This window comes from Mesorhizobium sp. M0496, from assembly GCF_040321205.1.
In the GTDB taxonomy this organism is placed as follows: domain Bacteria; phylum Pseudomonadota; class Alphaproteobacteria; order Rhizobiales; family Rhizobiaceae; genus Mesorhizobium.
Window position 1 is genome coordinate 1 of the sequence record NZ_JAMYRC010000046.1, and the last position, 46,581, is coordinate 46,581.

Below are 46,581 nucleotides of genomic sequence, written 5' to 3' on the forward strand. Positions count from 1 at the left end.
GCACCACGGCGGTGTCCAACCTCGGCATGTTCGGCATCAAGGATTTTGCCGCCGTCATCAACCCGCCGCATGCCACCATCCTGGCGGTCGGCGCCGGCGAGGAGCGGGCGGTGGTCAAGAATGGCGAGATCAAAATCGCCACCGTGATGTCGGTGACATTGTCGACCGACCATCGCGCCGTTGACGGCGCGCTTGGTGCCGAATTGCTGGTCGCCTTCAAGCGGCTGATCGAGAATCCGATGGGCATGCTGGTCTAACCTGGCCACCGTGCTGGTTCACTGGCTGTTCGTGCGCTTGCGGTTGAGGCGCGGTTTGATCAAGGCACAGGTGGGCGCATGAAAACGGTTCTTTGCTACGGCGACTCGCTGACCTGGGGCTACAATGCCGAAGGCGGCCGCCATGCGCTGGAAGACCGCTGGCCGAGCGTGCTGCGGGCCATACTCGGTGGTGGTGTCGAAGTCATTGCCGAAGGCCTCAATGGCCGCACCACGGCGTTCGACGACCATCTGGCTGGTGCCGATCGAAACGGTGCACGGGTGCTGCCGACGGTCCTGACGACACACGCGCCGATCGACCTGATCGTCTTCATGCTCGGCGCCAATGACATGAAGCCCTGGATCCACGGTAATCCGGTCGCGGCCAAGCAAGGCATCGAGCGGTTGATCGACATCGTGCGCGGTCACGACTACCCGTTCGACTGGCCGGCGCCGCAGATTCTGATCGTTTCGCCGCCCGCGGTCAGCCGCACCGACAATGCCGAATTCAAGGAAATGTTTGCCGGCGGCGACGACGCTTCGGCCCGGCTGGCGCCGCTCTATGCCGCTCTCGCCGATGAAGCCGGCTGCGGCTTTTTTGACGCCGGCACGGTGGCGCAAACCACCCCACTCGACGGTGTTCACCTCGACGCCGAAAACACGCGAAACATTGGCAAGGCGCTGACGCCGCTCGTGCGCGTCATGCTGGAACTGTGATTCAAGGAGAAAAACCGTGGCTGAGAACTATGACGTCATCATCATCGGCTCCGGCCCCGGCGGCTATGTCACGGCGGTGCGTTCCGCGCAGCTTGGCTTCAAGACGGCGATCGTCGAGCGCGAGCATCTCGGCGGCATCTGCCTCAACTGGGGCTGCATCCCGACCAAGGCGCTGCTGCGCTCGGCCGAGATCATGCATTATTCGGATCATCTGAAGGATTACGGACTGAAGCTAGACGGCAAGGTCAGCGTCGACACGTCGGCCGTGGTCGACCGTTCGCGGAAAGTCTCGCTGCGGCTCAATGGCGGCGTTGCCTTTCTGATGAAGAAGAACAAGGTCGACGTCATCTGGGGCGAGGCCAAGCTCTCCAAGGCTCCTTCCGGCGATAAATTGGGTGAGATCGTCGTGTCCAAGACAGCCAAGAAGCCGATGGAGCCGCAGCCGCCGGTGCCGAAAGGCGTCAAGGGCGAGGGCACCTATACCGCCAAGCACATCATCCTGGCGACAGGTGCGCGGCCGCGCGCGCTGCCCGGCATCGAGCCGGACGGCAAGCTGATCTGGACCTATTTCGAAGCCATGGTGCCGAAGGAGATGCCGAAGTCGCTGTTGGTGATGGGCTCGGGCGCCATCGGCATCGAATTCGCCTCCTTCTACCGCACCATGGGTGCCGATGTGACCGTTGTCGAATTGCTGCCGGCGGTGATGCCGGTCGAGGACGCCGAGGTCTCGAAATTCGCGCAAAAGCAGTTCGAGAAGCAAGGCATGAAGATCATCCTTGAAGCCAAGGTGACCAAGGTCGAGAAGGGTGCCAACTCGGTCACCGCGCATGTCGAGATTAAGGACGGCAAGGTCGAGAAGATCACCGCCGACCGCATGATCTCGGCCGTCGGCGTGCAGGGCAACATCGAGAATCTCGGGCTTGAAACGCTCGGCGTGAAGACTGAGCGCGGCTGCATCGTCGTCGACGGTTACGGCAAGACCAATGTGCCCGGCGTCTACGCCATCGGCGATGTCGCCGGCCCGCCTATGCTCGCCCACAAGGCCGAGCATGAGGGCGTGGTGTGCGTCGAAAAGATCGCCAATTTCCCCGGCGTGCATGCCACCGACAAGCTCAAGATTCCAGGCTGCACCTACTGCAATCCGCAGGTCGCCTCCGTCGGGCTGACGGAGGCGAAGGCCAAGGCAGAGGGCAAGGATATCCGGGTCGGGCGCTTCCAGTTCGCCGCCAATGGCAAGGCCATCGCGCTCGGTGAGGACCAGGGCTTCATCAAGACCATCTTCGACAAGAAGACCGGTCAGTTGCTAGGCGCGCACATGGTCGGCGCCGAAGTGACCGAACTGATCCAGGGCTTTGTCGTGGCGATGAACCTCGAAACGACCGAGGAAGAGCTGATGCACACCATCTTCCCACATCCGACGCTGTCGGAGATGATGAAGGAAAGCGTGCTCGACGCCTATGGCCGCGCGCTGAACGCGTGATAAATTAGACGTGCTGGAACCAATGGAACCCGGCGGCAAGGTACTTCGTTTGCGGATGCATTTTCACCCATCACATAAGGAGAAGGCATATGCACTTGAATGGCGTCGGCTGGATTGCAGCCATCATCATCGGCGGTCTGGCGGGCTGGTTCGCCGAGATGGTCATGAAGAGCAACACCGGCATCCTTATGAACATTGTTATGGGCATCGTCGGCGCGGTCGTGCTGAACGCCATCCTTCAGGCACTCAATTTCGGCCCGTTCGGCGTCGGCTGGACGGCCTATCTGATAACCGGCTTCATCGGCGCCTGCCTGCTGATCTGGGCAGGGCGTCTGGTGCGCCGTTAACATCGCTGAAGATCTGCTATGCGAAAAAGGCTGTTGCGGCATGCACCGTCGCGGCCTTTTTCTTTGCGCCGAAAAGTCTTAGATGACGTCATGACAGCGAACGCCTGACTGGCGGTCGCGAACGAACCAGGTTTCCCGATGGTCACTGTCCTCGATACGATCGCCAACGCACCCCGCTTGCGGCATCCGGAAAAGGCGCACAAGCCGGACCAGGACGTGCTGCGCAAGCCCGACTGGATCCGCGTCAAGGCGCCGATGTCGAAGGGCTACGCCGAAACGCGCGAGATCGTGAAGTCGAACAAGCTGGTGACGGTCTGCGAAGAGGCCGGCTGCCCCAACATTGGCGAGTGCTGGGAAAAGAAGCACGCCACCTTCATGATCATGGGCGAGATCTGCACACGCGCTTGCGCGTTCTGCAACGTCGCTACCGGAATTCCGACAGCACTTGATCCCGATGAGCCGGCCCGCGTCGCCCACGCCGTCAAGCAGATGGGCCTGACCCATGTCGTCATCACCTCGGTCGACCGCGACGATCTCGCCGATGGCGGTGCGCAGCATTTCGCCGAGGTCATCCGCGCCATCCGGGCCTCGACGCCTTCGACGACGATCGAAATCCTGACGCCCGACTTCCTGCGCAAGGATGGCGCGCTGGAGATCGTCGTGGCGGCCAAGCCCGACGTCTTCAACCACAATCTGGAGACAGTGCCGTCGAACTATCTGACAGTTCGTCCGGGTGCCCGCTATTTCCATTCGATCCGGCTGCTGCAGCGCGTCAAGGAACTCGACCCGTCGATCTTCACCAAGTCCGGCATTATGGTGGGTCTCGGCGAAGAGCGGAACGAAATCCTGCAGCTGATGGACGATCTGCGTTCGGCCAATGTCGACTTCATGACCATCGGCCAGTATCTGCAGCCGTCGAAGAAGCACCATCCGGTGATCCGCTTCGTCACGCCGGAGGAGTTCAAGTCCTTCGAGACGATCGGCCGGACCAAGGGTTTCCTGCTAGTGGCGTCGAGCCCGCTGACGCGCTCGTCGCATCACGCCGGCGACGATTTCGCCCGGCTGCGCGCGGCGCGGGAAGCGCTTCTCAAGAAATCAGCTTAACCAGCTGATTTCATGCCAAAATTCGAAGCCACACGTCGCGTATCCCACACTCCGCAACAGATGTTTGCGCTGGTTGCCGACATCGAGGCCTATCCGCAATTCCTGCCGCTTTGCGAGGCGCTGACAGTTCGCTCGCGCAAGGAGCGTGATGGGCGCACCGTGCTCCTCGCCGACATGAGCATCGGCTACAAGGCGATCCGCGAAACCTTCACCACGCAGGTGCTGCTGAAACCCGACGAGAACGCCATCGACGTGAAGTACATCGATGGCCCGTTCAAATATCTGAGCAATGTCTGGCGTTTCGAGCCCGACGGCACTGGCTGCGCCGTCCGCTTCTTCATCGACTACGAGTTCAAGAGCAGGATTCTCGGCGCGGTGATGGGAACCATGTTCGATCGGGCCTTCCGCATGTTCGCCGAGGCTTTCGAGAAACGCGCCGACGTTATCTATGGTGCAGCACCCTCGGCCTGACTCTATCCAAGCGCGCGCAGACCCAGCTCCAACGCGTGCCGGACCGTTTCACGGCGGATGAAATCGCGACCTTTGTCGGCAAACAGCCTGTGTTCGGCGGTCACGGTGTGGCCGTCGAGGGCGACGCCGAACCAGACCAGGCCGACAGGTTTTTCCACGGAGCCGCCGCCGGGCCCGGCAACGCCGGTGACCGCCAGGGTCAGGCCGGCGCGCGAACGGGCAAGCGCGCCTTTCGCCATTTCGATCGCCGTCTCGCGGGAAACCGCGCCATGCGCCTCGAGCGTGACGGCTAAAACACCGAGCATGTCCATCTTGGCTTCGTTGGAATAGGTGATGAAGCCGCGATCGACCACAGTGGAAGAACCGGCAATGTCGGTGAGCGCGGCGATGATCATGCCGCCGGTGCAGCTTTCCGCCGTTGCCAGCATGATGCCGCGCTTCTGGCAGGCTTGCAGCAGGGCATTTGCCAGATCGGTGTTGCTCATTCCGGCACCTCGCCGGGAAACACCACGCTGGCGGTGGCAATCGCGGCTATGCCTTCCTCGCGCCCGACAAAGCCGAGTTTTTCATTGGTTGTCGCCTTGATCGAGATGCGGTCCGGTGAAATTGCCAGCATCTGCGACAGGGCCGCGGTCATCGCCTCGCGATGCGGGCCGACGCGCGGCGCCTCGCAGATCAGCGTGATATCGGCATTGGCGATGCGGCCGCCGCGCTCGCGCACCAGTCTTGCCGCATGCTCGACGAATATCTTGGACGCAGCGCCTTTCCACTGTGGGTCGGACGGCGGAAAATGGGTGCCGATGTCGCCGGCGCCGCAAGTCGCCAACAGCGCGTCGGTCAAGGCGTGCAGGCCGACATCGGCGTCGGAATGGCCGGACAGTTTCTTGTCATGAGCAATGGCGACGCCGCACAGGGTGACATGGTCGCCGGGTTCGAAGGCATGGACGTCGTAGCCATTGCCGGTACGTATGTCGGGAAAGCGCACGCGTTCGCCGGAAAGCCGCTGGTCCGCCATCGCAATATCCCGTGCCCAGGTGAGTTTGACATTGTCGGGCGAGCCCGGAACGATCTTTACCGGAATATGCGCCCATTCGGCGATCGCGGCGTCGTCGGTGAAATCTGTTTTTCCCAGATGATGGGCTTTCTCGTGCGCGGCAAGGATGGGCCAGAACGGAAAGCCCTGTGGCGTTTGGGCCGCGTGAAGCCCGCTGCGGGAAACGGTTTCGCTAACCACGCCGGAGGCCGACTCACGCTTCAGCGTGTCGGCGACGGGCAAAGCGGGCAACGCTCCCTCGCGCTCGCCGATGGCGGCGATCGTGCGGTCGATTAGGTCCGCGTCGACGAACGGACGGACGGCGTCGTGGATCAGAACCTGGGCCGGCGCGTGGCCTCTCAATGCAAGCAGCCCGAGCCGGACGGACTCCTGCCTGGTTGCCCCACCAATGATAGCGGTGACACGCTCGGCGTCGGGGCCCGCCGCCTGCAGGAACAGCTCGTGGTCGTCGGCATGGATGGCGACAACGACCTCGCTGGTTCGCGGGTGAGCCAGAAAAATTTCCAGCGTGTGTGCGATGACGGCATAGCCGCCAATGTGTTGATATTGCTTCGGTCCATTGGCCTGCCCGGCGCGCGCGCCGCGGCCGGCCGCAACGATCACCACCGCGATCTTGCCATCCGCACTCGAAACGTGATTTTCACTTGCGTCAGTCATGCTCGGTTGGTCCTAGCGCACGATCCCGAAAAGTGTAATCGGTTTTCGGAAAGATCGTGCGCTAAGTATGAAATTCCAAAGCGTCCTTTGCGCGTCCCAAGGGACGCGCGGCGCTTTGGTCGCGGCCAAAGCCGAAGGCCAGCATTTTCCCAATTGCGCCTTAATGTGGCGTCATTCCGCGTTGCACATTGCCGCAGTTCTGGCTAGAGAATGTGCAACGAATGAACATGCTTGGTTTTTGTGCATGGTTAACTTGACCAAATCGCCTGACTTGACCAAATTGGCAGGGCCGCTTGATGTCGGCGGTGTGAGAATCCGCAATCGCGTGTTCCTCGCGCCGATGTCGGGGATTACAGACGAGCCGTTCCGGCAGCGCGCCCACGCGCATGGCGCGGGCCTGGTCGTGTCCGAAATGGTGGCCAGCGGCGAGCTTGCCAAGGGCAGGGCCGGTTTCAACCTGCGCATACGCCACTCCGGCCTGCCGGTCCATATGGTCCAGCTAGCCGGCCGCGAGGCGGTGCACATGGCCGAAGGCGCCAGGTTAGCCGCCGGCGAGGGCGCCGACATCATCGACATCAACATGGGTTGCCCGGCCAAGAAGGTCACTGGCGGTTATGCCGGCTCGGCATTGATGCTGGATCTCGACCATGCGCTGTCGCTGATCGACGCCGTTGTCGGCGCGGTCGATGTGCCGGTGACGGTCAAGATGCGGCTCGGCTGGGACGAAGGCGCGCTCAACGCGCCGATGCTGGCGCGCCGCGCCGAGCAGGCCGGCGTCAAAATGGTGACCGTGCACGGCCGCACGCGCTGCCAGTTCTATCAGGGCAAGGCCGACTGGCGCGCCATTGCCCGCGTCAAGGAAGCTGTGTCCATCCCGGTCGTCGCCAATGGCGATGTTTCTTCGCCAGAGGAAGCCGCTGCTATTCTCGACCAATCCGGCGCCGACGCCGTGATGGTTGGCCGTGTGCATTACGGCGCGCCTTGGGTCGCAGGCAGCATCGCGGCGGCCGCATTGGGCGAGGCTGTGCCAGGCATGCCCGAAAGTCGGCAAGCGTTGGCCGCTTACATCGTCTCTCACTATGAGGACATGCTGGCGCTCTACGGCGTCGAGAGCGGCCTGCGCCAGGCGCGCAAGCATCTTGGCTGGTACCTCGATCGTCACGCCGGCGATGTCGCTGACGACAGCCGGAAGGCCATATTGACGGCATTCGAGCCTGCGCGCGTCATTGCCTTGCTGCGCGATGTGTTTTCGCGCGACCCGCAACCCTTGAACCTGCGGAGTGCCGCATGAACGCCGTCGCTGGCCAGGGCGTTGAAATGGCGGATGCCGCCCAGATCGTGCTCAACACTATCCGTCGCCCGGTGATCATGATCAGCGAGGAAGGGTTCATCACCTTTGCCAACGCCGACGCGGAAGACTTTTTTCGCTCGAGCGCGACGATGCTGGCGCGCAACACGCTGTCCAAGCTCATTCCCTTCGGCAGCCCGCTGCTGACGCTGGTGGACCAGGTGCGCGAGCGTCGGGCTCCCGTCAACGAATACCGGGTCGACGTGTCGTCGCCGCGTCTCGGCATCGAGAAGGTCGTCGACCTCTACGTGGCACCGGTGCCGGAATATCCGGGCTCCGTCGTGGTGATGTTCCAGGAACGGTCGATGGCCGACAAGATCGACCGGCAGATGACGCATCGGGGTGCGGCACGCTCGGTCACCGGTCTGGCGGCGATGCTTGCCCATGAGATCAAGAACCCGCTCTCCGGCATCCGGGGCGCTGCCCAGTTGCTCGAACTGTCGGCTTCCGACGAGGATCGCGCGCTGACGCGGCTGATCACCGACGAGACCGACCGCATCGTCTCGCTGGTTGACCGCATGGAGGTGTTTTCCGACGAACGGCCGATCGATCGCTACCCCGTCAACATCCATGTCGTGCTCGACCATGTGAAGGCAATCGCCAAGAACGGTTTTGCCAAGAGAATCAAGATAATGGAGGATTATGATCCTTCACTGCCTCCGGTTTTTGCCAACCGCGATCAGCTCATTCAGGTGTTCCTGAACCTGGTCAAGAATGCCGCCGAGGCGATCGGCAGCGACCCGCAGGGCGAGATCGTGTTGTCGACCGCCTTCCGGCCGGGCATCCGCGTTTCCGTTCCGGGCACGCAGGATCGCGTCTCGCTGCCGCTGGAGTTCTGTGTGCGCGACAATGGCTCCGGCGTCTCGGAAGATATTTTGCCGATCCTGTTCGACCCGTTCATCACCACCAAGCCGAACGGCTCGGGGCTGGGGCTGGCGCTGGTCGCCAAGATCGTCGGCGAGCATGGCGGCATCATCGAATGCGAATCGACACCGCGCGGGACCACATTCCGCATCCTGATGCCGGCCTGGAAAGAGGCGCCATACGGCGCCGACGACGAAGGCGAAGGAGATCGCAAATGACCGTTCGCGGCAATATTCTCGTCGCCGACGACGATGCGGCGATCCGCACCGTCCTCAACCAGGCGCTGTCGCGCGTCGGCCACGAGGTGCGCGTCACCTCCAACGCTTCGACTTTGTGGCGCTGGGTGGCGGCGGGCGAGGGCGATCTGGTCATCACCGATGTGGTCATGCCCGATGAAAACGCCTTCGATATGCTGCCGCGCATCAAGAAGGCGCGGCCGGAACTGCCGGTTATCGTCATGAGCGCCCAGAACACCTTCATGACGGCGATCCGCGCATCCGAGACCGGCGCCTACGAATACCTGCCGAAGCCGTTCGACCTGACCGAACTTCTCAACATCGTCAACCGCGCGCTTTCCGAGCCGCGGCGGCCGAAGATCGATGCGCGGCCGGAAGAACAGCCCGATGCAATGCCGCTGGTCGGCCGCTCGGCCGCCATGCAGGACATCTACCGCATGCTGGCGCGCATGATGCAGACCGACCTGACGGTGATGATCTCGGGCGAATCCGGCACCGGCAAGGAACTGGTGGCGCGCGCGCTGCATGAATATGGCCGCCGTCGCGGCGGGCCGTTCGTTGCCATCAACATGGCGGCGATCCCGCGCGATCTGATCGAATCGGAACTGTTCGGCCACGAGAAGGGTGCCTTCACCGGCGCGCAGAACCGCTCCACCGGCCGCTTCGAGCAGGCCGAGGGCGGCACGCTGTTCCTTGACGAAATCGGCGACATGCCGATGGAGGCGCAGACGCGCCTGCTGCGCGTCCTGCAGCAGGGCGAATACACGACGGTCGGCGGACGCACGCCAATCAAGACCGACGTGCGCATCGTCGCCGCCACCAACAAGGATCTGCGCACGCTGATCAACCAGGGGCTTTTCCGTGAGGATCTTTTCTATCGCCTCAACGTCGTGCCGCTCCGGCTGCCGGCGCTGCGCGAGCGCTCCGAGGACGTGCCGGACCTCGTCCGCCACTTCTTCAAGCTCGGCGAGATGGAAGGCCTGCAGACCAAGCGCATCTCATCAGGCGGCATCGAACTGATGAAGCGCTATCCGTGGCCGGGCAATGTGCGCGAACTGGAAAACCTCGTTCGCAGGCTTGCTGCGCTCTATTCGCAAGACGAGATTTCCGCCGAGATCATCGAGGCGGAACTCAAGACCGGCGAACGTCCGGTGGTGCCGGGCGGCGGCAACCTCATTCCCGACGACCTGTCGATCGGCCAGGCGGCCGAGCATTTCCTGCAGCGCTATTTTGCATCCTTTGCCGGCGAATTGCCGCCCGCCGGCCTCTACCAGCGCATTCTGGCCGAGGTCGAATATCCGCTGGTCCTGGCCTCGATGACGGCAACCCGCGGCAACCAGATCAAGGCCGCGGAATTGCTGGGCTTGAACCGCAACACGCTGCGCAAGAAGATTCGCGAACTCGGCGTCAACGTCTACAAATCGTCGCGGCAGGGCTGAGCCTGATCTGAGCCCGGTTTTTTCAGGGGACCGGCTCGCGAAAGATTTCCGTCTCGGTCACACTTGTTGCATAATCGCCACAATGCGTTGCATACATCCGACGCAATCATGGCTCTAGACGGCGACATGGCTCCGCAGGCACCGACAACAAACCAACCGCTTTTCAGCGAACCCGGCGCGCGTGACGGGCGCCGGCTGCTGGCGCTGCCCGGCGTGGTCGCGGTCGTCGGCGCGCTGATGACGGCGGCGATCTCGTTCACCATCCTTGTCGGCGCCACGCCGATCACGCCGAACGAATCGACGACGCTGGCGCTGATTGCCCTCAACGCCGCTTTCGTCCTGTTCCTCATAGCGCTGGTCGGGCGTGAAGTGCACCGCATCCTGATGGCGCGCCGGCACGGCAAGGCCGCCTCGCGGCTGCATGTGCGCATCGTCGCCATGTTCGCTCTGGTTGCCGCCATTCCCGCCATCATGGTGGCCATCATCGCGTCGATCACGCTCGATATCGGTCTCGACCGCTGGTTCGAGATTCGCACCAAGACGATCGTCAATTCGTCGCTGTCGATTGCCGACGCCTATGTCCAGGAAAACGCCCGCAACCTGCAGGGCACGACGCTATCGATGGCCTACGATCTCGACGCGTCAAGGACGCTCTACGGTCTCGATCGTACTGGCTTTCTCGACCTGATGAACAAGGAAGCCGTGGGCCGATCGCTGGCGCATGCGGCGTTGATCAAGCCGGACGGCTCTTTTGTCATGAGCGCCAAGACCGACACGGATTTCGCCATGCCCGAGCCGCCGGAAGGCGCCGTAGCCAGCGCTTCCGACGGCAAGCCGGTGCTGATCGAGCCGAAAACGCGTAACATCATGGGCGCCATCGTCAAGCTGCGCGAGATAGAAGGCCTCTATCTCTACACCATTCGCCTCGTCGATCCCGAGGTGATCAAGGCGCGGCAGATCGTCAGGTCCAACACCGACGAATATCGCGGGCTGGAAGACAACCGCCGCACCTCGCAGGTGGCGTTCGCGCTGCCCTATCTGTCGCTGACGCTGATCATCATCCTGTCCGCGATCTGGACCGGCATCGCCGTCGCCGACCGTCTGGTGCGGCCCATTCGCCAGCTTATCGGCGCCGCTGACGAGGTGGCGACCGGCAATCTCGATGTCGCGGTTCCGGTCAGGCCATCGGATGGCGATGTCGCCTCCCTCGGCGACACATTCAACAAGATGCTTCTGGAGCTGAAATCACAGCGTAACGAGATCCTGTCCGCGAAGGACCTGATCGATGAGAGGCGCCGCTTCTCGGAGGCCGTGCTTGCTGGCGTCACCGCCGGCGTCATCGGCGTCGATCCCTACGGCATCGTTACCATCGTCAACCGCTCGGCCGAGGCGATGCTGGCCATTTCAGCCAACGCCGCCCTTGGGCAGAACCTCTCAGCCGTGCTGCCGCATGTCGGCCGCGTCTTCGAAATCGGCCGCAAGTCCGGCAAACCCGTCTACCGCGAGCAGGTCACCTTCTACCGTGCGGGCGCCGAGCGGACCTTCAATGTGCAGATCACCATCGAGGCCGGCGATGACGGCTCGGAGGAAAAGTCCTATGTCGTGACGGTCGACGACATCACCGATCTGGTGCAGGCGCAGCGCTCCTCCGCCTGGGCGGACGTGGCACGGCGTATCGCCCACGAGATCAAGAACCCGCTGACGCCGATCCAGCTCTCGGCCGAACGCATCAAGCGCCGCTACGGCAAGGTGATTACCGAGGACCGCGAGGTTTTCGATCAATGCACCGACACCATCATCCGTCAGGTTGAGGATATCGGCCGTATGGTCGACGAGTTCTCGGCTTTCGCGCGCATGCCCAAGCCCGAGATGAAGGCTATCGACCTGCGCGAATCGCTGCGCGAGGCTTCGTTCCTGGTCGAAGTCAGCCGCGCCGACATCACTTTCGAGCGGATATTCGGCACCGAACCGCTCAAGGGTACCTTCGACAGCCGGCTGATGGCGCAGGCTTTCGGCAATGTGATCAAGAACGCCGCCGAGGCAATCGACGGATTGGAACAGAAGGATGGTTCGCACGGCATAATCCGGATTCAAGCGGGGCGTCAGAATGGTGCGATTCGAATCGACGTCATCGATAATGGCAAAGGTCTGCCGCGCGAGAATCGCCAACGGCTGCTCGAGCCTTACATGACCACACGCGAGAAGGGCACCGGACTTGGCCTCGCTATCGTCAAGAAGATCGTAGAGGACCATGGCGGCAGGCTGGAACTACACGATGCTCCTGCGAACTTCCACGATGGGCGCGGCGCGATGATCAGCATCATCCTGCCGCCTGCGGCCGCAACGGCCCCGCGCGGCGAAAGCAGGGCGGAAAACGAAAGAGAAACTGAAAAGGTCGGTAATGGCGTCTGATATTCTCATCGTCGATGACGAGGAAGACATCCGTGAACTCGTTGCGGGCATACTGAGCGACGAAGGTCACGAAACCCGCACGGCATTCGATGCCGACAGCGCCCTGGCGGCGATCGCCGACCGGGCGCCGCGGCTGATTTTCCTCGACATCTGGCTGCAGGGCTCGCGCCTGGACGGGCTGGCGCTGCTCGACGAGATCAAGACGATGCACCCGACCTTGCCGGTGGTGATGATCTCCGGCCACGGCAACATCGAAACGGCGGTCTCCGCCATTCGTCGCGGCGCCTATGACTTCATCGAAAAGCCGTTCAAGGCCGACAGGCTGATCCTCATTGCCGAGCGTGCGCTGGAGACCTCGAAATTGCGGCGTGAGGTTTCCGACCTCAAGCTGCGCAGCGGCGAAACCTTCGATCTGATCGGCATGTCGTCGGCGATGAGCCAGCTGCGCCAGACCATCGAGCGCGTGGCGCCCACCAACAGCCGCGTGATGATCATCGGCCCGTCAGGCTCGGGCAAGGAGCTGGCCGCGCGCGCCATCCACACGCTGTCGGCGCGCAAGGGCGCACCTTTCGTGACGCTGAGCGCCGCCAACATCACGCCCGAGCGCATGGAGATCGAGCTGTTCGGCACCGAATCGAACGGCGTCGAGCGCAAGGTCGGCGCGCTGGAGGAGGCCCATCGCGGCATTCTCTACATCGACGAAGTGGCCGACATGCCGCGCGAGACGCAGAACAAGATCCTGCGCGTGCTGGTCGAGCAGCAGTTCGAGCGGGTAGGGGGCACCAAGCGGGTCAAGGTAGATGTCCGCATCATCTCCTCGACCTCGCAGAACCTCGAAGCGATGATCGCCGACGGCCGTTTCCGCGAGGATCTTTATCATCGCCTGGCGGTGGTTCCGGTCATGGTCCCGGGACTGGCCGAGCGGCGCGAGGACATTCCCTATCTCGTCGACAATTTCATGAAGCAGATCGCGCGTCAGGCCGGCATCAAGCCGCGCCGCATCGGCGATGACGCGTTGGCCGTGCTGCAGGCGCACAACTGGCCGGGCAACGTCCGCCAGCTGCGCAACAATGTTGAGCGCCTGATGATCCTGGCGCGCGGCGACAACGTCGATGCGCCAATCACCGCGGATCTGTTGCCGGCCGAGATCGGCGATGTCATGCCGCGCACGCCGAATCAATCCGACCAGCACATCATGGCGCTGCCGTTGCGCGAGGCGCGCGAACAATTCGAGAAGGACTACCTGATCGCCCAGATCAACCGGTTCGGTGGCAACATCTCGAAAACTGCCGAGTTCATCGGCATGGAGCGCTCCGCCTTGCACCGCAAGCTGAAGTCGCTGGGCGTCTGACGCGCGACGTCCAGCCATCCGCACTTGCGCCAAGCATTTGCCGGTTACGGCGGCGGCGGAATCGCATAAGAAAGCCCGAGAATTTCTGAGGGGTCGCCAATGCCGCGCATTGCCTATGTCAACGGGCGCTATGTCACGCACGCGGACGCTGCCGTGCATATCGAGGATCGCGGCTATCAGTTCGCCGACGGTGTCTATGAGGTCTGCGAGGTAGCACGTGGCTTCATTGTCGACATGCCGCGCCATCTGGCGCGGTTGAACCGCTCACTGACCGAATTGTCGATCGCATGGCCAGTCACCTCCCACGTGCTGCCGCTGATCCTGCGCGAGGTGGTCAACCGCAATCATGTCGCCAATGGCTTGGTCTATGTCCAGGTGACGCGCGGCGTTGCCAGCCGCGACTTTGTCTTCCCCTCCGCCGACACCAAGCCATCCTTGGTGGTCACCGCCAGGAAGGCCGATCCGGCCGCCGGAACAAAGCGCGCCGAGGCTGGCATCGCCGTCATCACCGTGCCCGAGAACCGCTGGGACAGGGTCGACATCAAGACAGTCGGGCTGCTGCCCAATGTATTGGCCAAGCAGAAGGCCAAGGAAGCCGGCGCGCAGGAAGCATGGTTCGTCGACACCGACGGCAACGTCAAGGAAGGCGGATCGTCCAACGCCTGGATCGTCACCAGGGACGGCGTCCTGGTCACCAGGCCGGCCGAACATGGCATCCTGCGCGGCATTACCCGCACGACCATGTTCGAAGTGGCCGCAAAGCTTGGCCTGAAGATCGAGGAGCGTGGTTTTTCCGTCGCCGAGGCCAAGGCGGCACGCGAGGCATTCATCAGCTCCGCAACGACAATCGCCATGCCGGTTGTGGCCATCGATGGCGATCCCGTCGCCAATGGGCACCCCGGCTCAGTAACACTTTCGTTGCGGCAAGCCTTTTTTGACATTGCGGAAAAAAGTCCAGCCTGATAACCGCACAGGTGGAATGAACATCAATATATCTCGTTCTGCTTGTCGTTACTGACGACAAGACGGTGTTTGCGAGCTTGACATGTGCCCGTTAATTTGGCGCATTGGCTTGCAAACCGAAGGGGATCGGCGAAAGACAAGAACAATGGCGGAACGATCGCAAAACCTTCAGGACCTGTTCCTGAATTCAGTTCGCAAGAGCAAGAACCCGCTCACCATCTTCCTCATCAACGGCGTCAAGCTGACCGGCGTGGTCACTTCGTTCGACAATTTCTGTGTCCTGCTGCGCCGTGATGGTCACTCCCAGCTCGTCTACAAGCACGCCATTTCCACGATCATGCCGAGCCAGCCGGTTCAAATGTTCGATGGCGAGGAAAGCCAGGGCGCCTGATTGGCACGTGAGAAAGACGCGGACGCTACCGTTCGCGGAAAACCAGCGCATCATCCCGGGACGGAAGCCAAGGGCCCGACCCGGGCCGTTGTCATTGTGCCCGTTCTTACCCGCCACCAGCGCAACGACGACGAGACGAACCGTCCACGGCTGATGCGTTCGGCTGATGCTCGTCATGATGAGGCCGTGGGTCTCGCCCGCGCCATCAACCTTGATCTGATCCATACCGCGGTGGTGACCGTCAATGATCCGCGCCCGGCGACGTTGCTCGGCAGCGGCAAGGTCGCGGAATTCGCAGAAATCATCAAAGAGGGACATGCGGAAGTGGTCGTCGTCGACCATCCGCTGACCCCGGTGCAGCAGCGCAATCTCGAGAAGGAGCTGGACGCCAAGGTGCTGGATCGCACCGGGCTGATCCTCGAGATATTCGGCGAGCGGGCGCGCACCAAGGAAGGCACGCTGCAGGTCGAGCTCGCCCATCTCAACTACCAGAAGGGCCGCCTCGTGCGCAGCTGGACCCACCTCGAGCGCCAGCGCGGCGGCGCCGGCTTCCTCGGCGGCCCTGGCGAAACGCAGATCGAATCCGACCGGCGGCAGTTGCAGGAAAAGATCATCAAGCTGAAACAAGAGCTGGAAACGGTGCGCCGCACCCGCGACCTGCACCGCGCCAAGCGCAAGAAGGTGCCGTTTCCGGTGGTGGCGATCGTCGGCTACACCAATGCCGGCAAGTCGACGCTGTTCAACCGGCTGACCGGAGCAGATGTGCTGGCGCAGGATATGCTGTTCGCCACCCTTGATCCGACGCTGCGCCGCGTGCGGCTGCCGCATGGCACGCCGATCATCCTTTCGGACACGGTCGGCTTCATCTCGGACCTGCCGACACACCTGATCGCGGCTTTTCGCGCCACGCTGGAAGAGGTGGTCGAGGCCGATCTCGTCATCCATCTGCGCGACATTTCTGATCCGGACACTGCGGCTCAGGCCGAGGATGTCGAGCGCATCCTCGCTGACCTCGGTGTCGACGCCGGTGACGCCAAGCGGGTCATCGAGGTCTGGAACAAGATCGACCGGCTCGACGAGGGCAACCGGAGCCGGCTGCTTGCCGACAGCGTCGATGCCAGCAAGGCGCCGCCGATTGCCGTATCGGCGGTGACCGGTGAGGGTGTCGATGCCCTGAAGGCGATCATCGAAACGCGGATGGCGGGCGAACTCGAAGACCTGACGGTGACGATCGAGCCGGCGCAATTCGGCCTTGTCGACTGGCTCTATCGCAATGGCGATGTTGTCTCGCGAAGCGACAATGATGACGGCAGCGCCACCATCTCGCTCAAGGCCACGCAAAGCGCCCGCGAAGAGATCGAAAGCAGATTGCGTCGGAAAAACAACGGGTAATGTAACTTACTTCGCGGTTTTTGCTTCCTGCCAGAGCGCTTCCATCTCGGCCAGACCAGCCTTGTCCAGCGTGTTGCCAGATTTTTCCAGGGCTTGCTCCACATAGTGGAAGCGCGACCGGAATTTTTCATTCGTGCCGCTCAGCGCCGCTTCGGAATCGACCTTCAAGTGCCGCCCGAGATTGACGACAGCAAACAGCATGTCGCCAAATTCATCCTTGATCGAGGCAGTCTCGCCCTTGGCCAGCGCTTCGCGCAATTCGCCGATCTCTTCCTCGATCTTGTCGAGGATGGGGGCTGCCTCGCTCCAGTCGAAGCCGACGCGGGCGGCCTTCTCCTGAAGTTTCAACGCCCGCGTCAGCGCGGGCAGGGCGACCGGTACGCTGTCCAGAAACCCCTTGCCATTGTCTTCCGGGTCGAGGCCGCGGGCGAGGCGGGCTTGTCGCTTCTCCGCTTTCTCCTCGGCCTTGATCTTTTCCCACATGCCCTTGGCCATGCCGGCGCTGCGGGCCTTTTCGTCGCCGAAGACATGCGGGTGGCGGCGGATCATCTTGGTGGTGATCGCCTGGACCACATCGCCGAAGGCGAATTCACCTGCCTCTTCAGCCATTTGCGCGTGGTAGACAACCTGCAGCAGGAGATCGCCGAGTTCATCGCGCAGATCGTCGAGGTCGCCGCGGGCGATGGCGTCCGCCACCTCGTAGGCCTCCTCGATCGTGTAGGGTGCGATGGTCGAGAAATCCTGTTCGATGTCCCAGGGACAACCGGTCTCTGGGGCTCGCAGCGCCGCCATGATCTCGATCAGGCGCGAAATGTCTTTCGATGGTGTCATCTAGAGCTATTCCAGGAAAAGTGTAAAACGGTTTCTGTCCGGAATTGCGTCAAAACAGTCTAACGGATGCTATCCCGCCGCCTGTCGCGCAGCCAACACCGTCAGCCGGCGCGGGAGCCTTGTCCACAGATGAGCCGCCTCAGTCGAGCACCGAAACGATCGCCTTGGCGAGTTCGTCCATGCCGTCCTCGGGCAGGCCGGCCACATTGATGCGGCTGTCGCCGACCATGTAAATGCCGTGCTCGGCACGCAGCCGCTCGACTTGCGCTTCCGTGAGGCCAAGGCGGGAGAACATGCCGCGATGGCTGGCCACGAAATCGAAACGATCGGAATTGGACTGACGCCGCAGCGCTTCGGCGAACTGGACCCGAAGCCTGAGCATGCGCAGGCGCATCTCTTCAAGCTCGGCCTCCCAGTCCGCACGCAAGGCGGCGTCTTCCAGCACGATGCGCACCGCGGCAGCACCATGGTCCGGCGGCATCGAATACATGGCGCGCGCCGCCGACAGCATCTGGCTCATCGCCACGTCCGCCTGCGCGCCATCCCTGGCCAGGACCATCGCCGCGCCGACGCGGTCGCGGTAGACAGCGAAATTCTTCGAGCAGCTCGAGGCGACGACCATTTCCGGAACTTTCGCCGCCAGCAGGCGCAAACCGAGGGCGTCGGCCTCAAGGCCATCGCCGAAGCCCTGATAGGCGATGTCGACAAACGGCAGCAGTTCGCGCTCGACGACCAGATCGGCAACGGCCGCCCACTGGGCAGCATCCAGATTGGCGCCGGTCGGGTTGTGACAGCAGCCGTGCAGCAGCACGACGTCGCCGCTCTTTGCCGTCCGCAACGTGACCAGCATGTCTTCGAAACGAACGGCGCCCGATGCGGCATCAAAATAGGGGTATTCGCGGATCTGCAGGCCGGCGGCACGCATCACCGGCATATGGTTCGGCCAGGTCGGGTCCGACAGCCAGATGGTCGCGTCCGAGCGTGTCCGCTTGAGCAGTTCCGCCACCAGCCGCAGCGCGCCGGAGCCGCCGGGCGCCTGTGCGGCGCGGATGCGCGTCATGTCGGCACCCGGACCGAAGGCGAGCTTGGCCATCACCGTGTTGAAGCCGGTATCGCCGGCAAGCCCGAGATAGGTCTTAGTGTCCTGACCCTGCAGCAGGCGCTTTTCGGCCTCGCGCACGGCGCGCATGACCGGCGTCTTGCCGTCGCGATCCTTGTAGACGCCGACACCGAGGTCGACCTTGTCGGGCCGCGGGTCGGCGCGATAAAGGCCGATCAGGGCCAGGATCTTGTCGGCGGGGGCGGGCTGCAGGGTTTCAAACATCGAACGGCTCCAATTGCGGCGGAGTGATACGCAAATCGGTCACTTTTCGCCAGCGCTTTTCCTGTCGTCTCAGTCCGCGCAAAGCTTTCTGGGGCAGCAGCGAACGATATCCTCCAGCGAACCCGGCGAAGAAAATTGGCAAGGCCGGGATTAAAATCCCCACATGCTCCGTAAACAGGACATGAAACCGTCGATGGCACGTTTTGACATCATAGGACAGCTCGGTTCGCTGCGCCGTTACGCGCGCTCGCTGACGCGCGACAGCACGGAGGCCGAGGATCTCGTGCACGATGCGCTGGTGCGTGCCTATGAACGGCGTGGCACCTTCCGCTCCGGTGGAAACCTGCGCGCCTGGCTGCTGTCGATCGTCCACAACACTTTCATCGACAAGATGCGGTCTCGCAGGTCCGAAGCGGTACGCCTCGAACAGGCCGGATACCTGGCCGACGACAGCACGCCGGCGCCGCAGGAACATTCGGTGCGCCTGGCTCAGGTGCGCGCAGCCTTTTTCAGCCTGCCGGAAGAACAGCGTTCAGCGCTGCATCTCGTCGCCATCGAAGGCCTGTCCTACCAGCAGGCCGCCGATGCCAGCGGTGTGCCGCTGGGAACGCTGATGTCGCGCATCGGCAGGGCGCGTGCCGCACTGCGCGAGATGGAAGCGGCTCCGGCGAAGGCGAAAAATCACCTCAGGATCGTTGGAGGCCCATCATGACAGCAACTGTCGATCCCGTGACCGATATCGATCTCGACGCCTATGTCGACGACCAGATCGACGTCACCCGCCGCATCGAGGTCGAGGCGTTTCTGTCCGCGAGGCCGGAGGCCGCGGCGCGCGTGATGTCGGATCTCCGAACCCGCGATGAACTGCGCGTGGCGCTTGCAGGCTCCAAGGGTATGGCGCGGCCCGCGACCGCCGATGCCGCGCGGCGGCTGGAGAGGGGGCTTGCTCGCGGCCGTATCTTCGGCGTGTTGCAGCGCGCGGCGGCGGTCGCCGCCTTCGTTGCCGCCGGCTGGCTGGCGAACGGCATCGTCGGACCGATGTCGGTGACCAAGGTCGTCGCCTCGCCGCAGCCGCCCGCCTATGTCGACGAGGCAGTGCGGGCCCACAGAACGACGCTGGTGCGCGAGAGCATGCCGTCGCAGCAGGAAGCGCCCAATTACAACGCCGGCGAGATCCGCGCCGCGACCGCCATCGTCATGCCGTCGCTGCCAGAGGACTGGAAAGTCCGTGACGTACAGATCTATCCGTCGCGCTTTGGGCCGAGCGTCGAGATGGCGGTCGAGACCCAAGACATGGGGCTGGTGTCGCTGTTTGCGATCCGACCGGGAACCTTCGACGTCGTCAAGCCGACCGTCGCACCCTCGGGTGACATCTCATCGGCCTATTTCCAGATCGGCGAGGTTGCCTACGCGGTGGTTGGACGAAGCGAGGTCCACGACCTCGACCGCGCAGCCGAGACGCTCGCCAAGACGCTTTATTGATCGATCCACAAAGGAGAATGCAAATGAACACGCCCAATCTGGGATACCGCACCCCCGCCGCCGCCCAAACCGGCGCCATCTTCGACGAGGGCCTGCGCCAGCACATGCTGCGCGTCTACAATTACATGGGCGTTGGCCTAGTGGTCACCGGCCTGGTCGCCTTCTTGATCTCGTCGACGCCGGCGCTCTACGTGCCGATCTTCTCCAGCCCGCTGAAATGGGTCGTGATGCTGGCGCCGCTCGCCTTCGTCCTGCTGTTCTCGTTCAAGATGCAGACCATGTCGGCGGCCAGCGCCCAGGCGATGTTCTGGGCGTTCTGCGCGGTCATGGGCTTGTCGCTCGCTTCCGTGTTCCTGGTCTTCACCGGAACCAGCATCGCGCGCACTTTTTTCATCGCCGCCACCATGTTCGGCGCCACCAGCCTCTACGGCTACACGACCAGGCGCGACCTGACCCAGTTCTCGTCGTTCCTGATCATGGGCCTGATCGGCGTGGTGATCGCCAGCATCGTCAACATCTTCCTCGGCTCGACGGCGCTCCAGTTCGCCATCTCGGTGATCGGCATCGCCGTGTTCATTGGCCTGACCGCCTGGGACACGCAGACGATCAAGGAACAGTATGCGGAGAATTTCGACGGCGAATCGCGCCAGAAGCTCGCCGTCTTCGGCGCCTTCTCGCTCTATCTGAACTTCATCAACATCTTCCAGCTGTTGCTGAATTTCACCGGCGAACGCGAATAACGCCTTCCTGCCTTCCTGCCGGCCTGCTCGATCAATCAGATCGGGCAGGCCCAGGCCTCGTGCTGATCATCTTGCCATCGGAGGCCAGCGAATAATTCCAACCCGAGCGTTCTGTTGCTCAAAAGTGGACCAGTAAAATATCGCGATGTCATTCAGACCCTTGCTTGGTCACGGACGGATTCGGAGCCGGGAGGAGAAGTCGGAAACCCTGCAAACGGCAGCCTGGGTCGACTCTTCGGTCGTTTTCGACAATCGGCGCTGGGTGTGCCGGGACGCTGAACTCCGCTGGACAGCTCCCCACCATCTGGTCGTACTGACCGAGGAAGGCGGGACGTCGCATACATCGATCCGCTCCGGGGAAAAGTCCGTCTACGACGGGATGGATCGTCCGGGAGACCTCACCTTCGTCCCCGCCGGTGCGGAGCGGCTTGGGACCTACCGGGACGTCAATCTTTCCTATTCGGCCCTGTGGATCGATCCCGAATTTCCAGGTAGCGAAAGCCTGGCGGATACGCCGATCCTGGTGAACAGGAGCGACAACGTCATCGCAACGCTTTTGAGTTCGCTCCGGGTCGAGATGGCGCTCGGCCACAAGCCGGACACTGGCTATGTCGAGCATCTGGCTGCGCTCGTCAGCTTGCGCGTGGCGATGCTGGCCGGCAAGCAACTCCCGGCCCCGCGTTACGGCCGTCTCAGCCGCCGCACGTTTGCCCGCATCCGGGAATACATCGAGGCACGCATCAACTCCGATATTTCGCTGCGCGAGCTGGCGGCTGTCGCAGAGATGGGAGTCGACACGTTTGCGCGCCGCTTCAAGGCGACGACCGGTCTCGCACCCTACGCTTATGTGATCGAGGAACGGGTCCGGCAGGCGGAAGTCGTGCTGCGTGAAACCGGGGTGTCCATCGGCACCATTGCCTTTCGCTTCGGCTTTTCGAGCCAGAGCCACTTCACCGCGACGTTCCGACGCCTCAGAGGCATGACTCCTCGGGCCTACCGGGTGCAGTTTTCTCCGGAATCCTGATAGTGCCGCCGATTTCCTGAAAGAAAAGCCGAGCCTGCCGGACCACGTCCATAAGCGTCAATGAGCGCACCCGACGCGCCCGCTGTCGGGCCGGGGTCGCTGTCGAGCCCTTATCACCGCGCCCGGGAGATCACGCATGGCTGAGACGGACAACAGGAACGGACCGACGCGTCGAGCGGTGCTGGAGGGAGGGGCCGCGACCGGTCTGCTGCTGGCAACCGGGCTACCGGTTGAAGCCCAGCAAATGGAGCCCGCCGTCGCAGCCGCGTCCGCCACGCCGGGACCAACGATGCCGGTGTCGCTGCGCATCAATGCCAGGGACTTTGCCGTCGAGCTCGATCCGCGGACAACGCTGCTCGACACGTTCCGCAATCATCTCGGCCTTACCGGTTCGAAAAAAGGCTGTGATCACGGCCAGTGCGGCGCCTGCACCGTCCTCGTCAACGGGCGTCGGATCAATTCTTGCCTGACGCTCGCTGTCATGCATGAGGGCGACGAGATCACCACAGTCGAAGGGCTCGCCGACGGCGACCGGCTTCATCCCGTTCAGGCCGCCTTCATCGCCCGCGATGGCTTTCAGTGCGGATATTGCACGCCCGGCCAGATTTGCTCCGCGGTTGGCATGCTGGGCGAGGCCAGGGAGGGTTGGCCGAGCCATGTCAGCGACGAAGTGGCGGCAGCGTCGGTCGCGCTCAACGATGCCGAGATCCGCGAACGGATGAGCGGCAATATCTGCCGCTGCGCTGCCTATCCGAACATCGTCGCCGCCATCCGCGACGCGGCAGGGGAGGCGTGAGCGATGCGGGCTTTCACTTATGAGCGCGCCGGGAAGGCGGAAGAGGCGGCCGCCGCGGTTGCCAATCGGCCGGACGCCAAATTCATCAGCGGTGGCACCAATCTCCTCGACCTGATGAAGCTCGATATCGAGCGGCCGGCGCATCTCGTCGACGTCAGCCGCCTGCCGCTCGACCGGATCGAGGAAACGGAGGAGGGCGGCCTGCGGATCGGCGCGCAGGTCCGCAATAGCGATCTTGCCGCCGAGCCGCGGGTGAGGTCGCAATACCCGATGCTCTCGCAAGCGCTGCTGGCGGGAGCTTCCGGCCAGATCCGCAACAAGGCCTCGACCGCCGGCAATCTCCTGCAACGCACGCGCTGCTTCTATTTCTACGACCGTAACATGCCGTGCAACAAACGCGAGCCGGGTTCCGGTTGTGCCGCGCTGCAAGGCTTCAACCGGGTGCATGCGGTCCTCGGTGCAAGCGAAGCCTGCATTGCGGTTCATCCCTCCGACATGGCGGTTGCCATGGCCGGGCTCGACGCCAGGATCGAGACCTTGTCGCCAGGCGGCGAAGCTCGCACCATTCCGATCGGCGATCTCCATCGCCTGCCCGGGACAACGCCCGACGTGGAGACGGAGCTCGGCCTTGGTGAGATGATCACCGCGGTCACCTTGCCGGCTCCTCCGCCCGGTCGGCAGCTCTATCGCAAGGTGCGCGACCGCGCCTCCTATGCCTTCGCACTAGTGTCAGTGGCGGCGATCGTCGAGAAAAGTGGCGACCGCATACGCAGCGCCCGCATCGCCATGGGCGGCGTCGCGGCCAAGCCCTGGCGCGCGACCGCGGCTGAGCAAACGCTCGCCGGCTCGGTGGCGTCCGATGACGCTTTTACCGAAGCCGCCGAAGCCGCGCTGGCCGAGGCGGTCGGGCATGGCGACAATGATTTCAAGATCCCGCTGGCCAAACGGACGGTGCGGCACACTCTCGCCGCCGCCGCCGACTAAACATTCCAGGTGAGCCCATGCACAAGACCATAACGCCTCACGGACAGTCTGCCGATTCGACCGGCTTTGCCTCCCGTTCAGGGATGAAATCTTCCCCACATGTCGGATTCATCGGTCGTCCGGTCGACCGCATCGACGGGCCGCTCAAGGTGACAGGCCGCGCGACTTACGCCTATGAGCATGCAGTCGACGGCGTCGCTTATGGATATATTCTCGGCGCCGCCATCGCCAAGGGCCGCATCGCAGAGATCGATATCTCGGACGCTGAAAAGGCACCGGGCGTAGTCGGCGTCATGACGCACCGGAATGCTCCGCCACAGCCGGATTTTGGCCCGGCGGTGACGCCGACCGTGCCGGAGGTTTTCACGCGCGCCCGCCCGGCGCTCAGCAGTGACCGCGTACGTTACTATGACGAGCCGGTGGCGATGGTCGTCGCGGAGACATTCGAGGCGGCGCGTGCCGCTGCGGGGCTCATCAGGGTGCGCTACGAAGAGGAGACGGGTACCTACGATCTCCAAGCGCATCTCAGCGATGCCTATGCACCCAGGCGGACAAATGCCGGCCTGGAGACGGACAGCGTTCTCGGCGACTTCGAGAGCGCTTTCGCGCAAGCTCCGGTCAAGGTCGATGCCACTTATCGGACGCCATTCGAGCACCACAACCCTATGGAACCGCATGCGACGATCGCCGTCTGGTCAGGCGACGATTTGACGATCCATACATCGGCGCAAACGCTTGCGAATTATCGGGCAGGCGTTGCCAGCACGCTCGGCATGCCGCCGGAGCGCGTGCGCATCGTCAGCCCCTTCGTCGGCGGAGGCTTCGGTTCCAAGTTGATTATCCATGCCGACACGGTGCTGGCAGCGCTAGCGGCGCGGGTCTTGCAGCGCCCGGTAAAGATCGCGCTTACGCGCCAGCAGATGTTCGCCAACACCGGTCATCGCGCCGAGATGATCCATCAGCTGCGTTTCGGTGCGGATAGCGACGGACGGCTCACCGGGATCTCGCATGACGTCTGGTCGGCGACGTCGAGCTTCGAAGAGTATTGCGAGCAGACGGCGGCCTTTGCCCGCTCGCTCTACGCGGCGCCGAACCGCCTCACCCGCCATCGCTTGGTTCGACTCGATATCAATCGCGGCGAATGGATGCGCTCGCCCGGAGAAGCGCCGGGTATGCTGGCCTTCGAATGCGCCATGGACGAACTTGCCGAGCGTCTTGGGCTGGATCCGATCGAACTCAGGATCCGCAACGAGCCGACACAGGATCCGGAGCGCGGTGTGCCGTTTTCGACCCGCAACCTCGTGGCCTGCATGGAGGAGGGTGCGCGTCGTTTCGGTTGGCAGGGGCGGGATCCGGTGCCCGGCCGTACCCGGGAGGGCCGCAAGCTCATCGGCCACGGCATGGCGGCGGCGATCCGTCCGAACTATATCGGCGCAACGACGGCGCGGGTCGCGATCGACCGGGACGGCCAGGTCACGGCACGGCTCGACATGACAGATATCGGCACCGGCACCTATACGATCTTGACTCAGATCGTCGCGCAAAACCTTGGCTTGCCGCTCTCATCTGTCAAGGTGGAGCTTGGCGACAGCCTTTTCCCGCGCACTGCCGGCTCCGGCGGCTCCTGGGGGGCGACGAGTTCGGGTTCCGCGCTGCATCAGGCGTGCAGCATCCTCAAGCAGCGGATCCTGGAAGTGGCACGGTCGAGCGAAGCTTCGCCGTTCCGTGGCGTCAATGTCAGCGAGGCGAACTTCGCCCACGGCGAAGTCAGGATCGGCGAGCGTTCGGCAAGGCTGAGCGATCTCATTCGCGGCATTGCCCCCGACGGGTTCGAGGCCGAAGGCTCTGTTGCCGCCGCCAATGCCACCGAAACTTACAAGGCCTATTCCCAGCACTCACACGGCGCGCATTTCGCCAAGGTCGCGGTCGATTGCGATACCGGCGAGATCCGGATGCGTCGCTTTCTGGCTGTGATTGGCGCCGGCCGCATCCTCAATCCGAAGACCGCGCGCTCGCAAATCATCGGCGGCATGAGCTGGGGCATCGGCGCGGCGCTGATGGAGGAGACGGTGCTCGATCGGCGCCACGGCCACTTCGTCAACCACGACCTTGCCGAGTATCACGTCCCGGTCAATGCCGACATCGGCGCGATGGAGGTCGTCTTCCTCGAGGAACACGATGACAAGGCCAATCCACTCGGCGCCAAGGGATTAGGGGAACTTGGCGTCTGCGGTGCGGGGGCTGCTGTCGCCAACGCCGTCTACAACGCCACCGGCGTTAGGGTGCGTGAATTTCCGATCACCCTTGACAAGGTGCTGCCCGGCTTGCCCTTGACCGCCATCTGATTAGGCAAGCACCAGGACGAAGGCGCGCTCGCCCTTGAGTCCGCGAAGGCTTTTGCTAACCTGGCTATCCCGCCAGCAAACCGCGAGGACATATGGAACAGGACAGCCAGACGCTTCACGGCGACGGCATCTCGGCGACTGTCGTCGGGCAGGGCGCCGAACTGGTCTCTCTGCGCGATGCCGACGGCACAGAGTTTCTATGGCAGGCCGGCCCGGAATGGCGGCGTCACTCGCCGGTGCTGTTCCCGATCGTCGGGCGGCTCAAGGGCGACCAGTTGCGCCATCGCGGCCGAACCTATCCGATGACGCAGCATGGGTTCGCGCGCGACAAGCCGTTTGCCTGGGCGCAGAGGGGACCAGGATCCTGCACATTGGTCCTCACCGACGACGCGGATACCCGTGCGCATTACCCCTTCGCCTTTCGCCTGGCGGTGACCTACGCGCTGGACCGCAAGCAACTCAGTGTGAGCTTCGACGTCACCAACACCGGCGACGAGCAGCTACCGGCATCGATCGGGGCGCACCCGGCGTTCAATTGGCCATTGCTGCCGGATCTGGCCAAGACGGATTATCGGCTGATCTTTGCCGATGACGAGCCTGCGCCGATCCGCCGCCTGAAGGACGGTTTGCTGTTGCCGACACCGCAGCCGACGCCTGTCGAGGGCAATATCCTGGCGCTCTCCGAGCGGCTATTCGACGAGGACGCAGTCATTCTCGATCAACCCGCCAGCACCAGCGTGCGTTATGCCGCCCAGCGTGGTCCGGCGATCGAGATATCCTGGCAGGGATTTCAGGAGTTGGGCGTCTGGTCAAAGCCGGGCGGCGCGCCGTTCCTGTGCATCGAACCCTGGCACGGCATCGCAAGCCCGGTGGACTTCGACGGCGATTTTGTCGACAAGCCGGGCCTGATGCTGATCGCGCCCGGTGTGAAGCGCATGCCCAGCTATCAGATACGGCTGCTGTGACGTCCCTGATCGATAGATCCGGCCCTACCGGCGGTGACCAATGAAGCTGTACTTCAGCCGCAATCCCAATCCTCGACTGGCGGTCGCGGTGGCACGCCATCTCGATGCGAAAGTCGAATTCGAGTTCGCCTCGCCGTTCGCTCCGGGGCAGGTGGAGAAATATCGCCCGCTAAATCCCAATCTCTCACTGCCCATACTCGTGGAAGAAGAGGGAAAAAGCCTCTGGGAAGCAGACGCCATAGCCTGCCGGCTTTCGCGCGGCACACATTCTGATTTCTGGCGCACCGGCGATGACGAACCCGAGATGATCCGGTGGCTCAGCTGGGGCAAGGAGCACTTCGCATTCGCTTGCGACACGGTGCATTTCGAACGTGGCACCAAGCAGCGGTATGGCATAGGCCCGATTGATCAGCAGCGGGTGGAGGAGGGGCTTGAACATTTCCACACGGCCGCCGCAATAATCGAGGCCGTGCTTGCCGAGCGGCGATGGCTGGTCGGAAATTCGGTTTCCTATGCCGACTTTCGAATGGCGACTTTTCTGCCGTTCAACGACGTCGCCAGATTGCCGCTCCACGACTATCCGTCCGTCAGCCGCTGGTATCGTCGCCTGGAAGAGATCGACGGCTGGCGCGATCCTTTCAAAGGACTGGATGCGCCCGAATTGCCGCCGGTCCCGCGAATGGTGGCAAATTAGCGCCCAGGGCGTCGGGCGCTGGACATGCGTGCAGAGGCGAGGGGATCGGATGAAAATCTATGTTCTGAGCGTGGTGGAGGGACAGGAATGGGTTCTTCCGCGACAGGCAGACGACTACGAGCTATTCGCAGCCCTTGGTGGCCGAAGGCAGACAGGATGGCATTCGCCCCGGATGGAATTTCTGCGCGAACTCGATGACGGATCCCCCCGGCAACATTCAGATTTTCCCTGGCTTGGTGAGGAGGTGCTCATCCTACGGGCGAAGGCGTTGGAGTTGCTGCGGTCAACCCTCGAGCCGTATGGCGAGTTCCTGTCGCTTCGTTCCGACGAGCCCATATCGCTCTTCAACGTCACCACTGTCGCCGATGCGCTGGACGAAGAACGCTCAAAGATCGTTCGCTTTGACGATGGCGGCATAATGATGATCGAAAGCACCGTTCTTCGACCGGGCGCCATCGGCGACGCCGAGATATTCAAGCTGCCGGAGCGTGCCGATGGTGTGCGAGTATCCAGTATCTATCTGCAGGAGACGATCGTGCGCCGGATCGGGGAACTGGGGCTCAAAGGCATTGCTTTCAACATGGTCTGGAGCGACGAGCCGGTCGGTCGAGACAGGGTCGAATACCCCGGCACGGAAAGGCGCGCGCCGGCTTCATCCGCAAGTTCGCTCAGACGCATTCTGGCCGCTCTGCTGCGAAAAGCAGGGTTTTGATATCAAACCTGCCGCACGATGGTGCCGATCACATTGACAAGAAGGCGCGCGGCGGTCAGGGCCGACAGGCCGTCGATGTCGGCGGGAGGATAGAGTTCGACCAGGTCGAATCCTGCGATCCTGGCCCGCCTGCCGCACCCGGCGATCAGGTCGATCACCTGCGTGTAGGTGAGGCCGCCGGGCGTGCGGGCCGCCACGCCCGGCATGATGCCGGGATCGAGGCTGTCGCAATCGAGGGTGACGACGACCCGTGCGCCTTCCGGAATATGCCGGAGTGCGGCTTCGACACCCTGGGCGTGGATCTGGCGGGCGGTCACGAAGCGGCTGCCATAGCGCCGTGCCGCTTCGATCTCGGTGATGCCTGCGCTGCCGACGCTGCGCAGGCCGACCTGCACCATGCCGGCGACATGCGGCATCTCGCTCGCCCGGCGCATCGGGCTCGAATAGCCGTAGCGCTCGCCATGCACCTCGTCGCGCCAGTCGATATGGGCGTCGATCTGCAGGACCCAGACCGGGCCGTGATCCGCAAAGCCTGCCAGGAAGGGAATGGTCACGGAACAGTCGCCGCCGAGCAGGACCGGCACCGCCGGCAATGCCAGGGTTTCGCGCGTTTTCGCCTCGATCCGGGCTCGGTTGCCGGCATTGTCATGCATGGTGGTCAAGATATCGCCGGCGTCGATGCAGCAGACCGGCTTGTCGTCGAACAGCGGGCCACCGAGATCGAAATCCCAATGCTGGACGAGCGCGGCATCGTCCTGGCTCGCAGCGCGAATAGCGTCGGCGGCCAGGGCATGGCCGCTGCTGTCCTTGCCGGGATAGGTGCTGCCGTGGCCGGCTGCGAACATCACTGCACGGGGCACCAGGCCATCGGCGAGGCGATCGGGAAAGCCTAGAAAGGGAGGGGAGGCGGTCATTCCTTGATGGTCCTCGATGGTCTGGCTGAATTTCGGTGTTGCCGGCAACTATCGACCGGCCGCCTGGTGCCCTCCATCGGGCATTCCCGGCCGCTGGGAAAATATCTCATGATTGCGCAGACGTAAGGGTGCTTATTCTTTCACCGCGCCGGTCATCGAGGAAACGTAGTGCTCGACAAAGAACGAATAGAGCACAACGACCGGCAAGGAGCCGATCAGCGCTCCCGCCATCAGCGCCCCCCATTCGTAGACGTCGGAGCGCACAAGCTCCGTCAGCACGCCCACCGGTACCGTCTTGTTTTCGGACGACTGGATGAACGTCAAGGCATAGATGAACTCATTCCATGACAGGGTGAATGCGAATATGCCGGCAGAAATCAGGCCGGGCACCGACAGCGGCAGCACGATCTTGGTGAGGATCTGCCACCGGCTCGCCCCGTCTATCAGTGCGCATTCTTCCAGTTCAAACGGGATGGAGCGGAAGTAGCCCATCAAAAGCCACGTGCAGAACGGGACCAGGAAGGTCGGGTAGGTAAGGATGAGCGCGAAGGGCGTATCGTAGAGCCCAAGGTTGAACACCATCACCGACAGCGGGATGAACAGGATCGAGGGCGGCACAAGATAGGCAAGGAAGACTGCGAGACCGACCTGACGTGCCCCGGAAAACCGCAGTCGTTCGATCGCATAGGCCGCGAACACCGCAGCCAGCAGCGACAGGAAGGTGGCGGCCGTCGAGATGATGATCGTGTTGAGCAGCCAGCCCGGATAAGACGTATCGAAGAGGAGATAGCGGATGTGCTCCAAGGTCGGATGCACGACCCAGAACGGATTGAAATTTGCATAGTCGGTCATTTCGAGATTGGGCTTAACAGCCGTGATCGTCATCCAGTAAAACGGGAACAGCAGCACGATGACGAACACCAGCAGCGGCAGATAGACCGTCACCACACGACGCGGCACGCTCTGCAGGTAGCCCATGCCACCTTCGTCGATGTCCGAACGTTTCGTTTTTGCGATCGTGGCCATTGTCAGTCTCCGCCGCCCTGCTGCCATTTGCGGCGTTGCAGGCCGAAATAGCTGAACAGGATCGCTGCAAGCAGGAATGGGATCATGGCGACCGCGATTGCGGCGCCCTCGCCAAGCTGGCCTCCGGAAATGCCGCGCTGAAACGACAATGTCGCCATCAGATGGGTGGCATTCACCGGTCCGCCGCGGGTCAGCACATAGATCAGCTGGAAATCGGTGAAGGTGAACAGCACCGAAAAGGTCATTGTGATGGCGATGATCGGCGTCAGCAGCGGCAGCGTCACATAGCGGAACAATTGCCAGCGGCTGGCGCCGTCGAGCGTGGCAGCCTCGTAAAGCGACTGCGGAATCGTCTGCAAGCCTGCAAGCAGCGTGATGGCCACGAATGGAATGCCTCGCCAGACATTGGCGGCAATGACCGACGCGCGCGCGTTTTCCGGATCGCCGAGGAAATTGATGCGATGGTCGATCAGGCCCATTTCCATGAGCGCCCACGACAGAATGGAGAACTGCGAATCGTAGATCCACCAGAAGGCGATGGCCGACAGCACCGTCGGGACCACCCACGGCAGCAGGACAATCGCGCGGAAGAACGATTTGAACGGAAGGTTCTGATTGAGGATAAGCGCCAGCCAGAGGCCGAGCACGAATTTCAGGATAGAGGCGCTGATCGTGTAGAGCAGGGTGTTGAAGACGGAGAGCCAGAAGACGGCGTCACTCCACAGATATTGATAGTTCTCGGTGCCTATGAAGATACCGGGGCGGCCGATGCGGGCATCGGTGAAGCCGAGCCAGACGCCGAGCCCAAGTGGGTAGGTCAGGAAAACCAAGAGAAGCGCTGCCGCCGGTAGCATGAAGCCGAAGCCAAGGGCGTTGCGGCTTTCAGACAGGCGCGAAAGGATCGACGGACGCGGCTGGGCGGCAACGGACGGCACGGCCATGAACAGCTCCTCAGGAGGTCTCCTTGGTCGGCTCAGGCGGCCGCCAAGCGATTTCAGGAACGGACCGGGCGGCATGATGGCTGCTGCCCGGCTCAGCTGTGCTCTTAGACCCGATAGTACCGGTTTGCGCGCTTCTCCGCCTCTTCCATCGCCTCCTGCGGCATGGCCTGGCCTGTCACGGCCTTGGCGAACATGTCGACCAGGACATAGTCGGCCATCGTCGCTGCCGAAGCGTAGCCGAGCGGCCCGGCATAGCCGTTGGGACGCAGCGTCGCCGAGGCCTTCGCGTATGCGGCATTGTTCGGGTCGGCCGTCCACACCGGATTGTTGTCGAAGGCTTTGAGTGTCTGGCAGCAATAGCCCGCCGAGGAGGTGATCCAGTCGGACATTTGCGGATCCTCGAACATGAACTGCAGATAGGCCTTGGCCGCGTTGGGGTAGGGCGTGTAGTCGAAAATGACGGCCGTGGTCACCTGGAACAGTTCGACGGATTTGCCGACAGGACCGATCGGCAGGTTGGTCGTGCGTATGTCCTTGGCGATTTCAGCCAGTTTCGGATCCTTGTCCTTGTTGATCTTGGCCGTGTTGTAGGCGGAAATGCCGTTGGCGATCACACCCAGCTCGCCGGCCAGGAAAGCGCGGTTGTTGTTGACGTCGAGCCAGCTTTCGGTCCCGGGAATGAACGTCTTGTAGAGTTCCTGCGCGTAGGCGATCGCCTTGAGGGTCTCGGGGCTGTTGATCGCCACTTTGCCGCTCTCGTCGACCATCTTGCCGCCATGGCTCCAGAGCAGCCAGTGAGCGTAGTTGTTGCCGTCGCCGACGCCGTGGCCGTGCGTGAAGCCAGCTGGATGTCCTTTTGCCTGCAATGCCTTGCACAGTTCGAGGAAGCCTGCCGTGTCCTTCGGAAACTCCGAGAAGCCAGCCTCCTTCACCCAGCTTTCCCGATAGACGATGGCATTGCCGATCGTGGCCAGGGGCAGGCCGATGAATTTGCCGTCCCGTGTCGCATATTGCTTTGGCCCGTCGTGCCAGCCGCCGTATTTTGCGCCCAGATACTCGCCCAGTTCCGTCACGTCGTGCAGCTTGTCGGGATACTGATGTGGGTCGTCGAACCAGACGAACATGAGGTCCGGGCCGGAGCCGACATTAGCGGCAACCGCCGCCTTGGGGCGAATGTCCTCCCAGCTTTCCTTGTCGACGCGAACCTCCACTCCTGTCGCCTCGGTGAAGCGCTTGGTGTTGGCCAGCCATTGGTCCTCATCGCCTTGCACGAACGGAGACCAACGCAGCAGCCGCAGCTTAGCACCGTCCTCGGGCTTGTATTTCAATCCCTCCTGGGCAAATGCCGGCGAGCCGACAAACCGGCTTCCCAAGGCTCCGGCCGCAACACCTGCGGTCGTGCGGATTACATCGCGTCTCGTGAATTTCATGGTCGTCTCCTCCGGTTTATCTTCCTTGCAGTGCGGTCCCTACCATCCAGTGCCTGTTTCAAAACGTGTTCCGGTCTTGCCGTCGAAGAGATGAATCAAACCCGGCGCGGCGGAGAGCCGTATGATCTCGCCCGGCGTGAAAACATGGCGCTCCCGGAAATTGGCGACGATCTCGTCACCGCCGGCGGTCCGGCCGATGAGCTGCACCTCGGACCCGGTCGGCTCGACCACCACGACGGTGACCGGAATGCCATCGTCGGACGACAAGCGCAGATGCTCGGGCCGTATTCCCAGTACCACCGGATCGCCACTGGCGACGGCCGGCGCGGCGGTCAACGGGAGGGAAATTCCCCCGGCGCCCCGAAAGGACGGGGATCCCTCCGTTGCGATTTCACCCCTGATCAGGTTCATGGCAGGCGAGCCGATGAAGCTGGCGACGAAGAGATTCCTGGGCCTGTCGTAGAGTTCCAGCGGTGGCCCGATCTGCTCGACGATGCCGTCATGCATGACCACGATCTTGTCGGCCATGGTCATGGCCTCGATCTGGTCGTGGGTGACATAGACCGTCGTGGTCTTGAGACGCTGGTGCAGTTCCTTGATCTCGGCGCGCATCTGCACCCGGAGCTTGGCGTCGAGATTGGACAGCGGTTCGTCGAACAGGAAAACCTGCGGATCGCGCACGATCGCGCGTCCCATGGCAACGCGTTGGCGCTGGCCGCCGGAAAGCTGACGCGGATAGCGCGTCAGCAATGGCAGCAGCCCCAGAATTTCGGCCGCGCGCTGGACGCCGGCATCGCTTTCCGCTTTCGAAACACCCTTGAGCATCAGTGAGAACGCCATGTTCTCGGCGACGGTCATGTGCGGGTAGAGCGCGTAGTTCTGGAACACCATGGCGACGTCGCGCTCTTTTGGCGCAACGTTGTTGACGACACGCTCGCCAATCGCGATCTGGCCGCGTGAAATCTTTTCCAGGCCGGCGATCATCCTGAGAAGGGTCGATTTTCCGCAGCCCGACGGCCCGACCAGCGTGACGAACTCGCCGTCTTCTATATCCACGCTGACGCCGTGGAGAATCTCGACAGTTCCGAACGATTTGTAGACATCGCCAATCGCGACAGACGCCATCGATTTCCTCCCGACAGATTCCTGCGACGTCGTCGAAGGGAACCGCATTTCTATCTGGCCGCGACAGCTCCCAGGCTCCTCCCTGGTCACGCGCGATGATGAAACGGTAGCGCTACCAGACCTGCCTGTAAAGCCGGACGGCAAACGCCCTGGACCGCTGGCGCGGGATCGGGGATTGCGGCGCGCTTGACGACAGTGTCCTGCCATCGAGCAGACGCCACGGGCCAGCTGAGGTCATGAGACGCCTGCCGATGGCCAGCAAGAGTTCATTATCTGGGAGAGAGGCCATCGAGAACGAAGCCGAGGCCTTTTCGGAATGCCCCATCCCAATCGCTGTCCAACAGCAGACGAGAGCGTTCGATTGTCGGGTAGTGTTCGCCGAGAATTGTAAGGCGCTGCTGCGCGGCGGTCCTGTCGTCGTCCGAGAGGTCGAAGCTCGCCCGGGTGAGGGTGGCGCCCATTACATAATTCCAGAGCGACCATATCGCGACGTTCAGATCTGCGTCCGCGACACCGGCTCTGGATAATGTCTTGCTCAGCAGTTCCAGGCGACCGAGGATGTTCGGGCCGAGCGCCCGGCGCGGCAACAGCGATGCCGACCAAGGATGGCGCAACATTCTGGCGCGCCAGTCTTCGAGCATATGAATGACGTCTCCGCGCCAGTCTTGAGACTCAACTATTTCAGGCGATCCGCGATATTCGAGCACCGAATCGAGCGCCAGATCAAAGACATCCTCCTTGTTGTCGACGTGCCAATACAGGCTCATCACGCCCGAGCCGAGGTGATCGGCCAGCCGACGCATCGTCAATCCGTCGACCCCCTGTGCGTCCAGCAGGTCCACCGCGGTCGCCACGATACGGTCCCGAGAGAGCGGCGGTTCACTGCTCGCCTCCTGCACGGGCTGGAGCGGCACACCGATCCGTTGAGCCCCTTTGCTTCGGGCGCCGCTGCGTTTGGCTGCCATCCGTCTTCCTCGCTGTTCAGAAACGTCGATTTTGACCGGCAACGCAATGAATGTCGATCTTGAACGATTGACTCGTACGGCGTACCATACGATGACTCGTACATCGCACGATTCATCGTACGGGCGATGTGGTTAAAGTTCAATCATGCTGGCCGCGCGGGTGTTCGCGGCCCGCGGAGCCAAGAGAAAATCATGTCACGCGCAATCAGGCATCTGACTATCGGAGGGCTAATCATCATGACCATCGCAGTTCCCACGGCAGCGACAGCGAAGGAGAATGATCTCAAGCTGACCATCGTCAATCCAAAAACCCTCTACGACCCGTCGCCGAACGGCTACAGCACGGCGGTGATCACGCCCAGCGGAGCCCGGGTGGCCTACATATCCGGGCAGGGCGGCCAGGACAGCACGGGAGGCTTGTCGCCCGACTTCGCTGTCCAGGTTAAGCAGGCATATGCGAACCTGCGCACCGCGCTTGAGGGGATCGGCGCCAGGCCAGATCAGGTCGCCAAGCTCACCGTCTACGTCGTCGATCACGATATGTCCAAGCTTGGGGTGTTGACCAGGAACGTCACGGACATGTTCGGCGAGGCGCTGCCGGCACAGACCCTGGTTCCCGTTCCCAAGCTTGCAATTGACCCCATGCTCTTCGAGGTGGAGGCCACCGTCATCCTGGAATAGCGGGGCCAGATTGCCCCGTGGGCCACAAGCCGGAGCGGGGGCCGGGGACCCGCGAAGAATGGGGCGGAAGTAGAGCCGACATTCATCAACGAGGCCAAGGTCGGTTAAGCTTCGCCCAGGCTCAGGTCTGTTCTTCGGTTTCACTCAAAGCAGAGCCATATTTCGTAGAGAACGATACCCGAACTGGTTCCAAGGTTTAGGCTCTCGATCATCCCGAACATTGGGATTGCTACGCACATCTCGCTGCGCTCGACCGCGAGGGGGCGGATGCCCCGTTTCTCATTACCGAACCAGACAGCAAGTTTTGTGTGCCGGGTATAATCTCCCTCATGCAGGAAAACGCTGGTCTTTCCCTTGATGTGCGGTGAGGTAACGACGGACACAAAGCCATGCTTTTCCAGATGGTTGAGACAGGCGTCAGTGCTGTCGAATCGTTTCACAAACGTCCATTTGACGGCTGATACAGACGTTTCCGAAAGCGATTTCCGCTGGCGCATTTGCTGCCAGTCATCGGGAAGTGCTTTGCGTGGATCGACGATATAGACCCTTTCAACACCGAGAGCATTTGCGTTTCGAATTACCGTTCCTATGTTCCTGATGTCATTCGGATCTTCGACAACGGCTACCAAGTTCTTGCAGCGAAACGATTTGACTCTGAATCCAAGGCCCGTGGGGACTACTATTGGGTCGCCTTGGCACTCCGAACAGATACTAAGACCAAGATCGATCGCCACCACCATAAGGCCGGCGACCGAAAGTCGCATAAGATAGATTATGGAACTGACGCATCGGCCAGGAACTGGAAATTGCCGCTGATTTTCATAGGCTTGAGCCAATTGTGGTGTATTGCCTTGAGCGGATAGCCAACGCTAGGCTGAAGATGGCCAACAGAGAGATCGAAGCGGCGATCGAGGTGTTCGTGCATGGCTACAGCGCCGACAGAAGCCGCACCTTTCCTTACGAGGCCAGCCGCGTCGGACCGTTGTGGCTGATGCGCGACGCCGAGCGCAAGAATCCTCGCGACTACCGCGGCGAGGAATGGGTCGTCCATGACATCGCCGCTCAAGAGGCCGATGCCATCGTGCGGCAGCATGCAAGGCCGGGCTTTGCCGTTTCCGTTGTGATCGCGAACGAGGGATCCGGACGGGCCGACACGAACCGCCTACAAAGCTCTCGGCTACCGGCTGCTTCGGACCGAAGGCTTTTTCGTCCACCGATTGCGCCAGATTCCGAGCCCGCCGGCGGTTGCTTGGGTCGAACGCGTGCAGACAGCCGAACGGGCGGCGCAGTTGGGAAAGATCATCCGCAGGCTGCCGATCGAGGACGATTTGCTTGGCGACAGCGCGCCGTTCCGCCAGTATGTGGCAGTCGATGGTATCGTTGGGCGCGTGCGCAGCCTGGATGCCGTGGGAGCCACGTGGTGTTCGAGCATGTAGGTCGAGCCTTCGCACCGGCGTCGCGGCATTGGCCAGGCTTTGATGTCGAAAATGTTGCACGACGATCGGGCGCGTGGGTCGAGGTGCTCGGTTCTGGCTTCAACCCACGCCGGCGCGCTGCTTTATCCTCGGATGGGCTATGAGCGGATCGGAACGCTGCTGATATTTGCGCCAAGGAGCCGAAAACCCTCATGAAGGTCTATCCACATCGCGCTGATTCATAAGGGATTTCGATCACCATCCCGTCATAGGCCGGCTCGACGTTGGCTGGGGTCTCGGCCATCACCGTGGCGTAGTCGAGCGGTACATGCATATGCGTCAGCACGGCGTTTCCTGGCGCCAGCCGCTCGATCCATTCCAGCGCCTCGCCAAGCGACAGATGACTTGGGTGCGTCCGGTATTGCAACGCGTCGATGATCAGCACGTCGAGGCCCCGCAGCCGTTCGGCGGTGGCCTCCGGAAAGCCACTGATGTCAGGACAATAGGCGAGCCCGCTGATGCGAAAACCGAGTGATATGATGTCGCCATGGATCTGTGGCAACGGCTCGAGGGTGAGGGCACCCCCCTCTCCTTCGATGACCACCGGCCGGGCGTGGTCGATGAGATGCGGCTTGACGATCGGCGGATAGGAACTGCCTTGCGGCGTCTCAAAACAATATCCGAACGCTTCCCGCAGCCGAAGCATGGTCACCGTGTCGGCATGGACATCGATCAACTGCCGCTGGTCGAGGACGAAGCCGCGCAGATCGTCGATGCCATGGATGTGGTCGGCATGCGGGTGCGTATAGACGACCGCGTCGAGACGCCTGACCGAGGCCAGCAGCATCTGCTGGCGAAAATCCGGTCCGGTGTCGATGACGACGGTCGTGCGGCCGCCGTTCGCCGCGATCCGCTCGACGAGCGCGGCGGTGCGCATGCGCCGGTTCTTCGGGTTGTCCGGGTCGCACTTGCCCCAATCGCCGGTGATGCGCGGCGTACCTGGCGATGAGCCACAGCCGAGAATGGTGAGGCGCAGCCGGTCAGTCATCGTTCAGGCACTTTGCTCGGGCCAAGCACTTTGCTCGGGAGGTCGCGGCATCTTGCCGAACAGGCGGAAGAAATTGTTCGTCGTCAGACCACCGATTTCAGTCTCGCCGACGCCGATTGTTTCGGCCAGCACCCTGGCGGTGTGGGCGACATAGGCCGGCTCGTTGCGCTTGCCGCGAAATGGCATGGGCGCCAGGTAGGGCGCGTCGGTTTCGACCAACAGGCGGTCATGCGGCACATCGGCGGCAATGGCACGCAACTCAGCCGAATTCTTGAAGGTCAGGATGCCTGAGAACGAGACGTAACCGCCGAGCGCGACGCCGATTTCGGCGAGCCGGCGCCCCGAGGAAAAACAATGCAGGATGAATGGGAAGGCGCCCTTCCCTGTTTCATTCTCGAGAATAGCTGCCATATCGTCATCGGCATCGCGCGAATGGATGACCAGCGGCAGCCCCGTTTCGCGCGCGGCGGCGATGTGATTGCGAAACGCTTGCGCCTGCACATCGCGCGGCGCCTTGTCGTAGAAATAGTCGAGACCGGCCTCGCCGATCGCCACCACCTTCGGGTGGGCAGCCAAACGAACAAGCTCTTCGGTGGTGACGTCCAGCTCTTCCGCGGCATTGTGCGGATGGGTGCCGACCGAACAGTAGACTTCATCGAAAGTTTCGGCGATTTCAATGATTTGCTGAAACCGCTTCACGCGCGTTGAGATCGTCACCATGCGGCCGATTCCGGCCGCCTTGGCGCGGGCGACAATGGCCGCCCGCTCCTCGGCAAAATCTGGGAAATCCAGATGGCAATGACTGTCGACAAGCATCAGATTTTCGCGTCCGGCTGTTCGACATAACGCGGAAACACGCCTTCCGGCACGGGCAACGCAGTGCCAGGCACCAGCGCATGGTCCGCGTGGACATGCACGAAATCGCGGCTCTCCGCCGGCGCCGCCAGCAGGTCGAGCAGTTTCGTGGCCGATCCCGGAACAAAGGGTTGGCACAAGATCGCCACGCGCCGGACGACTTCCGCGGTGGTCCACAGCACGGTTTCCATGCGCGCCGGGTTGGTCTTCTTCAGCGCCCATGGTGCCTCGCCGGCAAAGTACCGGTCGGCTTCCGCCACCACGTCGAAGATCGCCGCCAGTGCCAGATGAATGCCTTGCCCAGCCATCGCCTTGCGCGCCGTGGCAAGAGCCGCCGCTGCCTGGTCGAGGATCGTCTTGTCGGCTTCCGTCAGGTCGCCGCGCCCCGGCACCACGCCGCCGCAGTTCTTGGCGATCATCGACAGCGAGCGCTGCGCCAGATTGCCCAGACCATTGGCAAGGTCGGCTTTGGTGCGGTTGACGATCGCGTCATGGCTGTAGCTGCCGTCTTGGCCGAACGGCACCTCGCGCAGGAAGAAATAACGCACCTGGTCGAGACCATAGTGCTCGACCATTGCGAATGGATCGACGACGTTGCCAACCGATTTCGACATTTTCTCGCCGCGGTTGAACAGAAAGCCATGCGCGAAAACGCGCTTTGGCAACTCGATGCCGGCCGACATCAGAAAAGCCGGCCAGTAGACCGCATGGAAGCGGACAATGTCCTTGCCGATGATGTGCGTAGCCGGCCAATACTGCCATTTCTCGGCCTCCGTGTCGGGATAGCCGGCGGCGGTGATGTAGTTGGTCAAGGCGTCGACCCAGACATACATCACGTGCTTGTCGTCGCCCGGCACCGGCACGCCCCATTTGAAGGTGGTGCGCGAGATCGACAGATCCTTCAGCCCGGACTTGACGAAGCTCTGCACCTCGTTGCGCCGTTCGGCAGGCCCCACGAAGTCAGGCCGGCTGTCATAAAGGGCCAGCAATTTGTCCTGATAGGCAGAAAGCCGGAAGAAATAACTTTCCTCTTCGTTCCATTCGACGGGCGAGCCAAGCGGTTCGCGACGCACGCCATCCTCGCCGAGCGTCGTCTCACCTTCATCGAAATAGGCTTCCTGGCGGACCGAGTACCATCCGCTGTAGCGGTCGAGATAGATGTCGCCATTGGCGGCCATCGCTTTCCAGATTGCCTGGCAGGATTCGTAGTGGCGCGGTTCGGTCGTGCGAATGTACTCGTCATTCGAGCCTCCCAAAGCCTCGGTCATCGCGCGGAAAATCGCCGAATTGCGGTCGGCCAGCGCCAGAGGCGTTATGCCTTCCTTCTCGGCCGTCTGCTGCATTTTGAGGCCGTGTTCGTCGGTACCGGTCAGGAAGAAGACGTCCTTGCCGTCCAGGCGCTGGAAGCGAGCCAGCGCGTCGGTTGCAATGACCGTATAGGCGTGACCGATATGCGGTTTGCCGTTCGGATAAAAGATCGGGGTGGTGATGTAGAATTTGTCGCGTGACATGAATGAACCGTCATGAATGTCTGAATGGAAAGGCGTGGCGGTGGATATCGCATCGGGGCGGCGATTGCCATCCCGAGGCCGAAAACCCCATCACATTCGCATTGCAGAATTCAGGCGGTCGATCATGGTCAAGGCGTGCTGCTTCTTGTCGAGATTGTAGGTGTCGGTCTCAGATATAGCGTCCAGCGCCTCGTGCCAAGTGTCCGACAGCGTTTTGGCCCGTGCGAGATCGCCCGCCAGCGCCGCCTGGCTAGCCGCGTCCGATAAAAGATCCAGCGCCCGGCGGTTGAAGATATCGAACTGGATCGCCTGGTCGCGGCCGGCCACGGCCTCGGCAAGGCGGAACGCGCCGCCGACATCGCTCTTTCTTCCCGTGACCAGGGCGTCGAGCGTGGAGGCGATCTCCAACCCGCCATACTGCGTCAACAGGATGGCGTTGCGGGCGCTGCCCCCTGCCCGCTCGACCAGCGCCGCGCGTGCCGCCGGATCGCCAGGCGGCGGCGGCTCCGCCGTTTCCAGCACCGCCATCAGCTCGTCGGCGTCGAGTGGCGTCAATCGCACCACCTGACAGCGCGACCGGATTGTCGGCAGCAGGCTGCCCGGTGCGTGGACGATCAGGATGAACAAGGTTCGTGCCGGCGGCTCTTCAAGGTTCTTCAGCAAGGCGTTGGCGGCATTGGTGTTCATGTCATCGGCCGGGTCGACGATGACGACCCGGTAGCTGCCGTCATGCGAGGTCAGCGACAGGAAGCGGCTGACCTTCCGGATTTCATCGACGGTGACGACGGTCTTGAAGCTCTTGGTCTTGTCGTTCAGCGGCCGGGTCAGATGCAGCACGCCAGGATGCGCCCCGGTGGCGATCTGGCGAAACAGCGACGACGCCGGATCGGGAGTGGTAAGACTCTCCGGCGCCTGCGCGAAATCCGGGTGCTTCAGGAGATGATGCGCAAGATGAAAGGCAAGCGTCGCCTTGCCGATGCCGACCGGCCCGGAGAAGATCAGCGCATGCGGAAGCTTTCCCGCACGGTAGGCGGCGGTGAGCATGCCGGCGGCTTGGCTGTGCCCGACCAGAAATGGCGTTTCGGATGGCTCGGGCACGCCGTCCAGCGTGTCGTGCTGCTCCGGGGCGATGCGTTCGAAGATCATGCCGGCGTCGCCTGCCTGTTGCGCGACGGCGTTCTTGCCTCCAGCGCCGCGAACACGGTGGCGGTGACGACATTCTCGACCGCAACCGGATCGGCGGCCGCGTCGATGACGATACAGCGTTCCGGCTCGGCCGCGGCGATCGCCAGGAACGCCTCGCGGCGCGCCTGATGGATCGCCAGCGTCTCTTTTTCGAAGCGGTCTGCGTCTGCGTCGGCACCGCGCCGCAGCGTTGCGCGCCTCAGGCCTTCCGTCGGATCGATGTCGAAGATCAGCGTCATGTCCGGCATCATGCCGTTGATGGCAACCTGCTCCAGCGCATCCATGAACGCCAGATCGATGCCACCGGTGACACCCTGGTAGACGCGTGAGGAATCCAGGAAGCGGTCGCAAAGCACTATGGAGCCACGTTCGACCGCCGGCCGGATGACCTGCTCGACATGGTCGGAACGCGCGGCGGCGAAAAGCAGCGCTTCCATCTTCGGCCCGAACGGTTCGGCGGCGCCCGAAAGCAGCACATGCCTGACCGCTTCGGCGCCCGGCGAGCCGCCCGGTTCACGGGTAAGGAGGACATCGTATTTCTTGGCGCGCATCTTCCTGGCCAGCCGCTCGATCTGCGTCGACTTGCCTGCTCCTTCGCCGCCTTCGAAGGTGATGAAAAATCCGCGTGCCAACCGAGAGGCCTTCTTGTCCATGTATGAATGGGATTGTAGCGCTCTAGATAGTCCGCGTTAGACGAAACGTCCATGCCGTCGATTTTTGCTTTTATGCATCTCGTTTCCCCAAAACCGGGGCCACTTCTGAGCGACATACATTAGCGCAGCCAGCCGACCGCCAGTTCCTTGACGGCGTCGAGCGCGCGCTGCGGCAATGTGCCGACGCCGATCGATTCGGCGGCGAAAAGCGGCGTCTCCTGACTCAGCGTATCGCCGATAAAGACGCGCAGCGCACCCACCGGCTGCCCCTCCTCCACCGGTGCCGCAACTGGGCCGTTGTAGACGATCCTGGCTGTCAGCTTGTCGCGGTTGGTGATCGGCAGGAAGATGTCGATCGGACCTTTGGCCTTTAGCGTCACTCCGGATTTGGCACCGCCGAAAACCTGAGCCTCGCCGACCACTTCGTCCTTGGCGAAGATTTCGGTCTTCTCGAAGGAGCGGACGCCCCAGTCGAGCAGCTTTCGCGCCTCCTCGGCGCGCTCCTTGTCGGAGGCCAGGCCGCTCATCGCCGCAATTACCCGCGTGCCGTTGTGGCTGACCGAGCCGACGATGCCGAAACCCGACGTCTCGCTGGCACCGACCGCCAGGCCGTCGGCGCCGATGTCCATCGCCAGCAGCGGATTGCGGTTCCTCTGCGAGATCTTGTTCCAGGTAAAATCCTTCTGGCCATAGTAGCGATAGAAATCCGGATATTCGCGCCACAGGTGCACGGCCAGCTGCGCCAGCTCACGTACGGTCGTCTGCTGGCCATCCGCCGGCAGGCCGGTCGAATTGACGAAGGTCGAACTCTTGAGGCCGATCTGGCGGGCGCGTTCGGTCATCTGCGCGGCGAAATTATCCTCGGACCCGGACATGCCCTCGGCGATGACGATGCAGCCGTCATTGGCCGCCTGTACGGTCACGCCCTGAATCAGATCCTCGAGCCGGATCGACGACTTGAGCTTGGCAAACATCGTCGATGTTCCCGAAGGCGCCCCACCCTTGCGCCAAGCGTTTTCGCTGACCACGAACGTATCGTCGAGCTTCAGGCGGCCGGACTTGATGGCGTTGAACACCACTTCCATGGTCATCAGCTTGGCCATCGAGGCCGGCGGTATCGGCTTGTCGGCGTTCTTCGAAAACAGCACCGTCCCGGTCTCGGCATCGATCATGAAGACCTGCGTGGCTTTGGTCTCGAACAGCTGCGCACGGGCTGGAGCCTGGGAAAACAGCAGCAGGCCAAAAATCAGAAGCCCGGCGAGAGGCTGGAGCAAGCGCAATTGCATGATGTTCGACCCATTGGCCGGCACGGCCGGCAAGCCCGCGAAAGATATCAGGCTTTTTGCGCGGCGGATCAACCGTGCAACGGAAATCCGGCCTGGCTTGCGCTCAGTTGCGCACAGCCAGCGCATCCGGCGCGCCATGCGACCATGCTGCCTGCAGCAAATCATCCAGGTTGCGTTGGCCATCGGGATAGAGATTGACCGAATACCAGTCCTCGCCATCGAGTTCCGAACGCTGGATCTCGATCTTGCCGAATGCGGCAAGCTGAGCGGCAACGCGCTTGGCCTGCGCTGCATCCTCGAACGAACCCGCAGCGACGTAATCGGTGGACAGACCGGCCGGAGGCGGCTGCCGCTTCCACGATTGAAGGACGTCGGCCGGCGACATTCCGTCGCCGCCCAGTGCGGCGAAGGCATTGGAGGCGCGTTCGACCCGCTCGTCCGCATAGGACAGCGAGGCCACGGCAAACGGCGATTGCCGCGGCAGACTGATCTCCGGGCGTTCCGGCACGATCGGTCCGAAATCGGGCAGCGCCAGATCGCCGTAAGCCGGCGTCTGCGCCGACATGACCGGCTGGACGACCCCGGAATCGGTCAATTGACCCGGAAACGGTACGGCGGCAGTGCCGGCAGTCAGGCTTGGCGAAGGCCCGTTCATCGCGACCATGACGCCGGTCGGCAGCCCATCCGACGGATCCGGCACCCTGTTGCCGGGGTGGTAGGAGGCCATCAGATACTGGTCGTCATCGCCGTCAAGCGGTGCACGGCCGACATACTCGACCTTCACTTGAGCGGTGCCGGTGTTGGCATAGTCAAGCATCTGGGCTGCGCGCTCCGACACATCGATGATGCGGCCTTCATGATACGGGCCGCGATCGTTGACGCGAACGATGACCGAACTGCCGGTCTTGAGATTGGTGACGCGGGCATAGCTTGGTAGCGGCATGGTCGGATGCGCCGCCGTCAGATGCGTCATGTCATAGACTTCGCCATTGGCGGTAAGCCGGCCGTGGAAGGCGTCGCCGTACCAGGAGGCCAGACCGACCTTGGCGTAGCGCTTGTCTTCCCGGGGGTAATACCACTTGCCGCGGACTTGATAGGGCTTGCCGAGCTGATCCCTGCCGCCGCCGCGTTGCATGCGCCCGTTCTGGGAGAACACACGTGGGCTTGCCTTCACGCCATATTCGGATTCGGAGAAATATTCCTTGGAGCGGGTCTTCTTGTAGACCATTGCTTTCGGCTCAGGCTGCGACGCGCAAGCCGCCAGCAAGGCGGCCGACATGGCGAACAACGCGACTGTGGCAGCGCGACGAAGACGCGGGTGCGTCACAGCCTGCATTTTCCTGATGTCCCCTTCAGTCTCGACCTGACACGCCGCGTTCAAGCATCAGAGGAGCCGAAACACTCACTCGCCGAACATAACGACGCCTTGAACCCCGGTCCTTTGTGCGCAGGAATTGTTTATCACGGTATTAACCGATTGTGGCCAGAACCGGGCAAGATTGTGACGCAGTTACCGTGTCGGCACTCCTGAACGGTCACGGCTTTGCGTCGCCCACAGTGACCGCTTCCCTGCCCGACGGCGAGGCCGGCATCATCGGCAACAACAAGATGTAGTCGGTGCGGAGTTATATCGTTTTACACAATCCCTAATTGCTAGACTCGCGCGACGCGCCGGCTGTTAACTTTGCCTCAGGGCGAGGAGGGAAAAGGTAGCGAACTGGGAGGATGTAGTCGCATGAATTACGATTTCGGCATCGGCCATCTATCTGAAGATGATCAGCCTTACGAAGTTACCTCTTTCGCCAAAAAGCATGGCTTAACGATACGAGCTGCGGACGCCGTGCTTTTCGCCAAAGGCCCATCTCGGACGGCCTGCGATGCCGCCGCATTGGCCTTCCTCTGTGCAGTCGCCGCACACGCCAAGAAACAATCGGCGCGCTAACCTTCCGCGATCACGAATCGCGTCGATTCGCTGGCGCGGTCTGGCGCGCCAGGCACGCGACATGGCCGTCATGTGTGCGCCATATCGACGAGGCCGCTTAAGCGAAGGCCTGCCGCCTCATTTGCGAGGCGACAGGCCCTTCCCCAACCCACAATCGTCTTAATGCAATTGCAGTGCCAAATTGATTGACCCATTACGGGTCACTGACCGCACCAGTGCCAAGGCTTTGGCCTTGTCGTTGGTGGCCAGTACGATCCGCCAAATGCTGCCCGGACAGTAGGAAGGTGCCGCAGCAGTGGTTGACGCAGCCCTTAATGCCGCATTACAGGAATGACGCGCGAACCGTTCGGCAACGCCTTCGGTGCCAATCTGGTCCCAACAGGTCAAAACCGGCCGACAGCATAGCGCTTAAGTGATTGAAAAGTCACGATGGAGGAATGGCCGAGCGGTTTAAGGCACCGGTCTTGAAAACCGGCGTGGGTGCAAGCTCACCGTGGGTTCGAATCCCACTTCCTCCGCCATTTTGTTGCGTAACAATTTGAATTACTTACTCTATTTGCCGTCGCCTCAAGGATTTTAGCCTGCCTGTTCGTCGAACAAAACCGAGCAGCCTCGCGCAAGCGCTACTGTTGAGAGAGCATTTGCCATCAGATCATCCGAAGACACGAAATCGCCGGTTAGCACCCGCAACTCTTCCACGCCTTCAGCCATCGACACGAAACTTCCGACCACTCGATCGCGCTTACAATCCTCGACCACGTAAAGCAGATCGACCATTTCGAAGCTGCGCATTTCCAGCCTCCAAAAGAAATCGTCCCTTTCAGGATCATGAAACGCATTGGCGGGAAATAATGTTCCCGACTCGCCTGACTGTGTAAAGAACACGGGCCTGCGGGTGTCCAATGCCTACGCGCATAGAGCAACTGATCGCGTGGCTGCTCGATATTCAGGAAAACCGCTGTGCGCTGTCGGGCATTCCGTTCGATTTCGGCGGGTCGGACGCGGACAAGGCGCTCATGCCTTCTGTCGACCGGATCGACAGCGACGGGCACTACGAAGACGGCAATCTCCAGATCGTCTGCCGATTCATAAATGCATGGAAAAGTGACAGCGATGACGAGGAGTTTCGCCGCCTTTTAGGATCGTGTCCCATGAGGTGGTGTAGCTCGGCGGTAGCGAAGCTGCTCGCGAGCGCGCCGTTGGTAGCGCTGTAGCGAGCGAGCGGCT

The 46,581-nt window shown here is 62.3% G+C and carries 49 protein-coding genes and 1 tRNA gene; 30 read left to right on the forward strand and 20 right to left on the reverse strand.

The window, feature by feature from the left end; genetic code table 11:
• The 6 genes from NKI73_RS27900 to NKI73_RS27925 form a co-directional block, all read left to right on the forward strand.
• Positions 1-257, forward strand: a 257-nt coding sequence (locus NKI73_RS27900; RefSeq protein WP_352634480.1) for a 2-oxo acid dehydrogenase subunit E2, incomplete at its 5' end; no start/stop codon positions are given.
• A 78-nt stretch (positions 258-335) separates the two neighbouring features.
• Positions 336-971 carry an SGNH/GDSL hydrolase family protein gene (locus NKI73_RS27905; RefSeq protein ID WP_352634482.1) on the forward strand — a complete coding sequence of 212 codons (636 nt, stop codon included), beginning with the start codon at positions 336-338 and terminating at the stop codon, positions 969-971.
• A 16-nt stretch (positions 972-987) separates the two neighbouring features.
• Positions 988-2,451, forward strand: a complete 1,464-nt coding sequence (gene lpdA / locus NKI73_RS27910; protein ID WP_352634484.1) for a dihydrolipoyl dehydrogenase — start codon at positions 988-990, stop codon at positions 2,449-2,451.
• Between the two features lie 89 nt (positions 2,452-2,540).
• Positions 2,541-2,798 carry a GlsB/YeaQ/YmgE family stress response membrane protein gene (locus NKI73_RS27915; protein WP_183452659.1) on the forward strand — a complete coding sequence of 86 codons (258 nt, stop codon included), beginning with the start codon at positions 2,541-2,543 and terminating at the stop codon, positions 2,796-2,798.
• Between the two features lie 138 nt (positions 2,799-2,936).
• Positions 2,937-3,902 (forward strand): lipoyl synthase, encoded by a 966-nt coding sequence (lipA, locus tag NKI73_RS27920; RefSeq protein ID WP_352634486.1) that lies wholly within the window; start codon positions 2,937-2,939, stop codon positions 3,900-3,902.
• A gap of 12 nt (positions 3,903-3,914) precedes the next feature.
• On the forward strand, positions 3,915-4,373 hold the full coding sequence (locus tag NKI73_RS27925; RefSeq protein WP_352634489.1) for a type II toxin-antitoxin system RatA family toxin: 459 nt from the start codon (positions 3,915-3,917) through the stop codon (positions 4,371-4,373).
• 2 nt (positions 4,374-4,375) lie between these two features.
• Here the strand turns inward: NKI73_RS27925 and NKI73_RS27930 are convergent, their stop codons facing one another.
• Positions 4,376-4,858: a CinA family protein gene (locus tag NKI73_RS27930; protein WP_352634491.1), complete on the reverse strand. Its 483-nt coding sequence runs from the start codon at positions 4,856-4,858 to the stop codon at positions 4,376-4,378.
• On the reverse strand, positions 4,855-6,084 hold the full coding sequence (locus NKI73_RS27935) for a bifunctional 2-C-methyl-D-erythritol 4-phosphate cytidylyltransferase/2-C-methyl-D-erythritol 2,4-cyclodiphosphate synthase (RefSeq protein ID WP_352634493.1): 1,230 nt from the start codon (positions 6,082-6,084) through the stop codon (positions 4,855-4,857). The genes NKI73_RS27930 and NKI73_RS27935 overlap by 4 nt, the downstream gene beginning before the upstream one ends.
• 244 nt (positions 6,085-6,328) lie before the next feature.
• On the opposite strand from NKI73_RS27935, the gene dusB reads away from it, so the two are divergent.
• The 8 genes from dusB (at position 6,329) to hflX (ending at position 16,480) form a co-directional block, all read left to right on the forward strand.
• Positions 6,329-7,375, forward strand: a complete 1,047-nt coding sequence (dusB, locus tag NKI73_RS27940) for a tRNA dihydrouridine synthase DusB (RefSeq protein WP_352634495.1) — start codon at positions 6,329-6,331, stop codon at positions 7,373-7,375.
• A complete protein-coding gene (locus tag NKI73_RS27945) occupies positions 7,372-8,514 on the forward strand; it encodes a two-component system sensor histidine kinase NtrB (protein WP_352634497.1) in 1,143 nt (380 codons plus the stop codon). The genes dusB and NKI73_RS27945 overlap by 4 nt, the downstream gene beginning before the upstream one ends.
• Complete coding sequence (gene ntrC / locus NKI73_RS27950; protein WP_352634499.1) at positions 8,511-9,971, forward strand: nitrogen regulation protein NR(I); 1,461 nt, start codon at positions 8,511-8,513, stop codon at positions 9,969-9,971. Before NKI73_RS27945 ends, ntrC begins: the two co-directional genes overlap by 4 nt.
• 126 nt (positions 9,972-10,097) lie before the next feature.
• Positions 10,098-12,383, forward strand: coding sequence for a sensor histidine kinase NtrY-like (locus NKI73_RS27955; protein ID WP_352634501.1), 2,286 nt, complete (start codon positions 10,098-10,100; stop codon positions 12,381-12,383).
• Positions 12,373-13,734, forward strand: a complete 1,362-nt coding sequence (gene ntrX, locus NKI73_RS27960) for a nitrogen assimilation response regulator NtrX (protein ID WP_352634502.1) — start codon at positions 12,373-12,375, stop codon at positions 13,732-13,734. The genes NKI73_RS27955 and ntrX overlap by 11 nt, the downstream gene beginning before the upstream one ends.
• Before the next feature lie 99 nt (positions 13,735-13,833).
• Complete coding sequence (locus NKI73_RS27965) at positions 13,834-14,697, forward strand: D-amino-acid transaminase (RefSeq protein WP_352634504.1); 864 nt, start codon at positions 13,834-13,836, stop codon at positions 14,695-14,697.
• Between the two features lie 145 nt (positions 14,698-14,842).
• Positions 14,843-15,088 carry an RNA chaperone Hfq gene (hfq, locus tag NKI73_RS27970; protein WP_006202172.1) on the forward strand — a complete coding sequence of 82 codons (246 nt, stop codon included), beginning with the start codon at positions 14,843-14,845 and terminating at the stop codon, positions 15,086-15,088.
• A complete protein-coding gene (hflX, locus tag NKI73_RS27975) occupies positions 15,089-16,480 on the forward strand; it encodes a GTPase HflX (protein ID WP_352634507.1) in 1,392 nt (463 codons plus the stop codon). It begins immediately after the preceding gene.
• A 6-nt stretch (positions 16,481-16,486) separates the two neighbouring features.
• Here hflX and mazG read toward each other — a convergent pair whose 3' ends face one another.
• Both mazG and NKI73_RS27985 read right to left on the reverse strand, forming a co-directional pair.
• Positions 16,487-17,311 (reverse strand): nucleoside triphosphate pyrophosphohydrolase, encoded by an 825-nt coding sequence (mazG, locus tag NKI73_RS27980; protein ID WP_352634509.1) that lies wholly within the window; start codon positions 17,309-17,311, stop codon positions 16,487-16,489.
• Between the two features lie 139 nt (positions 17,312-17,450).
• Entirely contained in the window at positions 17,451-18,635 is a 1,185-nt protein-coding gene (locus tag NKI73_RS27985; protein WP_352634511.1) for an amino acid aminotransferase, read from the reverse strand.
• Positions 18,636-18,828: 193 nt separating this feature from the next.
• On the opposite strand from NKI73_RS27985, the gene NKI73_RS27990 reads away from it, so the two are divergent.
• The 10 genes from NKI73_RS27990 to NKI73_RS28035 all read left to right on the forward strand — a co-directional run bounded on the left by NKI73_RS27990 (position 18,829) and on the right by NKI73_RS28035 (position 28,377).
• Positions 18,829-19,347: a sigma-70 family RNA polymerase sigma factor gene (locus NKI73_RS27990; protein WP_352634513.1), complete on the forward strand. Its 519-nt coding sequence runs from the start codon at positions 18,829-18,831 to the stop codon at positions 19,345-19,347.
• A complete protein-coding gene (locus NKI73_RS27995) occupies positions 19,344-20,117 on the forward strand; it encodes an anti-sigma factor family protein (RefSeq protein WP_352634515.1) in 774 nt (257 codons plus the stop codon). Before NKI73_RS27990 ends, NKI73_RS27995 begins: the two co-directional genes overlap by 4 nt.
• Before the next feature lie 23 nt (positions 20,118-20,140).
• A complete protein-coding gene (locus NKI73_RS28000) occupies positions 20,141-20,857 on the forward strand; it encodes a Bax inhibitor-1/YccA family protein (protein WP_352634517.1) in 717 nt (238 codons plus the stop codon).
• A gap of 145 nt (positions 20,858-21,002) precedes the next feature.
• Positions 21,003-21,881, forward strand: a complete 879-nt coding sequence (locus tag NKI73_RS28005; protein WP_352634518.1) for a helix-turn-helix domain-containing protein — start codon at positions 21,003-21,005, stop codon at positions 21,879-21,881.
• Between the two features lie 136 nt (positions 21,882-22,017).
• Positions 22,018-22,677, forward strand: coding sequence for a 2Fe-2S iron-sulfur cluster-binding protein (locus NKI73_RS28010; RefSeq protein WP_352634520.1), 660 nt, complete (start codon positions 22,018-22,020; stop codon positions 22,675-22,677).
• Between the two features lie 3 nt (positions 22,678-22,680).
• On the forward strand, positions 22,681-23,661 hold the full coding sequence (locus NKI73_RS28015) for an FAD binding domain-containing protein (protein WP_352634522.1): 981 nt from the start codon (positions 22,681-22,683) through the stop codon (positions 23,659-23,661).
• 83 nt (positions 23,662-23,744) lie between these two features.
• A complete protein-coding gene (locus NKI73_RS28020) occupies positions 23,745-26,006 on the forward strand; it encodes a xanthine dehydrogenase family protein molybdopterin-binding subunit (protein WP_352634569.1) in 2,262 nt (753 codons plus the stop codon).
• 92 nt (positions 26,007-26,098) lie between these two features.
• Positions 26,099-26,971 (forward strand): aldose 1-epimerase family protein, encoded by an 873-nt coding sequence (locus NKI73_RS28025; protein WP_352634524.1) that lies wholly within the window; start codon positions 26,099-26,101, stop codon positions 26,969-26,971.
• Positions 26,972-27,011: 40 nt separating this feature from the next.
• Positions 27,012-27,665, forward strand: coding sequence for a glutathione S-transferase family protein (locus NKI73_RS28030; RefSeq protein WP_352634526.1), 654 nt, complete (start codon positions 27,012-27,014; stop codon positions 27,663-27,665).
• Between the two features lie 49 nt (positions 27,666-27,714).
• Positions 27,715-28,377 (forward strand): imm11 family protein, encoded by a 663-nt coding sequence (locus tag NKI73_RS28035; RefSeq protein WP_352634528.1) that lies wholly within the window; start codon positions 27,715-27,717, stop codon positions 28,375-28,377.
• 2 nt (positions 28,378-28,379) lie between these two features.
• Here NKI73_RS28035 and NKI73_RS28040 read toward each other — a convergent pair whose 3' ends face one another.
• From NKI73_RS28040 to NKI73_RS28065, 6 genes are all read right to left on the reverse strand, one after another.
• Positions 28,380-29,291, reverse strand: coding sequence for an agmatinase (locus NKI73_RS28040; RefSeq protein WP_352634530.1), 912 nt, complete (start codon positions 29,289-29,291; stop codon positions 28,380-28,382).
• Between the two features lie 132 nt (positions 29,292-29,423).
• Entirely contained in the window at positions 29,424-30,317 is an 894-nt protein-coding gene (locus NKI73_RS28045) for a carbohydrate ABC transporter permease (RefSeq protein WP_352634532.1), read from the reverse strand.
• Between the two features lie 2 nt (positions 30,318-30,319).
• Positions 30,320-31,171, reverse strand: coding sequence for a carbohydrate ABC transporter permease (locus NKI73_RS28050; protein WP_502905645.1), 852 nt, complete (start codon positions 31,169-31,171; stop codon positions 30,320-30,322).
• Positions 31,172-31,362: 191 nt separating this feature from the next.
• On the reverse strand, positions 31,363-32,688 hold the full coding sequence (locus NKI73_RS28055; RefSeq protein WP_352634536.1) for an ABC transporter substrate-binding protein: 1,326 nt from the start codon (positions 32,686-32,688) through the stop codon (positions 31,363-31,365).
• Positions 32,689-32,727: 39 nt separating this feature from the next.
• Complete coding sequence (locus tag NKI73_RS28060; RefSeq protein WP_352634538.1) at positions 32,728-33,813, reverse strand: ABC transporter ATP-binding protein; 1,086 nt, start codon at positions 33,811-33,813, stop codon at positions 32,728-32,730.
• A 269-nt stretch (positions 33,814-34,082) separates the two neighbouring features.
• Positions 34,083-34,778, reverse strand: coding sequence for a TetR/AcrR family transcriptional regulator (locus NKI73_RS28065; protein ID WP_352634540.1), 696 nt, complete (start codon positions 34,776-34,778; stop codon positions 34,083-34,085).
• A 192-nt stretch (positions 34,779-34,970) separates the two neighbouring features.
• Here NKI73_RS28065 and NKI73_RS28070 point away from each other — a divergent pair, with 192 nt between their 5' ends.
• A complete protein-coding gene (locus NKI73_RS28070) occupies positions 34,971-35,459 on the forward strand; it encodes a RidA family protein (RefSeq protein WP_352634542.1) in 489 nt (162 codons plus the stop codon).
• Positions 35,460-35,599: 140 nt separating this feature from the next.
• Here NKI73_RS28070 and NKI73_RS28075 read toward each other — a convergent pair whose 3' ends face one another.
• Both NKI73_RS28075 and NKI73_RS28080 read right to left on the reverse strand, forming a co-directional pair.
• Complete coding sequence (locus NKI73_RS28075) at positions 35,600-36,088, reverse strand: TrmH family RNA methyltransferase (RefSeq protein ID WP_352634544.1); 489 nt, start codon at positions 36,086-36,088, stop codon at positions 35,600-35,602.
• A gap of 143 nt (positions 36,089-36,231) precedes the next feature.
• Positions 36,232-36,552, reverse strand: a complete 321-nt coding sequence (locus NKI73_RS28080) for a hypothetical protein (protein ID WP_352634546.1) — start codon at positions 36,550-36,552, stop codon at positions 36,232-36,234.
• Between the two features lie 169 nt (positions 36,553-36,721).
• Between NKI73_RS28080 and NKI73_RS28085 the strand changes: the two genes are divergently transcribed.
• Together NKI73_RS28085 and NKI73_RS28090 are read left to right on the forward strand one after the other, a co-directional pair.
• A complete protein-coding gene (locus tag NKI73_RS28085) occupies positions 36,722-36,895 on the forward strand; it encodes a hypothetical protein (RefSeq protein WP_352634548.1) in 174 nt (57 codons plus the stop codon).
• A 51-nt stretch (positions 36,896-36,946) separates the two neighbouring features.
• Positions 36,947-37,090, forward strand: coding sequence for a hypothetical protein (locus tag NKI73_RS28090; protein WP_352634550.1), 144 nt, complete (start codon positions 36,947-36,949; stop codon positions 37,088-37,090).
• A 4-nt stretch (positions 37,091-37,094) separates the two neighbouring features.
• On the opposite strand, the gene NKI73_RS28095 is transcribed toward NKI73_RS28090, so the two are convergent.
• The 7 genes from NKI73_RS28095 to NKI73_RS28125 form a co-directional block, all read right to left on the reverse strand.
• Positions 37,095-37,922 (reverse strand): MBL fold metallo-hydrolase, encoded by an 828-nt coding sequence (locus NKI73_RS28095; RefSeq protein ID WP_352634552.1) that lies wholly within the window; start codon positions 37,920-37,922, stop codon positions 37,095-37,097.
• A gap of 3 nt (positions 37,923-37,925) precedes the next feature.
• Positions 37,926-38,738 carry a TatD family hydrolase gene (locus tag NKI73_RS28100; protein WP_352634553.1) on the reverse strand — a complete coding sequence of 271 codons (813 nt, stop codon included), beginning with the start codon at positions 38,736-38,738 and terminating at the stop codon, positions 37,926-37,928.
• Positions 38,738-40,288, reverse strand: a complete 1,551-nt coding sequence (gene metG, locus NKI73_RS28105) for a methionine--tRNA ligase (RefSeq protein ID WP_352634555.1) — start codon at positions 40,286-40,288, stop codon at positions 38,738-38,740. The genes NKI73_RS28100 and metG overlap by 1 nt, the downstream gene beginning before the upstream one ends.
• 90 nt (positions 40,289-40,378) lie before the next feature.
• Positions 40,379-41,434 (reverse strand): DNA polymerase III subunit delta', encoded by a 1,056-nt coding sequence (locus NKI73_RS28110; protein ID WP_352634557.1) that lies wholly within the window; start codon positions 41,432-41,434, stop codon positions 40,379-40,381.
• Positions 41,431-42,105, reverse strand: coding sequence for a dTMP kinase (gene tmk, locus NKI73_RS28115; RefSeq protein ID WP_352634558.1), 675 nt, complete (start codon positions 42,103-42,105; stop codon positions 41,431-41,433). The genes NKI73_RS28110 and tmk overlap by 4 nt, the downstream gene beginning before the upstream one ends.
• Positions 42,106-42,245: 140 nt before the next feature.
• Positions 42,246-43,412 carry a D-alanyl-D-alanine carboxypeptidase family protein gene (locus tag NKI73_RS28120; protein WP_352634560.1) on the reverse strand — a complete coding sequence of 389 codons (1,167 nt, stop codon included), beginning with the start codon at positions 43,410-43,412 and terminating at the stop codon, positions 42,246-42,248.
• 103 nt (positions 43,413-43,515) lie between these two features.
• Positions 43,516-44,748: a septal ring lytic transglycosylase RlpA family protein gene (locus NKI73_RS28125; protein WP_352634562.1), complete on the reverse strand. Its 1,233-nt coding sequence runs from the start codon at positions 44,746-44,748 to the stop codon at positions 43,516-43,518.
• 399 nt (positions 44,749-45,147) lie between these two features.
• On the opposite strand from NKI73_RS28125, the gene NKI73_RS28130 reads away from it, so the two are divergent.
• Positions 45,148-45,354 (forward strand): hypothetical protein, encoded by a 207-nt coding sequence (locus tag NKI73_RS28130; protein WP_352634564.1) that lies wholly within the window; start codon positions 45,148-45,150, stop codon positions 45,352-45,354.
• A gap of 431 nt (positions 45,355-45,785) precedes the next feature.
• Positions 45,786-45,875 (forward strand) — tRNA-Ser (locus tag NKI73_RS28135).
• Positions 45,876-45,930: 55 nt separating this feature from the next.
• Here the strand turns inward: NKI73_RS28135 and NKI73_RS28140 are convergent.
• The gene (locus NKI73_RS28140; protein ID WP_352634565.1) at positions 45,931-46,146 is read right to left on the reverse strand and encodes a hypothetical protein; all 216 of its coding nucleotides are present in this window, start codon (positions 46,144-46,146) and stop codon (positions 45,931-45,933) included.
• A 110-nt stretch (positions 46,147-46,256) separates the two neighbouring features.
• Between NKI73_RS28140 and NKI73_RS28145 the strand changes: the two genes are divergently transcribed.
• Positions 46,257-46,568 carry a hypothetical protein gene (locus NKI73_RS28145; RefSeq protein WP_352634567.1) on the forward strand — a complete coding sequence of 104 codons (312 nt, stop codon included), beginning with the start codon at positions 46,257-46,259 and terminating at the stop codon, positions 46,566-46,568.
• Positions 46,569-46,581: the final 13 nt, after the last annotated feature.

What these genes read in the sequence shown, in the direction of transcription:
- NKI73_RS27905 (WP_352634482.1), top strand. Translation starts at nt 336, where the DNA reads ATGAAAACGGTTCTTTGCTACGGCGACTCGCTGACCTGGGGCTACAAT.
- NKI73_RS27915 (WP_183452659.1), top strand. Translation starts at nt 2,541, where the DNA reads ATGCACTTGAATGGCGTCGGCTGGATTGCAGCCATCATCATCGGCGGT.
- lipA (WP_352634486.1), top strand. Translation starts at nt 2,937, where the DNA reads ATGGTCACTGTCCTCGATACGATCGCCAACGCACCCCGCTTGCGGCAT.
- NKI73_RS27925 (WP_352634489.1), top strand. Translation starts at nt 3,915, where the DNA reads ATGCCAAAATTCGAAGCCACACGTCGCGTATCCCACACTCCGCAACAG.
- NKI73_RS27930 (WP_352634491.1), bottom strand. Translation starts at nt 4,858, where the DNA reads ATGAGCAACACCGATCTGGCAAATGCCCTGCTGCAAGCCTGCCAGAAG.
- NKI73_RS27935 (WP_352634493.1), bottom strand. Translation starts at nt 6,084, where the DNA reads ATGACTGACGCAAGTGAAAATCACGTTTCGAGTGCGGATGGCAAGATC.
- dusB (WP_352634495.1), top strand. Translation starts at nt 6,329, where the DNA reads ATGGTTAACTTGACCAAATCGCCTGACTTGACCAAATTGGCAGGGCCG.
- NKI73_RS27945 (WP_352634497.1), top strand. Translation starts at nt 7,372, where the DNA reads ATGAACGCCGTCGCTGGCCAGGGCGTTGAAATGGCGGATGCCGCCCAG.
- ntrC (WP_352634499.1), top strand. Translation starts at nt 8,511, where the DNA reads ATGACCGTTCGCGGCAATATTCTCGTCGCCGACGACGATGCGGCGATC.
- NKI73_RS27955 (WP_352634501.1), top strand. Translation starts at nt 10,098, where the DNA reads ATGGCTCCGCAGGCACCGACAACAAACCAACCGCTTTTCAGCGAACCC.
- ntrX (WP_352634502.1), top strand. Translation starts at nt 12,373, where the DNA reads ATGGCGTCTGATATTCTCATCGTCGATGACGAGGAAGACATCCGTGAA.
- NKI73_RS27965 (WP_352634504.1), top strand. Translation starts at nt 13,834, where the DNA reads ATGCCGCGCATTGCCTATGTCAACGGGCGCTATGTCACGCACGCGGAC.
- hfq (WP_006202172.1), top strand. Translation starts at nt 14,843, where the DNA reads ATGGCGGAACGATCGCAAAACCTTCAGGACCTGTTCCTGAATTCAGTT.
- mazG (WP_352634509.1), bottom strand. Translation starts at nt 17,311, where the DNA reads ATGACACCATCGAAAGACATTTCGCGCCTGATCGAGATCATGGCGGCG.
- NKI73_RS27985 (WP_352634511.1), bottom strand. Translation starts at nt 18,635, where the DNA reads ATGTTTGAAACCCTGCAGCCCGCCCCCGCCGACAAGATCCTGGCCCTG.
- NKI73_RS27990 (WP_352634513.1), top strand. Translation starts at nt 18,829, where the DNA reads ATGGCACGTTTTGACATCATAGGACAGCTCGGTTCGCTGCGCCGTTAC.
- NKI73_RS27995 (WP_352634515.1), top strand. Translation starts at nt 19,344, where the DNA reads ATGACAGCAACTGTCGATCCCGTGACCGATATCGATCTCGACGCCTAT.
- NKI73_RS28000 (WP_352634517.1), top strand. Translation starts at nt 20,141, where the DNA reads ATGAACACGCCCAATCTGGGATACCGCACCCCCGCCGCCGCCCAAACC.
- NKI73_RS28005 (WP_352634518.1), top strand. Translation starts at nt 21,003, where the DNA reads ATGTCATTCAGACCCTTGCTTGGTCACGGACGGATTCGGAGCCGGGAG.
- NKI73_RS28010 (WP_352634520.1), top strand. Translation starts at nt 22,018, where the DNA reads ATGGCTGAGACGGACAACAGGAACGGACCGACGCGTCGAGCGGTGCTG.
- NKI73_RS28015 (WP_352634522.1), top strand. Translation starts at nt 22,681, where the DNA reads ATGCGGGCTTTCACTTATGAGCGCGCCGGGAAGGCGGAAGAGGCGGCC.
- NKI73_RS28020 (WP_352634569.1), top strand. Translation starts at nt 23,745, where the DNA reads ATGAAATCTTCCCCACATGTCGGATTCATCGGTCGTCCGGTCGACCGC.
- NKI73_RS28025 (WP_352634524.1), top strand. Translation starts at nt 26,099, where the DNA reads ATGGAACAGGACAGCCAGACGCTTCACGGCGACGGCATCTCGGCGACT.
- NKI73_RS28030 (WP_352634526.1), top strand. Translation starts at nt 27,012, where the DNA reads ATGAAGCTGTACTTCAGCCGCAATCCCAATCCTCGACTGGCGGTCGCG.
- NKI73_RS28035 (WP_352634528.1), top strand. Translation starts at nt 27,715, where the DNA reads ATGAAAATCTATGTTCTGAGCGTGGTGGAGGGACAGGAATGGGTTCTT.
- NKI73_RS28040 (WP_352634530.1), bottom strand. Translation starts at nt 29,291, where the DNA reads ATGACCGCCTCCCCTCCCTTTCTAGGCTTTCCCGATCGCCTCGCCGAT.
- NKI73_RS28045 (WP_352634532.1), bottom strand. Translation starts at nt 30,317, where the DNA reads ATGGCCACGATCGCAAAAACGAAACGTTCGGACATCGACGAAGGTGGC.
- NKI73_RS28050 (WP_502905645.1), bottom strand. Translation starts at nt 31,171, where the DNA reads ATGCTACCGGCGGCAGCGCTTCTCTTGGTTTTCCTGACCTACCCACTT.
- NKI73_RS28055 (WP_352634536.1), bottom strand. Translation starts at nt 32,688, where the DNA reads ATGAAATTCACGAGACGCGATGTAATCCGCACGACCGCAGGTGTTGCG.
- NKI73_RS28060 (WP_352634538.1), bottom strand. Translation starts at nt 33,813, where the DNA reads ATGGCGTCTGTCGCGATTGGCGATGTCTACAAATCGTTCGGAACTGTC.
- NKI73_RS28065 (WP_352634540.1), bottom strand. Translation starts at nt 34,778, where the DNA reads ATGGCAGCCAAACGCAGCGGCGCCCGAAGCAAAGGGGCTCAACGGATC.
- NKI73_RS28070 (WP_352634542.1), top strand. Translation starts at nt 34,971, where the DNA reads ATGTCACGCGCAATCAGGCATCTGACTATCGGAGGGCTAATCATCATG.
- NKI73_RS28080 (WP_352634546.1), bottom strand. Translation starts at nt 36,552, where the DNA reads ATGCTGCCGCACGATGGCATCGGCCTCTTGAGCGGCGATGTCATGGAC.
- NKI73_RS28090 (WP_352634550.1), top strand. Translation starts at nt 36,947, where the DNA reads ATGTTGCACGACGATCGGGCGCGTGGGTCGAGGTGCTCGGTTCTGGCT.
- NKI73_RS28095 (WP_352634552.1), bottom strand. Translation starts at nt 37,922, where the DNA reads ATGACTGACCGGCTGCGCCTCACCATTCTCGGCTGTGGCTCATCGCCA.
- NKI73_RS28100 (WP_352634553.1), bottom strand. Translation starts at nt 38,738, where the DNA reads ATGCTTGTCGACAGTCATTGCCATCTGGATTTCCCAGATTTTGCCGAG.
- metG (WP_352634555.1), bottom strand. Translation starts at nt 40,288, where the DNA reads ATGTCACGCGACAAATTCTACATCACCACCCCGATCTTTTATCCGAAC.
- NKI73_RS28110 (WP_352634557.1), bottom strand. Translation starts at nt 41,434, where the DNA reads ATGATCTTCGAACGCATCGCCCCGGAGCAGCACGACACGCTGGACGGC.
- NKI73_RS28120 (WP_352634560.1), bottom strand. Translation starts at nt 43,412, where the DNA reads ATGCAATTGCGCTTGCTCCAGCCTCTCGCCGGGCTTCTGATTTTTGGC.
- NKI73_RS28125 (WP_352634562.1), bottom strand. Translation starts at nt 44,748, where the DNA reads ATGCAGGCTGTGACGCACCCGCGTCTTCGTCGCGCTGCCACAGTCGCG.
- NKI73_RS28130 (WP_352634564.1), top strand. Translation starts at nt 45,148, where the DNA reads ATGAATTACGATTTCGGCATCGGCCATCTATCTGAAGATGATCAGCCT.
- NKI73_RS28140 (WP_352634565.1), bottom strand. Translation starts at nt 46,146, where the DNA reads ATGCGCAGCTTCGAAATGGTCGATCTGCTTTACGTGGTCGAGGATTGT.
- NKI73_RS28145 (WP_352634567.1), top strand. Translation starts at nt 46,257, where the DNA reads ATGCCTACGCGCATAGAGCAACTGATCGCGTGGCTGCTCGATATTCAG.